This is a genomic window from Enterobacter sp. T1-1, from assembly GCF_000710795.1.
In the GTDB taxonomy this organism is placed as follows: Bacteria; Pseudomonadota; Gammaproteobacteria; order Enterobacterales; family Enterobacteriaceae; genus Enterobacter; species Enterobacter cloacae.
Window position 1 is genome coordinate 1 of sequence record NZ_JALW01000008.1, and the last position, 57,671, is coordinate 57,671.

56 protein-coding genes (1 of these 56 running past the window's edge) are annotated in these 57,671 nt (G+C 55.2%); 19 read left to right on the forward strand and 37 right to left on the reverse strand.

All coding sequences use genetic code 11. The features are described 5' to 3' along the window. Positions 1-93 precede the first annotated feature (93 nt). Positions 94-1,206, reverse strand: a complete 1,113-nt coding sequence (locus AK59_RS0104070) for a M20 family metallopeptidase (protein ID WP_029882112.1) — start codon at positions 1,204-1,206, stop codon at positions 94-96. Positions 1,207-1,498: 292 nt separating this feature from the next. Between AK59_RS0104070 and cstA the strand changes: the two genes are divergently transcribed. Continuing rightward, the gene (gene cstA, locus AK59_RS0104075; protein WP_029882113.1) at positions 1,499-3,604 is read left to right on the forward strand and encodes a pyruvate/proton symporter CstA; all 2,106 of its coding nucleotides are present in this window, start codon (positions 1,499-1,501) and stop codon (positions 3,602-3,604) included. A 103-nt stretch (positions 3,605-3,707) separates the two neighbouring features. Then, positions 3,708-3,905 carry a YbdD/YjiX family protein gene (locus AK59_RS0104080; RefSeq protein ID WP_013097627.1) on the forward strand — a complete coding sequence of 66 codons (198 nt, stop codon included), beginning with the start codon at positions 3,708-3,710 and terminating at the stop codon, positions 3,903-3,905. On the opposite strand, the gene AK59_RS0104085 is transcribed toward AK59_RS0104080, so the two are convergent. The 4 genes from AK59_RS0104085 to AK59_RS0104100 all read right to left on the reverse strand — a co-directional run bounded on the left by AK59_RS0104085 (position 3,902) and on the right by AK59_RS0104100 (position 6,656). Beyond that, positions 3,902-4,306, reverse strand: a complete 405-nt coding sequence (locus AK59_RS0104085; protein ID WP_023621328.1) for a helix-turn-helix domain-containing protein — start codon at positions 4,304-4,306, stop codon at positions 3,902-3,904. The genes AK59_RS0104080 and AK59_RS0104085 overlap by 4 nt on opposite strands. Beyond that, positions 4,287-4,583, reverse strand: coding sequence for a type II toxin-antitoxin system RelE family toxin (locus tag AK59_RS0104090; protein ID WP_029882114.1), 297 nt, complete (start codon positions 4,581-4,583; stop codon positions 4,287-4,289). The genes AK59_RS0104085 and AK59_RS0104090 overlap by 20 nt, the downstream gene beginning before the upstream one ends. A gap of 183 nt (positions 4,584-4,766) precedes the next feature. Beyond that, positions 4,767-5,510 (reverse strand): SDR family NAD(P)-dependent oxidoreductase, encoded by a 744-nt coding sequence (locus AK59_RS0104095; RefSeq protein ID WP_029882115.1) that lies wholly within the window; start codon positions 5,508-5,510, stop codon positions 4,767-4,769. 57 nt (positions 5,511-5,567) lie between these two features. Then, entirely contained in the window at positions 5,568-6,656 is a 1,089-nt protein-coding gene (locus AK59_RS0104100) for an oxidoreductase (RefSeq protein ID WP_029882116.1), read from the reverse strand. A 159-nt stretch (positions 6,657-6,815) separates the two neighbouring features. Between AK59_RS0104100 and AK59_RS0104105 the strand changes: the two genes are divergently transcribed. From AK59_RS0104105 to AK59_RS0104125, 5 genes are all read left to right on the forward strand, one after another. Beyond that, the gene (locus AK59_RS0104105; protein WP_029882117.1) at positions 6,816-8,318 is read left to right on the forward strand and encodes a sugar ABC transporter ATP-binding protein; all 1,503 of its coding nucleotides are present in this window, start codon (positions 6,816-6,818) and stop codon (positions 8,316-8,318) included. Continuing rightward, complete coding sequence (locus AK59_RS0104110; RefSeq protein ID WP_029882118.1) at positions 8,315-9,310, forward strand: ABC transporter permease; 996 nt, start codon at positions 8,315-8,317, stop codon at positions 9,308-9,310. Before AK59_RS0104105 ends, AK59_RS0104110 begins: the two co-directional genes overlap by 4 nt. Positions 9,311-9,329: 19 nt before the next feature. Beyond that, positions 9,330-10,394: a sugar ABC transporter substrate-binding protein gene (locus tag AK59_RS0104115; protein ID WP_029882119.1), complete on the forward strand. Its 1,065-nt coding sequence runs from the start codon at positions 9,330-9,332 to the stop codon at positions 10,392-10,394. A gap of 43 nt (positions 10,395-10,437) precedes the next feature. Further along, positions 10,438-11,679, forward strand: a complete 1,242-nt coding sequence (locus AK59_RS0104120; protein WP_029882120.1) for an LVIVD repeat-containing protein — start codon at positions 10,438-10,440, stop codon at positions 11,677-11,679. Positions 11,680-11,811: 132 nt separating this feature from the next. Further along, positions 11,812-15,969 (forward strand): inverse autotransporter beta-barrel domain-containing protein, encoded by a 4,158-nt coding sequence (locus AK59_RS0104125; protein ID WP_029882121.1) that lies wholly within the window; start codon positions 11,812-11,814, stop codon positions 15,967-15,969. A gap of 31 nt (positions 15,970-16,000) precedes the next feature. Here the strand turns inward: AK59_RS0104125 and mtnK are convergent, their stop codons facing one another. Next, entirely contained in the window at positions 16,001-17,200 is a 1,200-nt protein-coding gene (gene mtnK, locus AK59_RS0104130; RefSeq protein WP_029882122.1) for an S-methyl-5-thioribose kinase, read from the reverse strand. A 104-nt stretch (positions 17,201-17,304) separates the two neighbouring features. On the opposite strand from mtnK, the gene mtnA reads away from it, so the two are divergent. Both mtnA and AK59_RS0104140 read left to right on the forward strand, forming a co-directional pair. Next, positions 17,305-18,321, forward strand: a complete 1,017-nt coding sequence (gene mtnA, locus AK59_RS0104135) for an S-methyl-5-thioribose-1-phosphate isomerase (protein ID WP_029882123.1) — start codon at positions 17,305-17,307, stop codon at positions 18,319-18,321. Between the two features lie 43 nt (positions 18,322-18,364). Next, positions 18,365-18,835, forward strand: a complete 471-nt coding sequence (locus AK59_RS0104140) for an SRPBCC family protein (RefSeq protein ID WP_020685647.1) — start codon at positions 18,365-18,367, stop codon at positions 18,833-18,835. Positions 18,836-18,898: 63 nt separating this feature from the next. Here AK59_RS0104140 and AK59_RS0104145 read toward each other — a convergent pair whose 3' ends face one another. The 3 genes from AK59_RS0104145 to AK59_RS0104155 are packed head-to-tail and all read right to left on the reverse strand — an operon-like array spanning position 18,899 to position 20,738. Further along, positions 18,899-19,441, reverse strand: coding sequence for a 1,2-dihydroxy-3-keto-5-methylthiopentene dioxygenase (locus AK59_RS0104145; RefSeq protein WP_029882124.1), 543 nt, complete (start codon positions 19,439-19,441; stop codon positions 18,899-18,901). Then, positions 19,438-20,127, reverse strand: a complete 690-nt coding sequence (mtnC, locus tag AK59_RS0104150) for an acireductone synthase (protein WP_029882125.1) — start codon at positions 20,125-20,127, stop codon at positions 19,438-19,440. The genes AK59_RS0104145 and mtnC overlap by 4 nt, the downstream gene beginning before the upstream one ends. Beyond that, a complete protein-coding gene (locus tag AK59_RS0104155; RefSeq protein ID WP_013097612.1) occupies positions 20,124-20,738 on the reverse strand; it encodes a methylthioribulose 1-phosphate dehydratase in 615 nt (204 codons plus the stop codon). Before AK59_RS0104155 ends, mtnC begins: the two co-directional genes overlap by 4 nt. 122 nt (positions 20,739-20,860) lie before the next feature. Here AK59_RS0104155 and AK59_RS0104160 point away from each other — a divergent pair, with 122 nt between their 5' ends. Then, positions 20,861-22,021 (forward strand): pyridoxal phosphate-dependent aminotransferase, encoded by a 1,161-nt coding sequence (locus AK59_RS0104160; RefSeq protein WP_029882126.1) that lies wholly within the window; start codon positions 20,861-20,863, stop codon positions 22,019-22,021. Here the strand turns inward: AK59_RS0104160 and AK59_RS0104165 are convergent, their stop codons facing one another. The 3 genes from AK59_RS0104165 to citR form a co-directional block, all read right to left on the reverse strand. Further along, on the reverse strand, positions 22,022-22,648 hold the full coding sequence (locus AK59_RS0104165; protein ID WP_013097610.1) for an IbrB-like domain-containing protein: 627 nt from the start codon (positions 22,646-22,648) through the stop codon (positions 22,022-22,024). Beyond that, the gene (locus AK59_RS0104170) at positions 22,633-23,856 is read right to left on the reverse strand and encodes a phosphoadenosine phosphosulfate reductase (protein WP_029882127.1); all 1,224 of its coding nucleotides are present in this window, start codon (positions 23,854-23,856) and stop codon (positions 22,633-22,635) included. The genes AK59_RS0104165 and AK59_RS0104170 overlap by 16 nt, the downstream gene beginning before the upstream one ends. Positions 23,857-24,027: 171 nt before the next feature. Further along, positions 24,028-24,927 (reverse strand): DNA-binding transcriptional repressor CitR, encoded by a 900-nt coding sequence (gene citR / locus AK59_RS0104175; protein ID WP_029882128.1) that lies wholly within the window; start codon positions 24,925-24,927, stop codon positions 24,028-24,030. 638 nt (positions 24,928-25,565) lie between these two features. On the opposite strand from citR, the gene ahpC reads away from it, so the two are divergent. After that, on the forward strand, positions 25,566-26,129 hold the full coding sequence (ahpC, locus tag AK59_RS0104180) for an alkyl hydroperoxide reductase subunit C (RefSeq protein WP_008501015.1): 564 nt from the start codon (positions 25,566-25,568) through the stop codon (positions 26,127-26,129). A 188-nt stretch (positions 26,130-26,317) separates the two neighbouring features. Then, the gene (gene ahpF, locus AK59_RS0104185) at positions 26,318-27,883 is read left to right on the forward strand and encodes an alkyl hydroperoxide reductase subunit F (RefSeq protein WP_029882129.1); all 1,566 of its coding nucleotides are present in this window, start codon (positions 26,318-26,320) and stop codon (positions 27,881-27,883) included. 60 nt (positions 27,884-27,943) lie between these two features. Here the strand turns inward: ahpF and uspG are convergent, their stop codons facing one another. Next, positions 27,944-28,372: a universal stress protein UspG gene (gene uspG / locus AK59_RS0104190; protein WP_013097606.1), complete on the reverse strand. Its 429-nt coding sequence runs from the start codon at positions 28,370-28,372 to the stop codon at positions 27,944-27,946. A 180-nt stretch (positions 28,373-28,552) separates the two neighbouring features. Between uspG and AK59_RS0104195 the strand changes: the two genes are divergently transcribed. Next, positions 28,553-29,791, forward strand: coding sequence for a zinc-dependent alcohol dehydrogenase (locus tag AK59_RS0104195; RefSeq protein WP_013097605.1), 1,239 nt, complete (start codon positions 28,553-28,555; stop codon positions 29,789-29,791). Between the two features lie 107 nt (positions 29,792-29,898). Here the strand turns inward: AK59_RS0104195 and rnk are convergent, their stop codons facing one another. Beyond that, a complete protein-coding gene (gene rnk, locus AK59_RS0104200) occupies positions 29,899-30,309 on the reverse strand; it encodes a nucleoside diphosphate kinase regulator (protein WP_013097604.1) in 411 nt (136 codons plus the stop codon). Between the two features lie 267 nt (positions 30,310-30,576). Between rnk and AK59_RS0104205 the strand changes: the two genes are divergently transcribed. Beyond that, a complete protein-coding gene (locus AK59_RS0104205) occupies positions 30,577-31,194 on the forward strand; it encodes a flavin reductase family protein (protein ID WP_013097603.1) in 618 nt (205 codons plus the stop codon). Here AK59_RS0104205 and rna read toward each other — a convergent pair. Then, a complete protein-coding gene (rna, locus tag AK59_RS0104210; protein ID WP_029882130.1) occupies positions 31,188-31,997 on the reverse strand; it encodes a ribonuclease I in 810 nt (269 codons plus the stop codon). The two genes, AK59_RS0104205 and rna, sit on opposite strands and share 7 nt — an antisense overlap. A 93-nt stretch (positions 31,998-32,090) precedes the next feature. Then, the gene (gene dcuC / locus AK59_RS0104215; protein WP_020685657.1) at positions 32,091-33,458 is read right to left on the reverse strand and encodes an anaerobic C4-dicarboxylate transporter DcuC; all 1,368 of its coding nucleotides are present in this window, start codon (positions 33,456-33,458) and stop codon (positions 32,091-32,093) included. Between the two features lie 581 nt (positions 33,459-34,039). Between dcuC and pagP the strand changes: the two genes are divergently transcribed. Next, complete coding sequence (gene pagP / locus AK59_RS0104225) at positions 34,040-34,657, forward strand: lipid IV(A) palmitoyltransferase PagP (RefSeq protein WP_249430231.1); 618 nt, start codon at positions 34,040-34,042, stop codon at positions 34,655-34,657. 190 nt (positions 34,658-34,847) lie between these two features. Beyond that, positions 34,848-35,057 carry a transcription antiterminator/RNA stability regulator CspE gene (gene cspE, locus AK59_RS0104230; protein ID WP_002439184.1) on the forward strand — a complete coding sequence of 70 codons (210 nt, stop codon included), beginning with the start codon at positions 34,848-34,850 and terminating at the stop codon, positions 35,055-35,057. Between the two features lie 219 nt (positions 35,058-35,276). Here cspE and crcB read toward each other — a convergent pair whose 3' ends face one another. Next, positions 35,277-35,660 (reverse strand): fluoride efflux transporter CrcB, encoded by a 384-nt coding sequence (crcB, locus tag AK59_RS0104240; RefSeq protein WP_029882131.1) that lies wholly within the window; start codon positions 35,658-35,660, stop codon positions 35,277-35,279. Between the two features lie 67 nt (positions 35,661-35,727). Between crcB and AK59_RS0104245 the strand changes: the two genes are divergently transcribed. Then, on the forward strand, positions 35,728-36,516 hold the full coding sequence (locus tag AK59_RS0104245) for a deaminated glutathione amidase (protein WP_029882132.1): 789 nt from the start codon (positions 35,728-35,730) through the stop codon (positions 36,514-36,516). Positions 36,517-36,641: 125 nt separating this feature from the next. Further along, entirely contained in the window at positions 36,642-36,845 is a 204-nt protein-coding gene (gene tatE / locus AK59_RS0104250) for a twin-arginine translocase subunit TatE (protein ID WP_013097596.1), read from the forward strand. Between the two features lie 81 nt (positions 36,846-36,926). Here the strand turns inward: tatE and lipA are convergent, their stop codons facing one another. The 14 genes from lipA to leuS all read right to left on the reverse strand — a co-directional run bounded on the left by lipA (position 36,927) and on the right by leuS (position 51,887). Continuing rightward, a complete protein-coding gene (gene lipA, locus AK59_RS0104255) occupies positions 36,927-37,892 on the reverse strand; it encodes a lipoyl synthase (RefSeq protein WP_013097595.1) in 966 nt (321 codons plus the stop codon). Positions 37,893-38,099: 207 nt separating this feature from the next. Next, positions 38,100-39,053 (reverse strand): YbeF family transcriptional regulator, encoded by a 954-nt coding sequence (locus tag AK59_RS0104260; protein WP_013097594.1) that lies wholly within the window; start codon positions 39,051-39,053, stop codon positions 38,100-38,102. Positions 39,054-39,344: 291 nt separating this feature from the next. Then, the gene (gene lipB / locus AK59_RS0104265; protein ID WP_013097593.1) at positions 39,345-39,986 is read right to left on the reverse strand and encodes a lipoyl(octanoyl) transferase LipB; all 642 of its coding nucleotides are present in this window, start codon (positions 39,984-39,986) and stop codon (positions 39,345-39,347) included. A gap of 94 nt (positions 39,987-40,080) precedes the next feature. Then, a complete protein-coding gene (gene ybeD / locus AK59_RS0104270) occupies positions 40,081-40,344 on the reverse strand; it encodes a DUF493 family protein YbeD (RefSeq protein WP_003858718.1) in 264 nt (87 codons plus the stop codon). Positions 40,345-40,449: 105 nt separating this feature from the next. Beyond that, positions 40,450-41,661, reverse strand: coding sequence for a D-alanyl-D-alanine carboxypeptidase DacA (gene dacA, locus AK59_RS0104275; protein ID WP_013097592.1), 1,212 nt, complete (start codon positions 41,659-41,661; stop codon positions 40,450-40,452). Positions 41,662-41,800: 139 nt separating this feature from the next. Further along, a complete protein-coding gene (gene rlpA, locus AK59_RS0104280) occupies positions 41,801-42,913 on the reverse strand; it encodes an endolytic peptidoglycan transglycosylase RlpA (protein ID WP_029882134.1) in 1,113 nt (370 codons plus the stop codon). 16 nt (positions 42,914-42,929) lie between these two features. Further along, positions 42,930-44,042, reverse strand: coding sequence for a peptidoglycan glycosyltransferase MrdB (gene mrdB, locus AK59_RS0104285; protein ID WP_013097590.1), 1,113 nt, complete (start codon positions 44,040-44,042; stop codon positions 42,930-42,932). Positions 44,043-44,044: 2 nt separating this feature from the next. After that, positions 44,045-45,946 carry a peptidoglycan DD-transpeptidase MrdA gene (gene mrdA / locus AK59_RS0104290; protein ID WP_013097589.1) on the reverse strand — a complete coding sequence of 634 codons (1,902 nt, stop codon included), beginning with the start codon at positions 45,944-45,946 and terminating at the stop codon, positions 44,045-44,047. A 28-nt stretch (positions 45,947-45,974) separates the two neighbouring features. Further along, a complete protein-coding gene (gene rlmH, locus AK59_RS0104295) occupies positions 45,975-46,442 on the reverse strand; it encodes a 23S rRNA (pseudouridine(1915)-N(3))-methyltransferase RlmH (protein ID WP_003858701.1) in 468 nt (155 codons plus the stop codon). 3 nt (positions 46,443-46,445) lie between these two features. Beyond that, entirely contained in the window at positions 46,446-46,763 is a 318-nt protein-coding gene (gene rsfS, locus AK59_RS0104300; RefSeq protein WP_003858696.1) for a ribosome silencing factor, read from the reverse strand. A gap of 268 nt (positions 46,764-47,031) precedes the next feature. Continuing rightward, complete coding sequence (nadD, locus tag AK59_RS0104305) at positions 47,032-47,697, reverse strand: nicotinate-nucleotide adenylyltransferase (RefSeq protein WP_020685664.1); 666 nt, start codon at positions 47,695-47,697, stop codon at positions 47,032-47,034. Beyond that, a complete protein-coding gene (gene holA / locus AK59_RS0104310; protein WP_029882135.1) occupies positions 47,690-48,721 on the reverse strand; it encodes a DNA polymerase III subunit delta in 1,032 nt (343 codons plus the stop codon). The genes nadD and holA overlap by 8 nt, the downstream gene beginning before the upstream one ends. Continuing rightward, complete coding sequence (gene lptE / locus AK59_RS0104315; RefSeq protein WP_028028133.1) at positions 48,721-49,290, reverse strand: LPS assembly lipoprotein LptE; 570 nt, start codon at positions 49,288-49,290, stop codon at positions 48,721-48,723. The genes holA and lptE overlap by 1 nt, the downstream gene beginning before the upstream one ends. Positions 49,291-49,304: 14 nt before the next feature. Continuing rightward, entirely contained in the window at positions 49,305-51,887 is a 2,583-nt protein-coding gene (leuS, locus tag AK59_RS0104320; RefSeq protein ID WP_032618399.1) for a leucine--tRNA ligase, read from the reverse strand. Positions 51,888-52,101: 214 nt separating this feature from the next. Here leuS and AK59_RS0104325 point away from each other — a divergent pair, with 214 nt between their 5' ends. Beyond that, positions 52,102-52,584 carry a zinc ribbon-containing protein gene (locus AK59_RS0104325; protein ID WP_029882137.1) on the forward strand — a complete coding sequence of 161 codons (483 nt, stop codon included), beginning with the start codon at positions 52,102-52,104 and terminating at the stop codon, positions 52,582-52,584. A gap of 56 nt (positions 52,585-52,640) precedes the next feature. Here AK59_RS0104325 and rihA read toward each other — a convergent pair whose 3' ends face one another. From rihA to lnt, 6 genes are all read right to left on the reverse strand, one after another. After that, positions 52,641-53,582 carry a pyrimidine-specific ribonucleoside hydrolase RihA gene (gene rihA, locus AK59_RS0104330; RefSeq protein WP_029882138.1) on the reverse strand — a complete coding sequence of 314 codons (942 nt, stop codon included), beginning with the start codon at positions 53,580-53,582 and terminating at the stop codon, positions 52,641-52,643. A 120-nt stretch (positions 53,583-53,702) separates the two neighbouring features. Continuing rightward, positions 53,703-54,428, reverse strand: coding sequence for an amino acid ABC transporter ATP-binding protein (locus AK59_RS0104335; protein WP_014831084.1), 726 nt, complete (start codon positions 54,426-54,428; stop codon positions 53,703-53,705). Further along, a complete protein-coding gene (gene gltK / locus AK59_RS0104340) occupies positions 54,428-55,102 on the reverse strand; it encodes a glutamate/aspartate ABC transporter permease GltK (protein ID WP_013097580.1) in 675 nt (224 codons plus the stop codon). Before gltK ends, AK59_RS0104335 begins: the two co-directional genes overlap by 1 nt. After that, positions 55,102-55,842 carry an amino acid ABC transporter permease gene (locus AK59_RS0104345; protein WP_013097579.1) on the reverse strand — a complete coding sequence of 247 codons (741 nt, stop codon included), beginning with the start codon at positions 55,840-55,842 and terminating at the stop codon, positions 55,102-55,104. Before AK59_RS0104345 ends, gltK begins: the two co-directional genes overlap by 1 nt. Positions 55,843-55,997: 155 nt before the next feature. Continuing rightward, a complete protein-coding gene (locus tag AK59_RS0104350; RefSeq protein WP_014883004.1) occupies positions 55,998-56,903 on the reverse strand; it encodes an amino acid ABC transporter substrate-binding protein in 906 nt (301 codons plus the stop codon). 400 nt (positions 56,904-57,303) lie between these two features. After that, positions 57,304-57,671, reverse strand: partial view of an apolipoprotein N-acyltransferase gene (gene lnt, locus AK59_RS0104355; RefSeq protein WP_029882139.1) — the 3' portion only. It continues 1,171 nt past the right edge of the window; the window shows 368 of its 1,539 coding nt (coding positions 1,172-1,539); its start codon lies off the right edge, out of view; its stop codon occupies positions 57,304-57,306.

Below are 57,671 nucleotides of genomic sequence, written 5' to 3' on the forward strand. Positions count from 1 at the left end.
TGGGAAAAGAGTACAGTAATATGGTCATGGTGGCATGACCATATTACTGGGGATCCCTCAGCCCAAAGGGAGAGGGGACGGTGTAGTACAAAATTAGAGCATTGAGACGACGCGTTTAAGTAACCGAATTCGCGGCGCAATGGACGCTTTGTCCAGCCACTCCGCCGGGCTGTGGAAGCCCGCGCCAATCGGCCCTAAGCCGTCAAGCGTGGGGATACCCAGCGCAGCGGTGTGGTTGGCATCGCTGCCGCCGCCGACCGCCTGCCAGGTAATGGCGATGCCTTCCGCTTTACCTGCCGCTTCAACCTGCTGCATCAGTGCCTGAGTCGCAACGCTTGCTGCCATCGCCGGTTTGTGATTGACCCGCGTCAGCGTCGTCGTCACGCCGTCTAAAAAGCCTTTTTCACATAAGGCTTCCAGCGCCTGATTCACCCGGTCATACTCGTCGTTTTCCCAGAAGCGAACGTCGAGCTCGGCCACGGCGTGGTCCGCCACCACGTTTGCCGCGCTGCCGCCGCGAATCACCCCTACGTTGAGTGTGGTGCCGCGCGACCCGTCGCTCAGCGCATTCAGGGCAACGATGCTGTTTGCCAGCGCTGTGATTGCCGAACGGCCTTTTTCCGGGTCGTTACCCGCATGTGCCGCCACGCCCTTGAAGGTGAGGTGATAGCCCGCCATACCTTTCCGGGCTTTCACCAGAGAGCCATCAGCACGGGCAGCTTCGCACACCAGCACGCAGCGGGAGCGTTGTGCCAGCACACCGATCCATTCGTGGGAGTATACCGAGCCCGTTTCTTCGTCCGGGTTCATCGCGACCGCGATTGCCAGGCGATCTTTATCCGCAGGATCTAGCTCGCGCATTGCCCACAGAATATTGAGCAGTCCGCTTTTCATATCAGACACGCCGGCGCCGTAGAGACGCGTATCGTCCTCGCTCAATGGGCGTTCGGCCACGGTGCCGGGGGCAAAAACGGTATCAAGATGGCCGACCAGCAGCACGTCGAACTGCTCTGCCTGCGGCTTGTTGCTGACGAAGAGGCCCGGGCCAACTTTCTCGCCCAGGTTTACCTGCCCGGTATGCCAGCCTTCGCGTTGCCAGAGAGATTCTAAAATGCCAGCCACGGCGGCAACGCCCGCGATGGTCTGGGTGCCGCAGTCCACGTTCACCAGGCTTTTCAGCTCTTCAATGTAGCGATCCAGATTCATTTCCTTTTCCTTGTAAGCGGTAAGCGCGCGATCGCGCAGGGTCATTCTGGCGAGGTTGAGCGTAAAAAAAATGATACAAATCATCCCGTAAGGTTGAGCCAGGACGAAAAACGCAGAAGTGTGACCGATGACAGCGACGGGGTTGTTTCAGCCTGAAAGTGATCGACTTAACACTGTGGTGTAAATCTCTGGTTTGACCACGCATTATTGCGTTTCAAAGTTGTTAAATTTTACGCGTTGTTCTAGAAACAAAATGTAACATCTCACTGTTCCACAACAACGGACAACAACTATGAACAACTCAGGGAAATACCTTACATGGGCACTGCTTTCCGTTGTGGGAGCTTTTGCCCTGGGCTATATCGCCCTCAACCGGGGGGAACAGATCAATGCGCTCTGGATTGTCGTTGCCTCCGTCTGCATTTATCTGATCGCATATCGTTTTTATGGTCGCTATATCGCCAAAACGGTGCTGGCGGTTGACGGCACGCGCATGACGCCCGCCGTTCGTCATAACGACGGGCTGGACTACGTTCCGACCGATAAGAAAGTGCTGTTCGGTCACCACTTTGCGGCGATTGCCGGGGCAGGCCCGCTGGTGGGGCCGGTGCTGGCGGCGCAGATGGGCTATCTGCCGGGGATGATCTGGATCCTTGCCGGCGTGGTGCTGGCGGGGGCCGTACAGGACTTTATGGTGCTGTTCGTCTCCACCCGTCGCGACGGCCGTTCGCTTGGCGAGCTGGTGAAAGAGGAGATGGGCGCGACGGCCGGGGTGATTGCGCTGGTGGCGACCTTTATGATCATGGTGATCATCCTTGCGGTGCTGGCGATGATTGTGGTGAAAGCGCTGACCCACAGTCCGTGGGGGACTTACACCGTCGCGTTCACCATTCCGCTGGCCATTTTTATGGGGATCTACATTCGCTACCTGCGTCCGGGACGCATTGGTGAGGTGTCGGTGATTGGTCTGGTGCTGCTGGTGTTCGCCATTATCTCCGGCGGCTGGGTGGCAGAGAGCCCAACCTGGGCACCGTTCTTCGACTTTACCGGCGTACAGCTAACCTGGATGCTGGTGGGGTACGGGTTTGTGGCCGCGGTGCTGCCGGTGTGGCTGCTGCTGGCCCCGCGTGATTACCTTTCCACGTTCCTGAAAATTGGCACCATCGTCGGGCTGGCTATCGGTATTTTGATCATGCGCCCGACGCTGACCATGCCAGCGTTAACCAAATTCGTTGACGGTACGGGCCCGGTCTGGACCGGTAACCTGTTCCCGTTCCTGTTTATCACCATCGCCTGTGGTGCGGTGTCTGGCTTCCACGCGCTGATTGCCTCCGGGACCACGCCGAAGATGCTGGCGAATGAAAATCAGGCCTGCCTGATTGGCTACGGCGGCATGCTGATGGAGTCCTTCGTGGCGATCATGGCGCTGGTCTCTGCCTGCATTATCGACCCGGGCGTCTACTTCGCGATGAACAGCCCGATGGCGGTTCTGGCTCCGGCGGGCACCGCCGACGTGGTGGCATCCGCAGCACAGGTGGTAAGCGGCTGGGGCTTTGCCATTACCCCGGATACGTTGACGAGTATCGCCAGTGAAGTGGGCGAGCAGTCGATTATCTCCCGCGCGGGTGGCGCACCTACGCTGGCGGTGGGCATGGCCTACATACTTCACGGTGCGCTGGGCGGGCTGATGGATGTCTCGTTCTGGTATCACTTCGCCATTCTCTTTGAAGCGCTGTTTATTCTGACGGCGGTGGATGCGGGGACGCGTGCGGCGCGCTTTATGCTGCAGGATCTGCTGGGTGTGATCTCCCCGAATCTGAAGCGTACCGATTCGCTCCCGGCGAACCTGCTGGCAACGGCCTTGTGCGTGCTGGCGTGGGGGTACTTCCTGCATCAGGGCGTGGTGGATCCGCTTGGCGGTATTAACACGCTGTGGCCGCTGTTCGGTATCGCTAACCAGATGCTGGCAGGGATGGCGCTGATGCTGTGTGCGGTGGTGCTGTTCAAGATGAAGCGCCAGCGTTATGCCTGGGTGGCGCTGCTGCCTACCGCCTGGCTGCTGATTTGTACCCTGACGGCGGGCTGGCAGAAAGCCTTCAGCCCGGACAATAAAGTGGGCTTCCTGGCGATTGCCAATAAGTTCCAGGCGATGATCGACAGCGGTAAAATCCCGGCGCAGTATACGGAATCACAGCTGTCGCAGCTGGTGTTTAACAACCGTCTGGATGCCGGGCTGACCATCTTCTTTATGGTGGTGGTCGTGGTACTGGCGTTGTATTCTCTGAAGACCGCGCTGGCGGCGCTGAAAGAAGACAAGCCGACAGCGAAAGAGACACCGTATGAACCGATGCCTGAGAACCTGGACGAGATTGTGACCCAGGCGAAAGGGGCGCATTAACCTGTGTGCCGGGTGGCGCTAGCGCTTACCCGGCCTACATTTCTTATCCTCCCTCTCCCTTTGGGAGAGGGCCGGGGTGAGGGAAACAAACGAGAAATGACTTATGTTCGACACCCTTTCCAAAGCAGGTAAATACCTGGGCCAGGCCGCCAAAATGATGATTGGCGTGCCGGACTACGACAACTACGTCGAGCATATGCGCGTCAACCATCCGGACCAGACGCCAATGACCTACGACGAATTTTTCCGCGATCGCCAGGACGCCCGTTACGGCGGCAAGGGCGGGGCGAAGTGCTGTTAACCCTCTTTCGGTAAATAGAGGCTGATCTGTTCCTGTTTACAGCCGTAGATCGCCGCCAGCTTTTCACGGGTGCGCTTTTGCGGACGGGAGTCCAGCGCTTCCAGCTGTGATACGGCAGACTGGCTGATGCCGAGTTTCTCTGCCACCTCCTGCTGGGACATGCCGCGCAGGATGCGCCAGGCGGCCTGCAGGCTGACGTTCTGCCAGGTCATGATGCTGCAAACCTCACCTGGAAGTTCAACGTCATCCAGCTCATCGTGTTCGACTTCAATATCCTCCAGATCGTCGTCGGTTTCGTCGTCGATTTCCGCCATCTGCAGGCACATACGAAAATATTCATCATAGGGAATAACCACGTACTGCGTTTTTCCGTTATCGTCCTTAATTAGCTGAACAGCCATAGGTGGCTTTCTCCTCGTGCAGGTAAGTTGTTGATGTTCTGCGCTTAACGGCCAAAACATAACAATGGTTATCGGGTTCGTCCCGAAGCGTATAGACGATGCGGTAATCGCCAACGCGTAGCCGGTAGTGATCTTCTGTCGCCGATATTTTTTTGATATCGGGCCGGGGAGCCGAGCGGTCATCCAGCTCAACAAGCTTCAACTCAATGCGACGCTGATATCGCTCGTCAATCTTTAAAAATGCCTTCTTTGCCCCATTGGACCAGACAATCTTCATCCGTACCTCCACTGTACGCCCACACAAAGTATAAGGAAATAATAAGACTATTAGATAAATTCCGAATTTCTTATGGGCTACTGTAGAGCGGAGAACAAATGCAGGTAAGCGGCAAAACGCAAACCGTCGAGGCGGTGCGAAAACGCCTCTGCCGGGCGACAGAGGCTTGCAGAAAATGTGCGATCAGGCGTTCAAACCGCCGTCCACATCCAGCCCCGTACCGGAGATCTGTCCGGCGGCCGGGCTGGCGAGGAAGGTGACCGCCGCCGCGATATCTTCCGGTTGCCCGTAATGACCGACGGCAATCATCCGACGCTGGGCTTCTGCCTGTTCGCCGTCCTCCGGATTCATATCGCTGTTGGTTGGGCCGGGATGCACCAGGTTCACGGTAATACCGCGGGGCCCCAGATCCCGCGCCAGACCGCGCGTGAAGGAGTTAAGCGCGGATTTGGTCATGGAGTAGACGGAGATACCCGGCATCGCCACGCGGTTTGCCAGACAGCTACCGATATTGATAATGCGTCCGCCGTCAGACATGTGTACCAGCGCTTCCTGAGTGGCGATCACCACGCCGCGAATGTTGACGTTAATCAGGGCATCGATATCCGCCAGCGTCATGGACTCCAGCGGGCCGCCGCGGGCGATACCGGCGTTATTGACCAGAATGTCCAGCCCGCCGAGGGTGCGCGCCGCATGGGTGACCGCGTCCTGAATAGCCTCTGCACTGGCGCTGTCGGCCTGAACCGCCTCACTGTGCCGCCCCAGCGCGCTTATCTCATCGACCACGGCCTGGGCTTTATCGACGGACTTTTCATACGTGATAACCACATCGGCACCGGCGCGTGCCAGCGACAGCGCGATAGCACGGCCCAATCCCCGGCTGGCACCGGTAACCAGCGCTTTCTTACCTGTTAAATCGATCTGCATGATGACCTCGTTGCGAGAGTGGTGAGAATCATCATTAGGTATAGTCGCTCGGCGCGTTTAACGGCTGAAGGATTCCACTTTCTCGAATGCCGCGCGCAGAACGTCAGGCGTGAGCGCCACGGGCAAATAGTGAATCGACTCCACCGGGCGCAGGGTGTGATTGATGACCTTGTCCAGTTCGTCACGGTTGTTGATATCCACCTCCAGCTCGCGAAGCCGGGTCGGCAGGTTAAAGCGCTGATACGCGGTGATAAGCTGCGCCAGCACGTCGTCCTGACCGAGCAGGGCGCTTTGCACCAGAATGCCGTAGGCCACTTTGGTGCCGTGCAGGTATTTTTCCGTCTGCGGCAGGATGGTTAAGCCGTTATGCACCGCATGTGCCGCCGCCACGCGTGTATAACGTTCGCCGAGCCCACCGACCATGCCGCCACCGGCAATAATGGCATCCACCACATCCCTGAATGCCTGCGTTGCTTCGCCGCGCTGCTGGTCAGCCAGCGCGTCCTCGCTGCGTTCCAGCAGCACGTCGCGGATAGCCAGCGCGCCGTTAATCCCCAGACGTACGGTCAGCGGCAGGTGTTCAGGCTGCGGTGCGAGTACAACCGCTTCATACCACTTCGCCAGGGTATCGCCGATACCAGCCAGCAGGTATTCCGCCGGGGCGTTAAGGATGATTTGCGGCTCCACCAGCACCAGGAAATTGGCATCGTCGAAAATTTCAAACTGCAGCGCCTGCCCGGCATCGTTGTACCAGACGGAGAGCGGCGTCCATGCCGCACAGGTAGCGGCGATAGTCGGGATACCCACGAACGGAACGCCCAAACGACGCGCCACGGCTTTAACCGTATCCATCACCGCTCCGCCGCCAACGCCAATCACCACGACCGCCTCGCTGCCGGATTCATTCACCAGATGGGTGACGTCACGCTCGCTGCAGTGGCCTTTGAACAACAGGTGTTTTGCGCCGGGGGCCGCAAAGCTCTCCGGCAGGTAGGGACGTGCGCCTTCAAGCGCGCGTTCGCCGTAGATCCACACCGCGCGGGAAAGCTGCTCCGGGGTGAAGAAGTCATGCAGATGCGCAAGGCTTCCGGGATGAGAAAAGTAGTTCGCCGGGCCGGGAACGACGCGGATATCGGTGTTGCTCATGGTGTTGTCCTTTTTTAGCAAGCGCTAACCCGATGTTATGTCTGGACATCCGGATGGCTAATAATATTTGGCTTTATCTTATGCCTTTTCTGTCGTTGTCAGTCAACCGGAGCTGTGAAAAATTCAATAAATCAAACTATTAATGAGGATCCTACGCGGATGGTTTCCAGTCGCCTTGAGATGCGCGGTATCAGCCTGGCCTTTTCCGGCTTTCAGGCGCTGTCGCGCGTGGACTTTACCCTGAACGGCGGATCGGTGCATGCATTGACCGGGGCTAACGGCGCAGGGAAATCGACGCTGATGGCGGTGCTGTGCGGAACGCACGATCGCTATGAGGGGGAGATCTGCATTAATAACCAGCCGGTGACGATCCGCGAACCGCTCGATGCCAAACGGCTGGGGATCCACCTTGTGCAGCAGGAAGTGGACGTGGCGCTGGTTCCGGGGCTGAGCATCGCTGAAAACATCATGCTCGACCAGCTGGCGCAGCCGGGACATCGCTACCGCTGGCGTGCTATTCGTCAACAGGCGAAGCAGGCGCTGGCGCAGCTCGACGTTGCGCTGGACGTTCGCCGTTCCATCGACAGCTGTTCGTTGGCTGAAAAACAGCAGATCCTGCTGGCGCGGGCGCTGTCGCATCACTGCCGTTTTTTGATCCTCGATGAACCTACCGCACCGCTGGATGCCCACGACAGTGAACGCCTGTTCGCGGTGGTGCGACTTTTAAAGCAGCAGGGCATTGGCGTGGTGTTTATCTCGCACCGCATTCATGAGCTGAAAGCCATCTGTGACACCTTAACGGTGCTGCGTGATGGCAAGCTGATTGAGACCGGCCCGATGGCGGATCTCAGCGGCGAAGCGATCGTCGAGAAGATGCTCGGCCACGAACTGAGCGATATCTACCCGCCAGCACGTCCTGTGCATAGCGACGAGACGCTGCTGCGGGTGGAGGGGCTGCACGACGACGCGTTGCTGAAAGATATCTCCCTGCATCTGCGTAAAGGCGAAATCCTCGGCATTGCCGGGCTGGCGGGCGCAGGCAAAACCGAACTCTGCAAGGCGCTGTTTGGTGCCAGCAAAAGCCGGGTGGAGCGTGGCGAGCTCAATCATCAGCCCTGGAAACCGCGCGATCCGGCCGATTCTGTGCTGCGGGGGCTGGCGCTGGTACCGGAGGAGCGGCGCAAGGAGGGGATTTTCATCGACGAGCCGGTGAGCATGAACCTGGCCGTGACGGCAGATAACAGCTTTTCGCGCTGGAGTCTCTTTGGTCATCGTCAGGCGTGGCGCTGGGCGGAAGAGGTGATTGCCCGCGTCGGCGTGCGAACACGCGGGCCGGGGCAGGTTTTACATCGGCTTTCTGGCGGTAACCAGCAGAAGGTTGCTATTGGCAAATGGCTGCGCAATGACGCCAGCGTGCTGATATTTGACGAGCCGACCAAGGGCGTTGACGTCAAAGCGAAGACCGATCTGTTTCAACTGATCGACGGCCTGGCCCGCGAGGGCAAAGGGGTGATTTACGCTTCGGGCGAGTTTGCCGAACTGGTAGGGCTATGCGACCGCATCTGCGTGCTCTGGGACGGACGCATCGTGGCGGAAATCCCCGGGGCCGAGGCGCGGGAAGAGACACTACTTTATTATTCAACCGGAGGAACGGCGTCGTGAGCAAGGCCCTTTCAGTAACGGCGACGGTATCTGGCCGTCAGCAACTTTTCGATTTTCTCTACCGGTGGGGCATGTTGCTCACCGTGGTGGCGCTGGTGGTGGTTTTTGGCCTGGCGTCGGACAGCTTCCTCGACCCGAACAACATCATCAACATTCTGCGCTCGATTGCCATCGTCACGGTGATTGCCATTGGCGTATCGATTTCACTGACCGTGGGCGGGTTCGATCTCTCCGTTGGCTCAACGGCGTCGCTGGCGAATGCGCTGGTGATCTCGCTCTTCGTCTGGCACGGCTTCGGCGCCACCGAGTCGATCCTGATCACCCTCGCGCTCTGTACCCTGGTCGGGCTGTTTAACGCCTTTCTGATCGTCATTCTGCGTATTCCGGACATGCTCGCCACGCTTGCCAGCCTGTTCGTCATTCAGGGCGTGGCGATGACCTACAGCTACGGCGGGTCGATTACCGAGAACATGGTGCTGCCGAGCGGTGATATGGCGGAAGGAACTATTCCGGCGGCGTTCAGCCTGCTGGGGCAGGTGCCGACCATCGTCATCATCATGCTGGCGGTGACCCTGCTGGCACAGCTGGGATTGTCACTGACCACCCACGGCCGACGCATGTATGCCATCGGCGGCAACCCGGAGGCGGCGCGCCTTTCGGGTATCCGCACCACGCGCTACAAGGTCGCGGCCTACGTGCTTGCCTCGCTGCTGGCCGGACTGGGCGGGATTTTGCTGGCCTCGCGCATTGGGTCGTCGCAGGTGAATGCGGGCGGCGGGTATCTGATGGACGCGGTGGCGGCAGCGTGGATCGGCTTTTCGCTGGCTGGGTCCGGCAAGCCGAACGCGCTGGGAACGCTGGTGGGGGCGGTCATTCTGGGCGTGCTATCGAACGGGCTGGTGATGCTCTCCGTACCGTATTACGCCATGGACATTATAAAAGGGCTGGTGCTTGCCGTGGCGCTGGCGATTACTTACATACAAAAACGCTGACAACACAACGGGATAAAAAATGAAAAAGATTGCACTCTCTTTGGTGGCTCTTGGGTTACTCACCTCTCTGCCGGGCTTTGCGGCCACGCCCGCACCGGTTCCGGCGGCCATTGCCAACCACGACGGCCCCATTCGCATTGCGGTGATCCGCAACCTTGGCTCGGATGACAACACCACGCAGTTTGTCGCCGGGGCGATTCAGGAAGGGAAAAAACTTGGCTTTAAGGTCAGCACCTTTTTAAGCAACGGTGACGACGCAAAATTCCAGGACTTTGTGAATCAGGCGATCAGCCAGAAATATGACGGGATTATTCTCTCTCAGGGGCGTGATCCGTATGCGACCGCGCTGGTGAAGAAGGCGGTGGATGCCGGGATTAAGGTTTCGGTGTTTGATACCGCCGTCAACGGCGAGATCCCAGGCGTGACGGTCACCCAGCAGGACGATGCCTCCCTGACGAATCTCTCCTTCGGCCAGCTGGCGAAAGATTTCAACGGCAAGGCCAATATCGTCAAGCTGTGGGTCGCCGGTTTCCCGCCGATGGAGCGTCGTCAGGCGGCGTATAAGGAACTGCAGAAACAGTACCCGAATATCAAAGAGCTGGAGTCTATTGGCGCGGTGTCGTCGGACGTGCAGGGCGATACCGCCAACAAGGTTGGGGCAATTCTGGCGAAATACCCGAAAGGTAAAATCGACGCTATCTGGGGCACCTGGGACGCCTTCAGCCAGGGGGCGTATAAAGCCCTGAAGGAGAATGGCCGCACTGAAATCAAGCTCTACAGCATCGACATCTCCAACCAGGATTTACAGCTGATGCGCGAGCCGGGAAGCCCGTGGGCAGTGAGCGTGGCGGTGGATCCAAAGCTGATTGGGGCAACTAACGTGCGTCTGATCGCTAACAAGATTGCCGGAGAGCCGACGCCTGCGACCTATGATTTTAAAGCAGCGGCGATCCCGCAGGCGCTGCTGACCGCCCAGCCGGGTGCGGTGAACGTGGCGTCGCTGGGGAAAATCATTCCGGGCTGGGGACAGACCGAAGACTTTATTGCGCCGTGGTTTGCGACGCTGGAAGCTAAGTCAAAATAGTGCCCGATAAGGCGCTGCCGCCACCCGGCGAAAGGAGCTAAAGGTGACAACATTACCCACCCCTGAATACAGCCGCAATATGCGGCTGATTGGCCATAGCGACCAGGGCGGTCGCCCGGACGGCGTGCAACTGATGGTGCACCGCGGTTATGCGTATATTGGCCATATGGTGTCGCAGGGCTTTTCGATTGTTGACGTGCGCGACCCGAAAAACCCGAAAGCGGCGGGTTATATACCTGCGCCGCCCGGCACCTGGAATGTGCATTTGCAGGCACACGACGATTTGCTACTGGTGATTAACGCCCGGGATCTGTTTGCCGATGCCCGCTTCGCCGATGAAAAGGTCTACTACACCCGTCAGGTGGGGGAGACCGTCAGCGACGTGCAGGACAAAGGCTGGAGCGCCGGGCTGCGCGTATTTGATATCTCCACGCCGGACAGGCCGCGTGAAATCGGCTTTCTGTCGTTAAATGGCATTGGTATCCACCGCATCTGGTACGTCGGCGGTCGCTGGGCCTATGTGTCGGCGCTGATCGACGGCTTTACCGACTATATCTTCCTGACCATCGACCTGGCCGATCCGCGTAAGCCCGAAGTGGCAGGGCGCTGGTGGTTGCCGGGCATGAATCAGGCCGCAGGTGAACGGCCAGAGTGGCCGGAAGGCAAACGCTACGCGCTGCATCATGCCATTATCGCCGGGGATACGGCATACGGCAGCTGGCGCGACGGCGGTTTAACGCTGCTGGATGTGAAAGATCGCACTCAGCCGAAGCTGATTAGCCACCGCAACTGGAGCCCGCCGTTTGGTGGCGGGACGCATACCGCGCTGCCGCTGCCGGACCGCGATCTGCTGGTGGTGCTCGACGAAGCGGTGCTCGACAACCAGGAGGACGGCGAGAAGTTCATCTGGCTGTTTGATATCCGCGAGCCGTCGAACCCGGTAAGTATCTCCACCTTCCCGCAGCCGGATGAAAGAGACTACGTGGCGAAAGGCGCGCATTTCGGCCCGCATAATCTGCACGAGAACCGGCCGGGAAGCTTTGTCAGCTCCACGCTGATCTTCGCCACCTTTCAGAATGCAGGGGTGCGTGCGTATGACATTTCGAATCCCTACCGCCCGGTGGAAACGGGGGCGCTGGTACCTGCTGCACCTGAAAGGATGATGGATACACGCCCGAATCGCCCGCAGGTGATCCAGTCGTGTGATGTTTTTGTGGATGCGCAGGGAATTATTTACAGCACGGATTATAACGGCGGGTTGTCGGTGATTGAATATTGGGGCTGAAAGGGAATGGGGAACTGAAATATATTTATTAGGTGAATGCTTATATTTATAGATTCTTAAAATAAACGCGCCGACTTTATCTTTAAGTCCTGATACGTACTATGGCTCTTTTTTTATTCAAGGATGAATTTAATGAGCCTGAAAAAATGTGCAGCCTGGTTGCAAATAGCACTGCAACTCCTTCCGCCGTCATTATTTTCGCTGGGCGCGACGCCCGTCGCCGCGCAGGATAAGGTAGCCGAGCCGCAAACCACCGAGCGGGTAGTGGCACAAACCGCCGTGCAGGCGGGGTCACTGCTGGAGAGCGGCAGTGGCCGTTCTGTCGCCAGCGCAATTACGTACCAGGCAACAAATACCGCCACGCAGGAAATTGAGTCCTGGTTAAATAAATTTGGTACCACGCGTCTGAATATCGGTACTGATGAGCATTTTTCCATTCAGGACGCGGAGTTAGATCTGCTTATCCCTTTATACGAGCAAAAATCGTCGCTGGTGTTCACCCAATTGGGGGGACGTCGTCACGACGACAGAAATATCGTTAATGTCGGGTTTGGCTACCGTGAATTTAATACCGCATGGATGTGGGGCGTGAATACCTTTTACGATCGCCAGGTTTCGGCGAATCAGCATCAGCGCCTTGGTGTTGGAGCCGAACTAGGCTGGGACTATCTGCGTCTTTCAGCCAACGGCTACTACCGTTTAAGCGACTGGATGTCTTCGTCCCGCTATCGCGATTATGACGAGCGTGTGGCGAACGGCTTTGACCTGCGTGCAACCGGGTATCTCCCCGCGTATCCGCAGCTTGGGGCGAACCTCGTCTACGAACAATACTATGGTCAGCACGTCGGGCTTTTCGGTGACGATGAGGACGATCGTCAGAAAGATCCCTACGCCGTAACCGTTGGACTGAGCTACACGCCCGTTCCGCTGGTTACCCTGGGTGTAAACCAAAAAATGGGTAAAGGCGAGGCATCGGATACGCAGTTTAACCTTGCGGTCAACTGGGCGCCGGGCGTGCCGCTGCGCACGCAGCTTGATGCGGACCAGGTGGGGGCACGCCGTACGCTGCTGGGGTCACGTCAGGAGCTGGTCGATCGTAATAACAATATTGTCCTGGATTACCGTAAGCAGGAGCTGATTTCGCTCGCACTGCCAGAAAACATTGCCGGGAATGAAAATGCCCGCCAGACCGTAACCGCGAAGGTTAAAACGAAATACGGGCTCGAACGCATCGACTGGCAGGGTGACAATTTGATACGTAACGGCGGCAAAATCACACCGGGTGCCGATCCGGCCCAGGTGGTGATTACGCTTCCAGCCTGGAAAAATGGCGGTTCCAACGCGTATACGTTAACCGCAACGGCCTGGGATAAGCACGGTAACGCTTCTGATACCGCGCGGATGACGGTGAACGTAAACGGCATGGACGTGACCACGCTGCAGCCCAGCCTGACGGCGTCTCCGTCCCGCTTACCGGCGGATGGCACCAGTCAGTCGGTATTAGCATTGGCGCTAAAAACCGCATCCGGCGAGGCTGCAACCGGGCTATCGGAGCGTCTTGGCGCATCGATCACCCTGAAAAATGCCGTTACAGGCACCGCGGCGCCTGTCGCACCGCAAATAAGCGCGTTTCGCGAAACGAGCAGCGGCGTATACAGCGCAACGCTTATCAGCGGAACCGCGCCTGCCACCCTTACCATTCAGACGTTCATCGACGGCAATATTAAGCTTGCTACCGCCTCTGTGACTGAAGAGGCGGTGTCCGAGGTTGTGGAACTTGCATCACTCAGTCCGTCGACCGTAAGCGCACCGGCAGACGGCGTAACGCCAATTGTCGTAGTAGCAAGCGTTGTCGATCGGTCCGGCAATCCCGTTTCGGGGCAAGAGGTGAAATGGACAGCGGATAACGCTGCGGTTCAGCTGTCTGCTGAACGCACCCTCACCAATGAGCAAGGGCAGGCCAGCATTCAACTCATTAGCCGTGACGTGGTTGCGACGACAGTGAGTGCGCAACTGGCGGACGGTAACCCGCTCTCTACCCCGACGCTAAAATTCGTTGCGGACAGCGCCAGCGCACAGGTGAGATCGGTCAATGTCGATAAAACCCGCATTGTTGCCAATAACAGCGACAGCGTAACGTATACCGCGCAGGTCGCAGATAACAGCAATCATCCGCTTGAAGGCGTGACGGTTAACTGGACGGTGAAGCGGGAAGATGGCACGACCGCAGGAAGCAAAACCTCGGTTACCGACGCCGCCGGAAACGCCACGTTGTCGCTGTCGTCAGCAAAAACGGGCGTTGCCTGGGTTTATGCTGATGTAAATCAGCAGAATGCGGTGAAAGCGGAAGCCGTAACGTTTGTCGCTGACACCAGCACGCAGCGTATCGCCGCCGTGGTGGTCGATAAGCAACAGGCCGTGGCCAACGGCAGCGACAGTATTACCTGGACGGCGCAGGTGCGCGATCTGCAGGGTAACGCCATTTCGGACGTAGAGGTTAACTGGTCGGCAGATAACCCAGACGTTAAGCTCGCCGCCAGCAGTACGCGGACGGATGCGCAGGGCAATGCCTCGCTGGTGGTTACCTCGCTGAAATCAGGCAGCGTTGTCATCACGGCTCAGACCGCTGAAAGCGCACCCGTTCGTGCTGACAGTGCAACCTTCACGGCCGATCCCACGACCGCGAAAATGTCGGAGATGGCCGCCGACAGCGTGACGGCGGTAGCCAATGGCACCGACGGTATCACCGTGCGCACTACCGTTGTGGATGCCAATGACAACCCGGTTGACGGAGCGAAGGTTGGCTGGGCGGTGAGCCCTTCCGGCGCGACGTTGTCCGATACGAGCAGCGTGACGAATGCATCGGGTGAGGCGAGCGTGACCTTACGTTCTGAAACCGCGGGGGAATATTCTCTTCAGGCCACGTTCGGCAGTAACACGTTACGCGTGACAAAACTGACCTTCACCGGTGACACCACCACGGCAAAGTTGGCTACCCTCACGGCGGATAAAACGACCGGCATTGTGGCTGACAGCGATACCGTACTGTTAACCGCAACCGTGGTGGATAGCCATCAGAACCCTGTACCAGGCGTTGCCGTTAACTGGAGCAGCAGTAATGCGGCTGATGTGACCCTGACGCCCGTTTCAGCAATGACCAATGCGCAAGGGCAGGCTGAAACGCGCTTCTCATCGCGCAAAGCGGGCAACATGACGGTTACCGCGACGGTGAATGGTAGCGGTCAGACGCTTACTCTCTCCGTGACAGGTAATCCGGCGACAGCGCAATTTACGAGCCTGAGTGCGGATAAAAAAGAGGCGGTGGCTGACGGGAACGCGACCATACGCTGGACCGCCACCGTCGAAGACGCCAACCATAACCCGCTTAGCGGTGTGGATGTGGCGTGGCGTGTAGATAACAGCAGCGTGAAGCTTGCCAGCGCCAGCACAAAAACCAACGAAGCGGGTCAGGCGTTTGTAACGGCGTCAACGACAACGGCCGGAACGGCAACGGTTAGCGCAACAGTTGTCGGTTCAACGGCGGCGATAAACGCGGAGCCGGTAACATTTATTGGCGATGCGACCACCGCCAGGGTTGAGAGCCTCAAGGCCAGTTCTGACCACGCGGTAGTCAACACCGACCGCATTACTTACACCGCAGTGGTGAAAGACGTAAACGGTAATGCCGTCAAAAATGCGACGGTCAACTGGAACACCACGCTTAATACCCTTTCAGCGCAAACCAGTGTGACCAATGGCAGCGGCGTGGCGACCGTGAAGCTGAGTGGCCCGGATACCGGTACGGCAAAGGTGAGTGCAGAGAGTAATAACACCACTAAAACCGATCAAACGGTTGTGTTTATTGCCAGCTATTCAGCCATGTGGAGCGTCACCGGTTCGACAAGCGCATTCAGTACGGGCGCAATATTTGGCTTCCCTTCGCTTGGGTTTGTGGCAACGGGAAGTACGCAGGGGCCGACGTCCCTGGTATGGACCGCAGAAGGTTACAGTACGCTTGTCGTGCCGATGAAGGACGAACAAGGCAATACCCGGGACGTGAAGATTCGCGCGCAGCGCAGATCGGATTGCTCCACCCGTCCGTTCAATGTGGCGGTTCTGTGTAGCAGTTGGGAAACCACAGGCTATAGCGCCAGCCTTAAGTATGTTGAGGCCGATAACCCGGATCTCCCGAGCGGGGTTTACCGTGGGGATATCAAGTTTGCCGGTAAAGACTGGCATTCATCGTGGTCTCTCGATTACACCGTGACCACCACGCTCACCAAAAACTGATGCAAAAACCTCCCGAAAGGGAGGTTTTTTTTTAACTGTACTGGCGCACTCTTGCCACCAGCTCTTCCACGCTGTCGATGCGATCGGCAATCACAATCAGCGCTTTACCCAGCGTGATGGCGTGGCGCAGACATTCGTGGCGCATCGCGTCGTCCTGAATGGTATCGATGTCCGCGACGTGTGACAGCCCCACACTGCGGCGGATCAGCTCCGTTCCGCAGAAACCAATGGTATCTCGCCAGACCTTTTTCAAAAATTCAGAGGCATAGCCCGGCGCACTTAGCGCGGCATCCCGGGTTTTCTCGTGCGCCAGCGCCTGGAAGCGCTCCGCAAAGGTATTCCATAACGCCTGAATGTCGATCAGACGCTGTTCCCGGGCGGCAGCGGCATCGCGGATGCCTAAATGCCCCGGCAGGCCACAGAAGTTCAGCAGCAGGTTGCCGATGGCGGTGCCCACGTCAAACCCAATCGGGCCAAAGTAACCGAATTCGGCGTCGATCGCTTTCAGGCTACCCTCGGCCACGAAAATCGATCCGCTGTGGATATCCCCGTGCAATAGCGCTTCGGCGTGGGAGAAGAAGCGATGCTTCAGGGAGGCCACGGCAATTTTCAACTGGGCGTCGTCGCGCAGGGCGGCGACATCGTTTTCCAGCTCTGCCGGATAGTTGTTGCGCTCGTGGATCTGGTACGGATCGTTAAAGAACAGATCTTCAGTGATCTCGCACATCTCCGGGTTAATGAACTGGGCAACCTGCGCTTTTTTATCGTGCGGGTGCAGGTAAAAATCGCTGGTGTGGAACAGCGTGTGCGCCAGGTACTCCCCCAGTTGACGCGCAGCCTGCGGGTAGGCGTTATTCTTAATCAGCTCCCCGCGCCAGATGCGATGGTCGGAGAGATCTTCCATCACCATGACCGCCAGTTCCGGGTCAAAATGATGAATTTTCACGGTATGCTGCGGGCTGTGCTTGTAATGCTCCACCAGCGTTTGCGCCTCAAGACGGGCGCGGTCCAGCGTCAGCGGCCAGGACTCACCGACGCAGCGAACGTATGGCAGCGCCTGTTTTACGATGATGCGGCTCACGCCCTGAGCATCGAAAATTTTGAAGACCAGATTGAGGTTGCCGTCGCCCACTTCCTGCGCCTCTACCAGTGATGATGGATTATCAAGGCCGCCAAACTGCCTGGCATACTCCACGGCGTCCTGGGCGGTAAAGGTACGGTATTGCGACATTGCCTGCTCCTCACTGATTTGCGAATAAAGACATTTAGACGTCTATACATCTGGATTTCATCCTGACACAATGTGCTACAACAACGCAACAGGGAATTAACGACATGCAGACATTACAGACGACCAGCCTGCGGGTGGCGGATAATCAGCTCTTTATTCTCGACCAACAGGCCCTTCCGCAGGAGAAACGCTGGCTTGACGCCTCAACGGTCGAGGCGCTGGTGGGGCATATTCACGCCCTTAGGGTGCGCGGTGCGCCGCTGATTGGTCTCTCTGCAAGTCTGCTGCTGGCGCTGCTGGCGGAAAAGGGGAAAAGCCGCGACGAGCTGGCGCTGGCGCTGGAAACGCTGCGCGCTGCCCGCCCGACGGCGGTCAACCTGATGAACAATCTCGACCGCATGAAGCAGGCGCTTTGGCAGGAAGATTTCGTTCCAGCGCTGGTGAAGGAAGCTCTGCGACTGATTGACGAAGACAGGCAGCTTTGTGACGCCATTGCGACAGCGGGCAGCGCGCTGGTGAAGCCCGGTAGCCGCCTGCTGACCCACTGTAACACTGGCGGTCTGGCGACTGCAGGCGTCGGCACTGCGCTGGGTGTTATTGCTCGCGCACATCAGGAGGGCAACGTCAGCAACGTCTGGGTGGATGAAACCCGTCCGCTGCTGCAGGGCGGCAGGCTGACCGCGTGGGAGCTCGGCGAGCTGGGCGTGCCGTATCAGCTGATTACCGACTCCATGGCCGCCAGCCTGATGGCAAAAGGGGAGGTGGATGCCGTGTGGGTGGGGGCAGATCGTATTGCCGCCAACGGCGATGTGGCGAACAAAATCGGTACCTATTCCCTGGCGGTGCTGGCGAAATTTCACGGCATTCCGTTCTATGTCGCCGCCCCGCAAACCACCCTCGACCCGGCGTGCCCGAACGGTGAGGCGATCCCGATTGAGCAGCGCGCGACCAGTGAAGTAACGGGCGTGGCGGGAAGCTTCGGCGCGGTACAGTGGGCACCGGAAAATGCGCAGGTTTACAACCCGGCGTTTGACGTCACCCCAGCCTCGCTGATTAGCGGCTGGGTACTGGATACGGGCGTGGTCACGCCGGAAGCGGTAGCAAAGGGGAAATTCGCCTGAGTCCGGCTATCCTTGTAAGGGGTTCCCCTGAGAGGACAACATCGTGACGCTCGATCCCGAAACAGACTTAAAACTGGAACGCGTGGTGGATGCACCGCGCGACCTGCTGTGGCTTTGCTGGACGACGCCAGAGCACATCAAAAACTTCTTTATTCCTGCCCCCCATAAAGTGACCGAATGCGACCTCGACCTGCGCGTGGGTGGACGGTTCAATACCGTTTTCGACGTGGACGGGCAAAAAATGGACAATAAAGGTGTTTTCCTGGAAATCGATCCCGGCAAAAAGCTGGTCTTTACCGACGGCTATACCGAAGGGTGGAAACCGGCCGAAAAGCCGTTTATGACGGCGATTTTGTTGCTGGAAGATCTCGGGGAGGGCAAAACCCGCTATACGGCGATTGCGCGCCATCCCACGAAAGAAATCCGTGAGCAGCATGAACAGATGGGCTTCCATGAAGGCTGGGGGATCGTGCTGGATCAGCTGGTGGGGTATGTGAAGGGATTGAAGCATTGAAGATAAAGCGGCCTGATGCCCTCACCCCAGCCCTCTCCCAAAGGGAGAGGGAGCAATTTTCACCTATGCCAGACGCGGATACGCATCCGCAATCGCATCACCGGTAAACTGCGCCACCCAGCCCTCCGGATTATCGAATATACGGATGGCCGTAAAGTTTGGCTCTGAGCCCATATCAAACCAGTGCGGTGTGCCTGCTGGCACCGAAATCAGGTCGTTTTTCTCGCACAGCACCTGATACACCTCATCGTCAATGTGCAGGCAGAACAATCCCGCGCCTTCCACGAAAAAGCGCACTTCATCTTCGCCGTGGGTGTGCTCGTTGAGGAATTTGGCGCGCAGCGCTTCTTTTTGCGGGTTGTCGGCGCGCAGGCTGATCACATCCCAGCTCTGATAGCCTTTCTCCGCGACCAGCTTGTCGATGGCATGCTGGTAAGCGTCAATGACCACTTCTGGGGCAGGGTCGCGACCTAAATCACGGTCAGCCGCCCAGCGTTCAAAACGCACGCCTTTGGCGTTGAGCTGTTGGGCGATCTCGGCGGCGTCGGTGCTGTGCCACAGGTGCTTACTGGCGTCTTTATCGGAATAAATGGTTAATGCGCTCATGAAGGGATCTGCTCCGGGTTAATCTCGTCGAACTGGTGAACCTGATGATGGTGGCTTGCACCGTCATCATCACCGCGAATCAGCTGCAGGGTGCGAAAACCGGCCTGCTCAGCGGCGTCCAGCTCCTGATGGATATCCGACAGGAACAGGATCTGCGACGGGGCAATGCCCGTCTGCGCCGCAATATTCTGATAAGACTGCACCTCACGCTTGGCACCAATATGGGTATCAAAGTAGCCGCTGAACAGATGAGTAATATCACCTTCATCGCTGTAGCCAAATAACAGTTTCTGCGCAGCGACGGAGCCAGAGGAATAAACATAGAGATCAAGACCTTGCGCTTTCCACTTTTCCAGCGCGGGCAGCACGTCCGGGTAGAGATGGCCGGTAAAGTCGCCGTTGACGTAACCGTCGTGCCAGATAATTCCCTGCAGGGCCTTCAGCGCCGTCGATTTACGGTCTTCATCCATAAAGGTGAAGAGGGTCTCGATAAGATCGCTGACGCTGGCGTGCGGAGCGTCGATTTCATCGCGCAGGTTGTCCAGAATCGATTTGACCGGCTCGGCGTACTGCTGGGCGGTGACGAAGGCCGCCAGACGCTCACGCGCATAAGGGAACAAAACATCATGGACAAAACGGATATCGCTGGTGGTTCCCTCAATATCCGTCACAATCGCGCGAATCATATCTTCTCCAGTTGTCGTAAACGCATTTCGCATTCAAATAAGAATTCTAATCCTTCCAGATGACGGCGGGCTTCGGCCACATCACGTCCCCAGCAGGTTAAGCCATGGCCGCGCAGAAGAAAACCATAATTAAGCGGGCGCTCCTGGGCGTAATGGGCGATTCGCGAAGCGAGGGCGTCTATATCCTGGTCGTTATCGAATACCGGAATGGCAACCGTAGCCAGATGCGTGGTCTGCCCGGTGAGGGATTTTTGCATCTCAAAGCCGCTGATGTGCAGCTCCGCCTCTTTCACCAGCCGCGAGAGCACCGTGGCGTTCACCGTGTGGACGTGCAGTACGGCGTTGGCCTCCGGGAACAGGCGATAGATGAGCGTGTGTAACCCGGTTTCGGCCGAAGGTTTACGTCCAGAGGGGGCGCGATTGGTGGCGATCTCTACCTGCAGAAAATCATCCGGCGTGAGGCTGCCTTTGTCTTTGCCGGATTCACTGAGCCAGCACAGGTTTTCATCCTGACGTACCGACATGTTGCCGCCGGTGGCGGGGGCCCAGCCTTTGGCACCAATCCAGCGGCAGGCTTCGACCAGTTGCGTGAGTTGCAGGTTGTCTGTCATTTCCTTTTACCCTCTCGGTCAGGAATATTCATATTGTTTAGACGTCTAAGCGTCTTGATTGCCAAAGACTAACATCGTGTTATAGTGGCAGCAACATAAGTATTACAAGCAGGCACCCCACAATGAGCAATAACGCATTGATTCCGCAAAGCAAACTTCCCAACCTGGGCACCACTATCTTTACGCAGATGAGCGCTCTGGCCCAGAAGCACAACGCCATTAACCTCTCGCAGGGGTTCCCGGATTTTGATGGTCCAGGCTATTTGCAGGAGCGTCTGGCCTGGCACGTTGCCCAGGGGGCGAATCAGTATGCGCCGATGACCGGTGTGCAGGCATTGCGTGACGCCATTGCGGATAAAACGGCGGAGTGCTATGGCTATCAACCGGATGCCAACAGCGACATTACGGTGACGGCAGGTGCGACCGAAGCTCTGTATGCGGCCATCACCGCGCTGGTTCGCGCGGGCGATGAGGTTATCTGCTTTGACCCAAGCTACGACAGCTATGCGCCTGCCATCGAACTGTCCGGCGGCGTGGTGAAGCGCGTGGCATTACAGCCGCCGCATTTTCGCCCCGACTGGCAGGCGTTTGCTGCGCTGCTGAGCGACAACACCCGGCTGGTCATTCTGAATACACCACACAACCCGTCGGCGACGGTGTGGCAGAAGAGCGATTTCGCCGCGCTGTGGCAGGCCATTGCGGAACATGAAATTTATGTCCTGAGCGACGAAGTGTATGAGCACATCTGCTTTGCCGGGGAAGGGCACGTCAGCGTGCTGGCCCATCCGCAGCTTCGCGAGCGCGCTGTGGCGGTGTCGTCATTTGGTAAAACCTATCATATGACCGGCTGGAAGGTGGGGTACTGCGTGGCACCGGCGGCCATCAGCGCGGAGTTGCGTAAAGTGCACCAGTACCTGACGTTTGCGGTGAACACGCCTGCCCAGCTGGCGCTGGCCGATATGCTGCGCGCTGAGCCTGAGCATTACCGTGAGCTGCCCGAATTTTACCGCGCACGCCGGGATCGGTTTGTGAGTGCCCTGAGTCAGAGCCGTCTGGAGATCCTGCCGTGTGAAGGCACCTATTTCCTGCTGGCCGATTACAGCGCCATCTCCGATCTGGACGACGTCAGTTTTTGCCAGTGGCTGACCAAAGAGGTGGGCGTGGCGGCGATCCCGTTATCCGTCTTTTGCGCCGATCCCTTCCCGCATAAGCTGATTCGTCTCTGCTTTGCGAAACAGGAATCGACGCTGCTGGCGGCGGCAGAGCGTCTTAACGCGCTCTGATTATTTGACCGTCCAGGCTTCTGAATAACGGCGGTCTGCAAAGAGTTCCAGCAGACCGTTGATTTGCTTGAGGCGCAATACCTCGTCGCTATCCATTCCCAGTTCCTGACTGATTCTCTCGTCGTCCCAGCCAAGCTGCACCAGCTCGCGGACGATATCGGACATCGCATTAATTTGATGGCGGCCGCGCGCCCGATTGTGGCGAATGGTGGCCGCTATCCGGTCGAACTTTTTCTGCCGCTCTTTACGCAGACAGGTGACAGGAAGATAGCCTTTAAGCTGGCGTTTCAATACTGCCCGGTTGGACCCAATTTCATGCCGATGGAAGCCATCGACAATTTCATAATGCCGGGCCTCACTTTCCGTCACTACAATGGGTTGGGTAAAACCGTCCATCTCCAGGGATTTACAGAGCAGCCGTTTTTCCGGCGGGGCAACGTTGTTGGGGTTGTAATCGTTCGCGGTAATCTCGTCCTGTTTGATCCACAGCACGCAGTCGACAGGCTGTTCGCGAAAAGGGCTATTTTCATGGATGGCCTGGCGAAAGGCGTTAATGGCTTCAATGCGTTTATCTTCGGGCAGAGACTGAAGATAATTTTTCATCTCGTTAATTAATTGCTGCTGCATAAGATCCCCCACTCCTTGCGTTTTGATTTCATCCGTTCGCTGTAACGCTGGTAATGCCTGGGTTTGTTCGGACTGAATGACAGCGCCCGGCACCAGTAGTCATTGTTGAGTAATACCTTGCACACGCGTCGCCAGGACGGGATATCTTTGGCGCCGATATCGCCCTCCTGGGTGTCGGGAATATCGGCCATGCCTCTCTTCTGATACCAGTGCAAATAGATCGCGATTTTATTGCGGTAATGTTCCGCAGTGGTGTGCGGCATGCTGTCGAGAAGCAGCATGGCGTATTCCCGCCAGCTGAGCGCGTCGGGTTTCAGAATTTTGCGGTGGCCATAGAAATGATTGTCCTGCCCCGCGTAGACCCCGCCACTGTGCACGCCGTTTACCCGCTCACACATCGCCGCCCAGCGTTCGGGCTCCACAACATGATAGAGCCACAACCCCTGACGCTGCTCCGGGCCAAAGGGTTCACAGATGCGCATATAGCGCGGCGGCACGCCAGCCTGAAACATCAGGTCGTAAAGCGGGTTATAGCACCCGCCCGTTTTCGCAAACCAGGTCCAGATATCGGCGGTTTTCCAGTCATAAAGCGGATAGACATACCAGGCGTGCCCGCCAGGGGCGACGGTGGTCCAGGGTTTGTCATCGGCAAAGCGCTGCTTTCGTGCGTTAGCGATCGTCAAAAAGCGATTGTAGGATTCATCGGCACGAATACCGATCATCATTGCTGCCGGGCGCCTTTTGGCAAACCAGTCGGAAAATTCACGAACAAAGGCCTCGAAGGTCATGCCCGGCTGGTAGAACGAGAAGTAATCGGGATCGGTTACCGCCTCTTCCGGGGGCGTGCGTACCCAGTTTTTACCCGGCTCCCAGCATTGCCATTCGGGCTGGAATTGTGAGAGCGAATTTTGCGTGGTCAACGGGAGCGCTACCCACCAGCATTTTTCAATCACATCGGCGTATTGTGCGATCATGTTATTCACATGCTGAATGGTACAGGTGAACTGTGCTTCCCAGTCGATAAATAACAGACAGATTTTCTTTCCCATTTTTCGGGCTTGTCGGGCCGTTAAATGGAACATAATGGTGGAATCTTTTCCGCCAGAAAATGAAACACAGACCCTTGGCAGATTCTCAAGCGTCCATGTTATGCGCTCTGTGGCAGCGTCAAGGACATTTTGATTAAGTGGATGCTTATAAATTGACAAAGGCAACTCCTCCTGGAAATAAATACCGGACGTTCATGTCAATGCAGGAGAGAGAATAATAGTAGTGAAAATAAAGGCAGGTAAATCAAAAAAGGCAGATTTTTTATTATCTATAAATGAGGATTATATTTTGATGAGAGAAATGGCTGTAAATATCACAGCCATTTGGATTTATTTTTGCGCGATCTGCTCAACAAACTTCGAGAAAACCGAGCTGTTAAGCGCTGAGCGGTTATAAACCATGAAGACTTCCATTTGTGGCAGCATGAAGGGGGCGTCCACTTTTTTCAGTCGCAATACGTCACGGTATTTTTCATACAGGACTTCCGGAATATATCCCACTAAATGCGATGCGCTGATCATGTTTATGATTGAAAAGAGAGAGTCGCAGCGAAAACCGATTGTCCTGTCGGCATGCACTTCCTCAGTCTTTGACTGATAGTGTTTCACACCCGCTTCATCGCTCAGGAAGATCGTAAACTTCTCTTTCTGCAGCTCTTCCAGGGTAGCGGTCTCCTGCAGGCGGGGGTGATCCTGGCTGCACACCAGAATCATTCGGTAATTAACATAGGGAACGCACACCATTGAGCGATTGTTGATAGGCGCAATGGAGAAAATTAAGTCTGCTTTGCGGTAGGCAAGCAGGTCTTCTGCGGAATCCGCGGACAGCAGCATGTCATGAAGCTCTATTTCATAATTGTGCTCTCGCATCAATAGCTTCATAGGGCTGAGCAGATTGTCAGTTGTCAGAACCTGCGGGCAGTAGATGACAAAATTCTTTTTGAGCGATGAGCCATGCATGATGTTGATGGTCTGCTCAAGCTGATTGAGGTTTTGCTCAAGATGATGATGCAAATTTGCCCCAACGGTGGTGGGAGTGATCCCTTTTCCCGAACGGATAAACAGCGGATCGTTCAGCTGGTTACGCAGCCGCTGCAGGGATTGACTGACCGCGGAAGGCGTTATGTAGAGCGTTTCTGCTGCCTTGCTGATGCTCAGGTGTTGGTAGATGCATTCGAAAATGACCAGCAGATTGAGATCGAATTTTTTTAAGTCGTAAAGATTTGCCATGTTTCATCCTGAGTGTGCTGCGTTGCGTTATCACATCACTGATAACTATAGAAGGAACGTAACCATTTACCATCCTTGATGGTTAGTTCGCTTAATTATGATTGAAAACCAACTTAATATATCACGAACGTAGATTAATGAAATAGAACTTCAATAATGGTTAAGATATTTTTACCTTTAAAATAGAAAACAGAACTGAATAAAAATAGTCAGATCTATATATGGACAAGTAATTATCACTCATTTTTATTTTTACTGGCGTGAGCATTAGCGGCGATGGGGAATGCTTAGTTTGGTAAAACCTATCACAGCCATAGATATGATTATCCCTTCAATCCATTGCCCTGTCCCGACACGAGTGCTGTAATCGAGGGGCTGTAACGACCTTGATATAAAGGTATGTAGAGCGCAACGCAACGCCAGTCTCACTGGCACTGAAAGTTCCTGTGGAAAGTTCAGGTATCAGGGCCGCCCACCAGGGCGGCCTTTTTACTTTCGGGCTTTTATTCATTGGGTTCACAACGTTGTCTTGTTCGGGTTGTTAGGTATGGCTGATTGATTTGATAAAGCAAACGCATTAGCCCATGTAGCGAAAGTTCGTTACCTTACATCTCAACGAAAACACGGAGGAAGTACAGATGTCTTTGATTAACACCAAAATTAAACCTTTCAAAAACCAGGCGTTCAAAAACGGCGAATTCATTGAAGTCACTGAGAAAGATACCGAAGGCCGCTGGAGCGTGTTCTTCTTCTATCCGGCTGACTTCACTTTCGTTTGCCCGACCGAACTGGGTGACGTGGCCGATCACTACGATGAACTGCAGAAGCTGGGCGTAGACGTGTACTCTGTCTCTACCGACACCCACTTCACCCACAAAGCGTGGCACAGCAGCTCTGAAACCATCGCGAAAATCAAATACGCGATGATCGGTGACCCGACTGGCGCCCTGACCCGTAACTTCGACAACATGCGTGAAGATGAAGGCCTGGCAGACCGTGCGACCTTCGTTGTTGACCCGCAGGGCATTATCCAGGCTATCGAAGTTACCGCTGAAGGTATCGGCCGTGATGCATCTGACCTGCTGCGTAAAGTGAAAGCCGCTCAGTACGTGGCGTCTCACCCAGGCGAAGTGTGCCCGGCGAAATGGAAAGAAGGCGAAGCGACGCTGGCTCCATCTCTGGACCTGGTCGGCAAGATCTAAGTCTGTAAAGCCTGGCGGCGCTGCGCTTGCACAGGCCTACAGTATCGTAGGCCGGGTAAACGACGTGCCACCCGGCAACCCATGGGCGCCCCCCGCGCCCATTTCATTCCAGCACCATGATGCAAGTTGCATTCAGGCCGCCCGTATAAGGCAGCTTGCATGATGACGTTTTTAGAGAGGGAAGAACAATGCTCGACACTACAATGAAAACCCAGCTCAAGGCATACCTTGAGAAACTGACCAAACCTGTTGAGCTGATTGCCACGCTGGACGACAGCGCTAAATCGGCAGAAATCAAGGAACTGCTGGCGGAGATCGCCGAACTGTCACCGAAAGTGACCTTCAAAGAAGCGAACGATCTGGCGGTGCGTAAGCCATCTTTCCTGATCACCAACCCGGGCTCTGATCAGGGGCCGCGTTTTGCCGGCTCACCGCTGGGCCACGAATTTACCTCACTGGTGCTGGCTCTGCTGTGGACCGGTGGGCATCCGTCGAAAGAGGCGCAGGCGCTGCTGGAGCAGATCCGCGATATCGACGGGGATTTCACCTTTGAAACTTACTATTCGCTCTCCTGCCACAACTGCCCGGACGTGGTGCAGGCGCTGAACCTGATGTCAGTCCTGAACCCGCGTATTAAACACACCGCAATTGATGGCGGCACTTTCCAGAACGAAATCACCGATCGCAACGTGATGGGGGTTCCGGCAGTGTTCCTGAATGGTCAGGAGTTTGGCCAGGGCCGTATGACCTTGTCCGAAATTGTGGCCAAAGTGGATACCGGCGCCGAAAAACGTGCCGCAGAAGAGCTGAACAAGCGCGATGCGTATGATGTACTGATTGTCGGCTCTGGCCCGGCGGGCGCCGCGGCAGCGGTCTATTCCGCACGTAAAGGTATTCGTACCGGTCTGATGGGCGAACGCTTTGGCGGCCAGGTGCTGGATACCGTGGATATCGAAAACTACATCTCTGTGCCGAAGACCGAAGGCCAGAAACTGGCTGGCGCACTTAAAGCGCACGTCAATGATTACGCAGTGGATGTAATCGACAGCCAGAGCGCCAGCAAGCTGGTTCCTGCCGCAGTCGAAGGTGGCTTACACCAGATTGAAACTGCTTCCGGCGCGGTGCTGAAAGCCCGCAGTATTATCATTGCCACCGGTGCCAAATGGCGCAACATGAACGTGCCAGGTGAAGATCAGTATCGCACCAAAGGCGTGACCTACTGCCCGCACTGCGATGGTCCGCTGTTTAAAGGCAAACGCGTGGCGGTGATTGGCGGCGGTAACTCCGGTGTTGAAGCGGCTATCGACCTGGCGGGCATTGTTGAACACGTTACCCTGCTGGAATTTGCACCAGAGATGAAGGCAGACCAGGTTCTGCAGGATAAAGTACGCAGCCTGAAAAACGTCGACATCGTGCTGAATGCGCAGACCACGGAAGTGAAGGGCGACGGCAGTAAAGTCACCGGTCTGGAGTACCGCGACCGCGTCAGTGGCGATGTGCACAGCGTTCCGCTTTCGGGGATCTTCGTGCAGATTGGTCTGCTGCCAAACACCACCTGGCTGGAAGGCGCCATTGAGCGTAACCGCATGGGCGAGATTATCATCGATGCCAAATGTGAAACCAGCGTGAAGGGCGTATTTGCAGCGGGCGACTGTACTACCGTGCCGTACAAGCAGATCATCATCGCGACCGGTGAAGGGGCGAAAGCGTCTCTGAGCGCGTTCGACTACCTGATTCGCACCAAAACAGCATAATAAAAGTCAGTAAGACTGCACCTGCACCAGGAGAGGCCACCAGAAGGTGGCCTCTTTTTTTTATCTCACGACCATCACCGGAATGTGGGTGTGACGGATAACGCTGGAGGCGTTTGAACCCAGCAGATGCGTGGTAATGGACGGATTGCGTGAACCGATAACCACCACGTCGGCGTTCAGCTCGCTCGCCAGCTCGTTAACGGCATCGCGCACGCTGCCAAACCGGACATGCGTTTTAATGCGGGAAGGATCGATGGTGAAGTGCCCGACCATCGTTTGCAGGCGATTTTCCGCCTCGTGCTGCAGATGCTCTTCAAAGCGGCGTACATCGGCGGCAAAGCGATGCAGACTCAGGCTGGCAGAACCCGGCAGCACGTGTAGAAGATGAATAATCCCGTCCTGCTGCGCCAGAAATTCCGCATGGCGTACGGCCTTGTCGCTCAGCTCCATCTCAAAAACATCAACCGGCATAATAATTCTTTGATACATACCCGTTTCTCCTTGTTTATAAACGCTGGAATCATTCAACCATAAAATGAATATGGTTTTTGTAAGCGCTGCGGCACTTTTCTGTTTTTCCCAGGATAAATCTCAAAAGCCCGCTAATCCCGGGCAGTTCGTCAGGGAACGCTACCCTTAAATACTTACCCGGATCCTTTCGGAGGTCGCATGAAAGCACTCACGTACCACGGTCCACATCATGTTCGTGTCGAGAATGTCCCCGATCCTGTTATTGAACAACCTGACGATATTATCCTGCGCGTAACGGCCACGGCGATCTGCGGATCGGATCTGCATCTCTACCGCGGGAAGATCCCCAAAGTTGAACACGGCGATATTTTTGGCCACGAGTTCATGGGCGAAGTGGTGGAGACGGGCAGGGAAGTGAAGACGCTGCAAAAAGGCGACCGGGTGGTGATCCCGTTTGTCATCGCCTGTGGTGACTGCTTCTTTTGCCGCCTGCAGCAGTACGCGGCCTGCGAGAGCACCAACGCCGGGCAGGGCGCCGCGCTGAATAAAAAGCAAATTCCCGCGCCCGCAGCGCTGTTTGGCTACAGCCATCTTTATGGCGGCGTGCCCGGTGGACAAGCGGAATACGTTCGGGTGCCCAAAGGTAACGTTGGGCCGTTCAAAGTGCCTCAGCTGCTCTCCGATGATAAAGCGCTGTTCCTCTCCGATATCTTGCCTACCGCCTGGCAGGCGGCGAAAAATGCCCAGATTGAAAAAGGCTCCAGCGTCGCCGTTTTTGGTGCAGGACCGGTGGGGTTACTGACCATCGCCTGCGCGCGGCTGTTAGGTGCCGAACAGATCTTTGTGGTTGACCATCACCCGTATCGTCTGCGTTTTGCCGCAGAGCGCTACGGCGCTATCCCCATCAACTTTGATGAAGACAACGACGCAGCGGAAAAAATCATTGAGCAAACCGCAGGCCAGCGCGGCGTGGATGCCGTCATTGATGCCGTGGGGTTTGAAGCCAAAGGCAGCACCACGGAAACCATCCTCAGCAACCTTAAAATTGAGGGCAGCAGCGGTAAAGCGCTGCGTCAGTGTATTGCTGCTGTTCGACGGGGTGGGGTGGTGAGCGTGCCCGGCGTGTATGCGGGCTTTATCCATGGCTTCCTGTTTGGTGATGCCTTCGATAAGGGGCTCAGTTTTAAGATGGGCCAGACCCACGTCCACGCCTGGCTTGGCGAGTTGTTACCGCTGATCGAAAAAGGGCTGCTGACGCCGGAGGAGATTGTCACCCACTATCTGCCGCTGGACGATGCCGAACGCGCCTACCGGATCTTTGAAAAACGGGAGGAGGCGTGCCGGAAGGTGATTCTGGTGCCCGGTGCAGAAACGCCGGAAGCGGCGGAACAGCAGGTTAAAGGGCTGGTGAATGCGTTTCCGGGTGGGGTGGTTTAAGACGGTTCCCTTACCTGCGGCACGATATAGGACGTCCAGGTGAATCTGCGGAAAGAGGATGCGCAGGCATCCTCTGTGCAACGCGGGTCGCGCTTGTTCAGATGGGATTAACGCAGGTAATCGCCTGCCGCTTCTGGCTGGTAGAGCAACGCCAGCACTTCCAGATGGGTCGAGGCACCGCCCGGCAATTCCCAGTGAATGGTATCCCCCGTACGCAGGCCCAGCAGGGCCGCGCCGACCGGTGCCAGCACGGAAAGCTGAGCGCTGCTGTCGGTCATTTGCGCCGGGTAGACCAGCGTGCGGGTTAACTCTTCGCCCGTTGTCAGGTTGCGGAATTTGACCTGGCTGTTCATGGTGACCACGTCATGCGGCATGGACTCCGGGGTACACATCTGCGCCCGGTCGAGCTCTTCATTCAGGGCATCGGCTACCGGGAGCGAGGCGAATTCTGGTTTCTCCAGAAGTCGGTCAATACGTTCTGCGTCAAGTTCATTGATAATGATGGTGGGTCTGGACATTTTTTACTCCATGTCGTTAATGCTGCGTGTAACGCAGAAACCAATCCAAAAGAAAACCCTCGCCGTCTGGCAGCGAGGGTTTAACTCTCCCGATGATACTGTCTGCGCACGCAACTTTGAAGTGATAGAGGTCACATTCATGGGCCATATGAATTTTCGCTGAAATTTATTCAGTCTGCATTTCTGGCGGATTGCGTTACGCTGAACGTTCTGAATCAGGATAGTGGGTAAACGCAGTTCGCGTCTGACCTTTATTAAGAGAGCGCTATGTACTTTTATCAACCGTCACAGGGGCATGGCCTGCCGCATGACCCGCTGAATGCCATTATTGGTCCGCGTCCGATTGGCTGGATCTCCTCCTGCGACCAGGCAGGACAGATCAACCTGGCACCGTATAGCTTCTTTAACTGCTTTAACTACCGCCCGCCGATTATTGGCTTTTCCAGCAACGGCTGGAAAGACAGCGTGCGTAATATTAACGAAACGGGTGAGTTTGTCTGGAACCTTGCCACGCGCGATCTGGCTGAGGCGATGAATCTCACCTCCGCTACGCTGCCTCACGATCAAGACGAGTTCTCTTTTTCCGGATTGACGCCAGCGGCAAGCCAGCTTGTAAAGGCGCCACGCGTGGCCGAGAGTCCGGTGAACTTTGAGTGCCGCCTGTCGCAGTGTATTCAGCTGACCGGCGCCGACGGCACACCGGTTGACACCTGGCTGGTGCTGGGCGAAGTGGTGGGGATTCATATTGCCGAATCGCTGCTGGAAGAGGGGATCTACCAGACGGCGAAAGCGCAGCCCATCCTGCGTGCGGGTGGGCCGACGGCCTATTATGGCATCAGTGATGAACACCGCTTCGATATGGTGCGCCCGATTGTGGATCAGTAACCCACTTTATCGATAACAAACTGTTTGCCACAGTTACCCGGATGTGGCTGTGGCGCAAAAGAGCCGGCAGACAGCGGGTTATTAATGGTGCTGGCCTTAAGCGAGATCTGCATTTCGGTCAGATAGGCCGGATTACCATTGCAGGTCAGTTTGAACGCTTTGATGTTGTCTTTGCTCCAGCTTTTCGCCACGGCATTATCAAAATCTTTACGGCTTACCGATTTACCGTAGTTATCCGCCAGGAATTTACCCACCGCGCTGTTTTTTATCTCCTGATTCATCCGTACCATGGTGCCGAAATAGGCGTCAGGATCAAAGCCGAAGCAGACGCCGTGTTTGGCGTACTCATAGCGTTCCAGGCAGGAGTTACCGCCAGCACCGGGCATGACGCTGTTCAGCTTTGCGGCACCCGACAGTGATAGCCCGGTTTCGGCGGCTGAGCATTTGCGGCTGGCTTTGGCTTCCGGCATGTTCGGGATTGGGCGGGTCGCGCAGCCAAAACGCATCCAGCGGCGTTCATCCACGCCGCGTGCGGCGATGGATTTTGGCAGGCCAGGCCATAATCCGTGTACGGTTAGATAATCGGTCTTGTTATTGCTCTCTTTTTGCAGACGGCACTCTTCGGGTTCGTTACGGTTACGTTCAGCCATGCTCTGGCAGAACCCGGTTTGCCAGGAAAGCGCCAGAACGTAGCGATCGAAATCGCCATACTGCGTGGCTTTGAGCGGATCCGCCTGCGCGGAGAAGACACAGAGTGCAAGCGCCATGGCGCCAGACGGGATAACGATATCCTTCCTGAACATGTGATTTCCTGATGGGTTAACGCGATAGATTTCTGGAAGTTATTAAAGCACAAAAAGCGCCCGCAGGCGCTTTTTGGATATCGGTCATTTTACTCAGGCTGCGCCAGGAACCAGCACTTCGGTTGCGATAATCACGATGATCAGGCCCACAAGCACCGGGACCGACGTGCGTTTTACCACTTCGAACGGCGAGATTTTTGCCATCCCGGCGACCGCGACTACGACACCTGATACCGGCGAAATGGTACGACCGAGGTTAGACGCCTGAAGCATGGGAATGGAGAGGTAAGCCGGGTTAATACCGGAAGAATGTGCCAGTTTTGGGATCATCTCAACGAAGGCGTAGAACGGCGCGTTGCCTGAACCGGTGGTCATAGCTGCCAGCATGGTCAGCACCACCAGTACCAGCATCAGGATAATGCTGGCAGAGCCGAACGACGTGGCGATGGAGATGAGGCTCTGAATAAAGCCGATAGTGCTCAGACCCTGCGCGAAGACGCCTGCCGCCACCAACAGCATCACGACGCCTGCAAACGCATCGGCCATACCGCGATACGCCACTTCCAGGCCAGAAAATACCTTCTGAGTGTTGAAACCGCGAATAAATTCCAGCATGGCGGCCAGCAGCATACAGATAACCAGAATGGTAATGATGTGCAGCTGTGGTCCCCATTTGCCGTCAAAAATCAGCACGCCGATGATAGGCGTGAACGGCAGAATGGAATAGAACGCCGGGGCGGTGGTGGTGATTTCATTCACGTCCATCATTTCGTGGCTGATGTGCTCTTTTTTATCGAGATAACGCTGCCAGAAGAAATGCGCGATCCCCATGCCCACGATAGCCACAATGGAAATCGGCAGCGTGGTTTTAAAGGCGAAATCGATGAGTGACATTTCCGCGGCTTTCGCCGCCAGTACGACGTCGCCAGAGGTAGGGGAGAGAATAATGGCCGCTGGAGAGGCGCAGATAGCCGCCGCTGCACCACGGCTAATGCCGACGTTAACCATCACCGGGAACAGGGTAGCCATTAACAACACCCCCAGGCCAGTGGCTGACGACACGGCCAGCGACATCAGACAGGCGAGGAAGTAGGCTGCCACCATCAGCAGATACGGGGAGTTGATGTACTGCAGCGGTCTGGAGGCCAGCTTCACGACCATATCGTTGGCACCAATATGGGTCATGTAGGCGGCAAAACCGCACAGCATCATGATCATCATGCCCAGATCGCCACCACGGCTCATGAGCAGAATTTTAATGTATTCAACAATGTCTGTGGCGGTATACCCGGTGCTGGCTGCGCTGGCGGGTAAGACCTGGTGACCCATCAGGGCGCTAACGATCAGCAAGGCCAGGCCGCCGACAAATAACACGCCCGTGGCGGAATACCCCTTAATGATGTAGCGTGCTACACCGACAATGACGACGACTCCGATAAGGAGCTCGAAAAACGTAAGCATGATTTCCCCTGTATCCTTGCTGCCCGAGAGCACAAATAATCAATAAAAAAGAAGGATGAGAATGTGCCGAATTAATGGCCAGTCCTTGCTGATTAAAATCAATAAATATACTACTAAAGCAGATGTTAGCGATATTTTTGCCATGGTGATGGCAATAATGACATATGGGTATTGACCGATGACAACAGTGGAGTATGTCATTTAAATGCTAATGAGTTGTTAATTTATTGATTCTATATTAACACGTTCCTGAATAAGAGGGGAAAAGACTTTTCCTGCCGGTGCGCGTTGGTGAGTGGGGCCGTACAGCGTTTCGTGAGAAAGGGGCTGAGCAGCACGAAAACACTGGCTGTAGAGGCTAATGATAATCTTTATACCTTGCAGACAGGGCGTTATGTTTGCTCTGAAAGCCATATTAAATGCAGGGTTATTTTTGCCGGTGGGCATTATTAAAAAAGGTTTAAACGCGCCTGGGAGATGAATATTCAACAGGCCGCCGTGCCGCTCTCAGAATATTCTCGCAAAGTGGCTGATTAATTAGGAGTAATGCCGATGCCGTTAAGGCTCCATTCAACTATTGTATGGTAAACTTTGCCTCGAATACTAAGAATGGTAATTGCATTGTGATCTTACGTAATAAATTTTTCTTCATTTTTCTGTTTATTTTTGCACAGTTAACGCTCTCTTCTGTGGCACAGGCTGAAGAGAACGCGACGGATAAAGGCTGGTTCTCCACCTTTACAGATAATGTTTCGCAGACCTGGAATGCGCCAGAGCACTATGATCTCTACGTGCCGGCCATCACCTGGCATGCACGCTTTGCCTACGACAAAGAAAAGACCGATAAATATAACGAGCGCCCGTGGGGGGCAGGTTTTGGTCAGTCGCGCTGGGACGAAAAGGGCAACTGGCACGGTATTTATCTGATGGCCTTTAAAGACTCCTTTAACAAATGGGAACCGATCGGTGGCTATGGCTGGGAGAAAACCTGGCGTCCGTTAGCTGACGACAACTTCCACGTTGGCCTGGGCTATACCGCCGGGGTGACTGCACGCGACAACTGGAACTATATCCCCATTCCGGTTCTGCTGCCGCTGGCCTCAATTGGTTATGGCCCTGCAACGTTCCAGATGACCTACATTCCCGGTACGTACAACAACGGTAACGTTTACTTCGCCTGGATGCGTTTTCAGTTTTAACTGAAAAAAGCTGACAAAGCGGTGAAAAAATGTGCAGTCGTTGATTCATATGGGATAAAAATCCGCCAGCGAAAATTAACGCGACTTTAGTCACTTTTTATCAAAGATCCGCTGGACAAAAGGTCCCACAATTGTTGTACTGGTAACCGACACAGCATTTGTGTCGTTTTTTAATGTAAAGGTAATTTTGATGTCTAAGATTAAAGGTAACGTTAAGTGGTTTAATGAGTCCAAAGGATTCGGTTTCATTACTCCTGAAGATGGCAGCAAAGACGTGTTCGTACACTTCTCTGCAATCCAGTCTAATGGTTTCAAAACTCTGGCTGAAGGTCAGCGTGTAGAGTTCGAAATCACTAACGGTGCCAAAGGCCCTTCTGCTGCTAACGTAATCGCTCTGTAATTCAGACGCGTCAGCAAGAATTTCAAAACCCGCTCACTGAGCGGGTTTTTTTCGTTTTGCATCAGCCAAGCAGATACATCTTCAGGAAGCTGGCAACGATCAGTACGCTCAACAACACCACGCCTGCGCTCATCAAACTCTCTTTCATTCTGTCACCCTCGTTCTGTATTGGCACCAGAGTGACAGAGAAAAATTAAGCCAACATTAACGCTTCGGCAGTTAGTGGGGGCTGGCGGAAGAAAATAGCCAGAATGCGATCCCGGTCATCGCAAAAGAGCCGAGCATATTTATCGCAACGTTCAGCAATGCCCAGCCGATACGGCCTTCCTGAAACAAAAACACCGTTTCCGCAGAAAAGGTGGAGAAGGTGGTTAAACCGCCGCAGAACCCGGTGGTAATCAATACTTTCCACATGGGATCGATGTGCGTCATACGGTTAAACCAGGCCAGACCCATGCCAATGATAAACGCACCAATCAGGTTTGCGGCCAGTGTTCCCATTGGAATCGCCTGATGCAGTGGATTAAACCGCATACTCAGGAACCACCGCGCAACGCTCCCCGTCCCCCCACCAATAAAAACAGCTAAAAGGAGTTGTAACACTGTAAATACCTGCTATTTGATGTGTAAGAGTGGCGAGTTTAACGCTGTTTATGATTAGGGGACAAATATGTATGTTGCGGTAGGGCAGTTTGCGGTCACGCCTCGCTGGCATGAGAACGCGGCGCAGTGTGTCTCGCTGATGAAACAGGCACAACAGAAGGGAGCGTCATTGCTGGTGCTGCCAGAGGCCTTGCTGGCACGTGATGATAACGACCCGGATTTGTCGGTGAAATCCGCGCAGCCGCTGGATGGCGCGTTTTTACAGCAATTACTGGCCGAGAGCGCGGGTAATGACATGACCACAATTTTGACGGTCCATGTGCCGTCAACGCCTGGCCGGGCAGTTAACACACTGGTAGCCATCCGTGGCGGCGTCATCATCGCCAGCTATGCCAAGCTTCATCTCTATGATGCGTTCAGTATCCAGGAGTCGCGCCTGGTTGACCCGGGGGAGTGCGTTCCACCCCTGATCGCAGTTGATGGTCTAAACATTGGGCTGATGACCTGCTACGATTTGCGTTTTCCTGAGCTGGCGTTGAGCCTGGCATTACAGGGAGCGGATGTGCTTGTTCTGCCTGCCGCGTGGGTTAAAGGGCCGCTGAAAGAGCATCACTGGGCCACGTTGCTTACGGCGCGCGCGCTGGATACCACCTGTTATGTGGTCGCGGCAGGGGAGTGCGGCAATAAAAATATCGGGCAGAGCAGAGTGATTGACCCGCTGGGCGTCACGATTGCCGCCGCAGCGGAAGGTCCGGTTTTACTGATGGCGGAGATAATTTCAGAAAGGATAGCGCTTGCACGGCAGCAATTACCTGTTCTTCGCAACCGGCGTTTTGCGCCACCGCAATTATTGTGATGTTTTTTTCAACAATGCTTGATTCACCTTGTTACAGGTTGCTATTGTGTGCACGCGCCAAATGACCGTTAATATGATCCGGTTTTGACGCTGAATGAAGCCTGTTTTAAGTAAAGAAGGTATCTATGGGTGAGATTAGTATTACCAAACTGCTGGTGGTTGCCGCACTGGTCGTCCTGCTGTTTGGTACCAAGAAGTTACGCACGCTGGGTGGTGACCTGGGTGCCGCCATCAAAGGCTTTAAGAAAGCGATGAACGACGATGACGCGGCAGCGAAGAAAAGCGCCGAGGATACCGTTCCGGCTGAAAAGCTCTCTCACAAAGAGTAACGGCAATGCCTTAAGGCTTGCGAAAAAAAACCGGCTCAACAGGCCGGTTTTTTTGTATTCCTGTAAGTGAATATTACAGGGTTATTTAACTTCTTCGCCTTTTGCCTGCATATCGGCATGGTAAGAGGAGCGCACAAACGGACCGCAGGCAGCATGGGTGAAGCCCATCGCCATCGCTTCCGCTTTCATCTCATCAAATTCATCCGGGCTAACGTAGCGCTGCACCGGCAGGTGATGACGGCTTGGCTGCAGATACTGGCCCAGCGTCAGCATGGTCACGCCGTGGCGACGCAGATCGCGCATCACTTCGATGATTTCGTCATTGGTCTCACCAAGACCAACCATCAGACCTGACTTGGTAGGAATATGTGGATGCGCTTCTTTAAAACGCTCCAGCAGCTTCAGGGACCAGTTGTAGTCAGCACCCGGACGCACCTGACGGTAGAGACGCGGTACGTTCTCCAGGTTGTGGTTAAAGACGTCTGGTGGCGTTGCGGTCAGGATATCCAGCGCGCGGTCCATACGACCACGGAAATCCGGCACCAGCGTCTCAATCTTAATGTTCGGGCTTTTCTCGCGAATGGCAGTAATGCAGTCAGCAAAGTGCTGAGCACCCCCATCACGCAGGTCATCACGGTCAACGGAGGTAATGACCACATAACGCAGCGCCATATCAGCAATGGTCTGCGCCAGTTTTTGAGGTTCGTTTGCATCTGGTGCCACCGGGCGGCCATGAGCAACATCGCAGAACGGGCAACGACGGGTACAGATAGCACCCAGAATCATAAACGTCGCGGTGCCGTGGTTGAAACACTCAGCAAGGTTCGGGCAAGAGGCTTCTTCACATACAGAGTGAAGGCCATTCTTACGCATCGCCGCTTTAATCCCCTGGATACGCGAAGAGTCGGCCGGAAGTTTGATTTTCATCCATTCCGGTTTTCTTAACAGCGCCTCGCGCTCTGTAGCCACGTTTTTAACCGGGATAAGGGCCATTTTATCGGCATCGCGGTATTTAACACCGCGTTCCATCACAATGGGTTTACTCATAGCGTGCGTGTTCCAGTTGCGAATATCGAAGGAAAGCGTTTCAATTCAAGGGAATGTTGTATTTATCAACTATTTTTGAACGAACGACAGGCAGTATATCATTGAAACGGTCGTTAAAGCAGCCTGCCAGGTCGCCAATTTGTAAAATAGTTGTTGTTTTGTGCCTTTTGCCCTGCGTGCGGCAGGGGCTTGTGCTGTGTCAACCTTTCAGAAGGCCTGGCGGATGATGCGGATCACATTTTCAAGTACCGGATCGCGCAGACTGAGCTTATTGTAATGCAGTGAAATCTCAATAGATTCTGCATTCAACTGGCTGAGCGGAATACTCTCCAGCGGCCAGCATTTCCGCAGCAGATGATACAGGCGCGAAGGCATGATGCAGAGCATGTCACTGCTGCCAATCAGGGATGCAGTAGTGAACATATTGTAACTGCTGAAGCTTATCTGGCGCTCCGGGAAAATGTCATCGATACGCTGGCGCAGCGCATGATGAGACTGTCCTTCCGTCATAAATGACGAGTGATCGTAGTTACGCAGATTTTCTATGGTGAGCGGCTCGCTGAGCACCGGATGCTGCTGGCGACAGACCAGCACCAGGTTGTCGGCATAGAGGACATTTTGCCCCAACGCGCGGGCGCTGAAGCTGCCGCTGTCGATAATTAAATCGGTCTGGAACTGGGCAAGCTGCACGTCAGGTTCGCTGATCGGTACATTACGCAGCAGCAACTGCGGCGCATGCTCTTTTACGGCCTGGTAAATGGCAGGCATAACCAACACCCCCACAGAGGGAGAGCAGCCGATGGTGATGGTTCGTTGTTTGTCGTAGCTTCCGGTTAAATCCAGCGCGCCCAGAATCGACTCCAGCCCCTGGCTGATGTACTCATGCAGATGCGTGGCGTAAGCCGTGGGGGTGACCCCCTGTCCCTTACGAATAAATAACGGGTCCGGAAATATAGCGCGCAGCTTTTGAATTGACTGGCTTATTGCAGAGGGCGTGAGATTAAGAATTTTCGCAGCGTTAACGATACCCTTATGGACATATACCGCCTCAAAAATAGTCAATAAATTGAGATCAATATTACGTAAAGTCCGAAAAATTTGCGGCTTGTCTTCGCCACCGGGTTCATTCAGGCGTTTGGCTGGTAAATTATTATACTCCACGCTTTTACTCCGTACACATTCACAACATGAATGATAGTTGAATTTATTTATTATGCTTGTAGAGATTCGTAAAGTGTTGGTTTTGTTTCACTTGTTTATCAAAAACAACCAGTTGAGTGATTATCACGCAAGTTACTTAGGTCCTGCACGCAGCGCTGACGGGAGGCTAAATAATATGGATCGGTAATATTCGAGCGCTTCGAAAATATAGAATCTGCGGATTATTGTAAAGTGTAAAAGCGGCAATTAAATCGTGGCCCGTCAAATTATCGAGCCACGATGTATAATATATTAAGCAGTGATATATTCGTGCGGGGGATTGTTAAGTAGTGCTAACATATTAGCTAAAAGCACAGGACGGATATTTTCTGTTGTTGCCGTATCAACCCACTGGCACATTTGCGTCATTTCCATCCCGGCATAGCCGCAGGGATTGATGCGCTGGAAGGGCTTCAAGTCCATATTAATGTTCAAAGCCAGCCCGTGAAACGAGCAGCCTTTACGGATACGCAGCCCCAGCGAGCAGATCTTCATCTCGCCCACGTAGACTCCCGGTGCGTCGGCCCGCGGATGTGCATCAATACCGTATTCCGCCAGCGTGTTGACGACCGTTTGCTCAAGCAGAGTGACCAGTTCACGTACGCCCAGCTTTCTGCGTTTGAGGTTCAGGAGAACGTACATCACCTGTTGCCCTGGGCCATGGTACGTAACCTGCCCGCCGCGGTCGCTCTGAATAACCGGGATATCGCCCGTCATCAATAAATGTTCCGCTTTTCCCGCTTGCCCCTGCGTAAACACTGGCAGGTGTTCTACCAGCCAGATTTCATCAGGGGTGGTGTCATCACGTGAGTCGGTGAAGTCATGCATAGCCTGGGAGACAGGCTCATAAGGTTGCAGCCCGAGATGACGGACAAGAATTTTATCCTGATACAAAACGACGTCTCCGAAGACGAGGGACAAAAGATGAGGGGGAGTATATCACAGCGGGGAGAGGGGTTACCCGGCAAACCGGGTAACCGCAGAGGGACTACAGCACCATACGAACAATTTCGATATTGCCGAGCTCTTCGTACAGCGTCTCAACCTGCTCAATGTGTGTTGCGGTAATGGTAATCGATACCGAGTGGTAGTTGCCCTTGCTGCTTGGTTTTACTGACGGAGAGTAGTCACCCGGCGCATGGCGCTGTACCACTTCAACCACCTGATCAACCAGCTCAGGTTTCGCCAGACCCATTACTTTGTAAGTAAATGGGGTAGGGAATTCAAGCAGTTCGTTAAGTTTGGTTTTCATGTCAGCTCCGGCGTAACGTCAAAAAGAATAACTCCCACGTCAGGTGGGAGTTATCAGGATACTTAGTATATGGGGATCAAAATCACACTTTCAAGTGTTCGATTTTTAGCCAAACCAGTGATGGAACATCAATTTAATGTAATCAATGATTTTGCCGAAGAAATTGCCTTCAGGAATTTCCTGCAGGACAACCAGCGGGCGCTGATCGATAGTTTTGCCATCCAGCTGGAAGTTGATGGTGCCTACAACCTGGTTTTTCTGCAGCGGTGCATGCAGCTCGGTGGTGTTCAGCACGTAGCTGGCTTTCAGGTCTTTCATGCGTCCGCGTGGAATGGTCAGGTACAGATCTTTGTCCACGCCCAGGGAGGCGCGATCGTTATCACCGAACCAGACCGGCTCAGAGGCAAACTCTTTGCCTGCTTTCAGTGGGTTCACGGTTTCGAAGAAACGGAAGCCCCAGGTCAGCAGTTTTTTGCTTTCTGTCTCACGGCCTTTAAAGGTACGACCGCCCATCACGGCAGAGATCAGGCGCATCTGACCTTCGGTAGCAGAGGCGACCAGGTTGTAACCCGCTTTGTCGGTATGACCGGTTTTGATACCGTCAACGTTCAGGCTGTTGTCCCACAGCAGGCCGTTACGGTTGGTCTGGCGAATACCGTTGAAGGTAAACTCTTTCTCTTTATAGATGGCGTATTCGTTCGGTACATCGCGGATCAGCGCCTGGCCAATCAGCGCCATATCGCGCGCAGAGCTGTACTGACCCTCCGCATCCAGGCCGTGAACGGTCTGGAAGTGGCTGTTTTTCAGGCCCAGCGCAGAAACGTAGCTGTTCATCAGGCCCACAAACGCATCCTGGCTGCCCGCAGCGAAATCGGCCATGGCGACACAGGCGTCGTTACCGGACTGCAGGTTGATACCACGAATCAGCTGAGAGACAGGAACCTGCATACCCGGTTTCAGGAACATTAAAGAAGAGCCTTTAAAGACCGGGTTGCCGGTTGCCCACGCATCGTTACCGATGGTGACCAGGTCTGTTTCTTTAAATTTACCTGCCTTCATCGCCTGGCCGATAACGTAGCTGGTCATCATTTTCGTCAGGCTGGCCGGATCGCGGCGGGCATCGGCATTCTGTTCTGCCAGAACTTTGCCAGAGTTGTAATCGATCAGGATGTAGGATTCCGCATCGATTTGCGGAACGCCAGGGATCATGGTCTTGATGTTCAGGTCATCGGCGTGAGCTGCGGAGAGCGCAGCAGCGCAAAGGGCCGTGGTCAGCGCCATGCGCTGCACAAAACGAGCAGAAAAAGTGGTCTTCATGGTCAGAACTACGACATCCGTGATGGAATTAAAAAAAGTGCCTTACTATAGCAAATGCTATTCAGGCAGGCATCCGACTTTAAGCATGAGTTTGTGAATGACTTTTACACAAACTGACAATTCGGATGCCGCCGATAAATTACTTCGCTACAGCGATAAATGACTGGAGTTGCGCTTCATTTTGCAGACGCTGCTGCAGGGTCGCTGCCTGCGATTTGCTGGCAAACGGTCCCATCTGAATACGCCACACCGCCCCGTTTTGCTCAACGCGACCTGGAACGCCAAACTGCTGGCTCAGGCGCTGTTGATATTGCTGCGCGCGGGCCTGATCGCTGACGGCGCCCACCTGAACGACAAAGCCGCCGCTGGAAGCGGCAGCAGGCGCTGCTACCGCCGCGCTCTGGGTCGTTGCCGGAGCGGTGACGGGGGCAGGCTGCTGCGCGACGGGGGCGGCAACAGGCGCCGGGGCAGGTTCACTGCCTTCCAGCACGCCGGAGGCTAAGGTCGTTGGAGCCCCCAGGAAACCGCTACTCTTTACCGGTGCGCCAGTGCTGTCATCACTCTGCAACGTGTCGTTGCTGATAGGACGCACTTCGCCTGCTGGCTGAGAAGGCTCGGCCGGCGATGAGACGCTCCCCATGCCACCGTCAAGATTCGGACGGTCGGGAAGGGCGTAGGTCTGTTTCGCCACTGTCGTACACGCGGTACCCGGACCGGAGAGCGAGCCATCCGGTGCCACGATAATGGGGTCGATACGAACCTTGGTATTGTTCGAGGTGTTCAGGCGGTCGGCGGAGGCGCGCGACAGCGAAATCACACGGTCGTTACCGTACGGACCGCGATCGTTAATGCGGACCACGATCATACGGCCATTCGCCAGGTTGGTGATACGCGCGTAGCTTGGGATAGGCAGCGTCGGGTGTGCCGCAGTGAGTTGCGTCGGGTCGAACGCTTCTCCTGATGCCGTCAGGTTGCTCCCGGGTTCCGCATCATAAATGGCGGCGAAACCCGCCTGGCTGAAACGGGAAGGGTCCTGAACGATTTTGTAGCTTTTGCCGTCGCGCTCATAATCCTGATTCGCGCTGGCGTTGAGCGGTTCATAAACGGGATCGGCGCCGCTGATTTCAACGATTGGGCCATTACACACCGCAGGCTGCGGCGGCGCGACGGTTGCCTGTTGCTGACCATCATCACTTGTGCACGCCGCAAGTAAACTTGCCGCAATGCAGATCCCCAGCCACTGCTTACGCATTCCGATCCCCTTATTTTTATACGCTTTTTGACAACATTTTTCTGTGGGTATGGATCGACATCACGATACCAAACCCGGCCATCAACACGATCAGTGCCGAGCCTCCGTAACTCACCAGCGGAAGCGGAACGCCTACAACCGGCAGAATACCACTCACCATACCAATATTTACGAAGACATAAACGAATAAAATCAACATTAACCCGCCCGCCATGACGCGGCCAAAGGTGGTTTGCGCGCGCGCGGCAATCCACAACCCGCGCATGATTAACAGTACATACAGCGCGAGTAAGATCAAGATGCCGACCAGCCCAAGCTCTTCCGCCAGGACCGCAAAGATAAAGTCGGTATGGCGCTCTGGTAAGAACTCCAGCTGCGACTGGGTGCCGTGCAGCCATCCTTTACCGCGCAGGCCACCGGAGCCAATCGCGATCTTGGACTGAATAATATGATAGCCCGCACCCAGCGGATCGGTTTCCGGATCGAGCAGCATCATCACGCGCTGGCGCTGATAATCATGCATCAGGAAGAACCAGAGAATAGGGATGAACGCGGCAACCAGCACCACCGCAATACCAATCAGACGCCAGCTCAGGCCCGACAAGAAGAGAACAAACAGGCCGGAGAGGGCGATAAGGATCGAGGTACCAAGGTCAGGCTGCGCCGCCACCAGCAACGTTGGCAGGAAAATCAATACCAGCGCGATGGCCGTGTTTTTCAGTGATGGAGGACAGACGTCGCGGTTGATAAAGCGTGCCACCATCAGTGGAACGGCGATTTTAGCAATTTCCGAGGGCTGGAAGCGAACTACGCCCAGATCCAGCCAGCGCTGTGCGCCTTTAGAGATGGCCCCAAAGGCATCTACCGCAACCAGCAAAATAATACAGAAGATGTAGAGATAGGGGGCCCAGCCTTCGTAGACGCGTGGCGGGATCTGCGCCATGACGACCATAATGACCAGCCCCATCGCGATCTGGCCAATCTTGCGCTCCATCATGCCGATGTCCTGGCCGCTGGCGCTCCAGATAACCAGAGCGCTGTAGACCAGCAGAGCCAGCAGGATCAGCAGCATGGCTGGGTCGATGTGGATTTTATCCCACAGCGATTTTTTATTTGGATTATCCGTCATGATTATTGGTCCTCCGCCGCAGCGGCCGCCGGGTTTTCAGCCGGCAGTTCGGTGTTGTTATCACCCAGCATGATGTGGTCGAGGATTTGGCGCATGATGGTGCCCACGGCTGGCCCTGCGCCACCGTTTTCCAGAATCATTGCCACCGCCACCTGCGGGTTATCATAAGGTGCAAATGCCGTCATGAGCTTATGGTCACGCAGTCGTTCGGCAATGCGGTGCGCGTTATAGGTTTCGTTGGCCTTCAGGCCGAAGACCTGCGCCGTACCGGATTTGGCGGCCACTTTATACGGCGCTCCGGCGAAATACTTATGCGCGGTACCGTTCGGGCGGTTTGCCACCCCGTACATCCCGTCTTTGGCAATCTCCCAGAAGCCGGAGTGAATATCCCCCACTGGCGGTTCATGCGGCTGGATCCACGGCACTTTTTTGCCCTCTTCAACGGTACTTTGCAGCAGGTGCGGGACTTTCACCACGCCGTCGTTGATGAGGATCATCATCGCTTTGTTCATCTGCAGCGGGGTTGCGGTCCAGTAACCCTGGCCGATACCCACCGGAATGGTATCACCCTGATACCACGGCTTCTTAAAGCGCTTTAGCTTCCACTCGCGGGTTGGCATGTTGCCGGAGCGTTCTTCGGCGAGATCGACCCCGGTGTAATGGCCGTAGCCAAATTTGCTCATCCACTCTGACAGGCGGTCAATACCCATGTCGTAGGCCACCTGATAGAAGAAGGTATCCGCAGACTCTTCCAGCGATTTCGTCACGTTCAGATGACCGTGGCCCCATTTTTTCCAGTCGCGATAGCGTTTCTCTGAACCCGGTAACTGCCACCAGCCCGGGTCAAACAGGCTGGTGTTGCGGTTGATGACACCCGCGCTCAGCGCCGAGACGGCGACGTAAGGTTTCACCGTGGACGCCGGCGGATAGACCCCCTGCGTGGCGCGGTTGACCAGCGGCGTGTTCGGGTCATTAAGCAGGCCGGAGTAGTCCTTACTGGAAATCCCATCGACAAAGAGGTTAGGGTCGTAGCTTGGCATGGAGACCATCGCCAGAATGCCGCCGGTACGCGGATCGGTCACGACAACTGCCGCACGGCTGCCCGCCAGTAAGGTTTCAATATACTGCTGGAGTTTCAGGTCGAGCGTCAGGTAGACGTCATGTCCTGCCTGCGGCGGCACCTCTTTCAGCTGACGAATAACGCGGCCACGGTTGTTAACTTCCACCTCTTCATAGCCGGTCTGCCCGTGCAGGACATCTTCGTAATAGCGTTCAATTCCCAGCTTACCGATATCGTGCGTCGCGGCGTAGTTTGCCAGCTTGCCGTCTTTATCGAGACGCTCGACGTCTTTGTCGTTGATCTTGGAGACGTAGCCGATTACGTGCGTCAGTGCGGAACCGTAAGGGTAATAGCGACGCTTGTAGCCTTTCACTTCCACACCGGGGAAACGGTACTGGTTGACGGCAAAGCGGGCGACCTGGACTTCCGTCAGGTTGGTTTTAACCGGAATGGAGGTAAAACGGTGAGAACGGGCACGCTCTTTCTTGAACGCAGCGATATCGTCATCGTTAAGATCGACAACGCTTCGCAATGCTTCCAGCGTATCCTGCACGTTGTCGACTTTTTCCGGCATCATCTCAATCTGGTAGATGGTGCGGTTTAAGGCCAGCGGGGTGCCGTTTCGGTCGTAAATAATGCCGCGGCTGGGGGCGATAGGCACCAGCTTGATGCGGTTTTCGTTTGAGCGCGTCTGGTAATCGGTATAGCGGACAATTTGCAGATTATAAAGGTTGGCGATCAGCACGCCGGTAAGCAGCAAAATCCCCGTAAAGGCGACCAGCGCCCGGCGCACAAACAGCGCGGACTCAGCCGTATAGTCGCGAAAAGAATTCTGTAGTTTCATCCGCTGCTTAATCTACCCTGGTCAGTCATTACTCGCGGTGATAGGGGTGGTTGGTAGTAATGCTCCACGCGCGGTACAGGCTTTCTGCCACCAGTACCCGAACGAGCGGGTGGGGAAGCGTCAGCGCGGAGAGAGACCAACTTTGTTCTGCCGCCGCTTTACAGGCAGGGGACAACCCTTCAGGCCCGCCAATCAACAGACTGACGTCACGACCATCCTGCTTCCAGCGCTCCAGTTCGTGCGCCAGCTGCGGCGTATCCCAGGGCTTGCCTGGAATATCGAGGGTCACGATGCGGTTTTTGCCTGCGGCAGCCAGCATCAGTTCTCCCTCTTTATCAAGAATGCGTTTGATATCCGCGTTCTTGCCGCGCTTTCCGGCGGGGATCTCCACCAGCTCGAACGGCATATCTTTAGGGAAACGACGCAGATATTCAGTAAAACCGGTTTGTACCCAGTCCGGCATTTTGGTGCCGACGGCGACCAGCTGCAACTTCACGCATTAACCCCAGAGTTTTTCCAGCTCATACAGGCGACGGCTCTCTTCCTGCATGACGTGGACAATCACATCGCCAAGATCGACAACCACCCAGTCAGCGGTCGCTTCACCTTCAACACCGAGCGGTAACAGCCCTGCTGCACGTGATTCCTGCACAACATGATCGGCAATTGAAACCACATGGCGAGTAGACGTACCGGTGCAGATGATCATGCAGTCGGTGATGCTGGATTTACCCTTAACGTCGATAGCGATGATGTCCTGACCTTTCAGGTCATCAATTTTGTCGATAACAAAATCCTGGAGTGCTTTACCCTGCAAGTTTTCCCCCTGGGTGAATGAGATTGTGCAACTATGAATTCGTAGCCAGACAGTATACCTGAACTGACGCCCCTGTCGGGACAAATGTCACCGGCCGGGCTTTTGAAGGCGGGTATCATCCCACCCTCCGCCGGAGATTGCATCGCCATTTTTGTAAAACAATTTCTGTAAAGCAATGAGCGGCGGGAAAGTCTGGCAGCGGAGGATAACAGTATGGCTTACTCTGTCAAGGCAGGATAATCAATAAGGCGCTTTTTGTGCGCCCGGATTATGCGTCTGCGCTTTTCTGATACAACCCGTGCGCGTGGATATAGTCCAGCACTGACGATGGCAGGAGATCGTCACAGGCTAAACCGTGCTGAAGCCGGTCGCGAATGATTGTCGCAGAAATATCAAACCACGGCGTCTCCGCCAGATAGATCTTCCCGGCAGGTTGATTATGCAGATCTTCCACATTGTCGGTCAGATGAGCTTCCAGCCACTGCTGATACTGTTCTTCACGCATGGTCAGCGGATAGCCCGGACGGCGGCAGACGAGGAGATGGCTGTTCTCCAGAATGGTTTCATACTGGTGCCAGGTGGGGAAGTTGAGCAGAGAATCCTGGCCGATGATAAAGGCCAGCGGTTTGTCCGGCCCCTGTTCGGCCCGCCACTCCTGTAGCGTTTGCGAGGTCCAGGACGGGGTGTCGCGACGGAGTTCACGCTCGTCCAGGCTGAAGAGCGGTTTATCCGCAATGGCCAGGGCGAGCATCTCTTTTCGCTGCTCGCTGGTGGCCTCAGGCTGAGGCCGATGTGGCGGAACGTTATTGGGCATGATAATCACGCGCTGAAGACCAATCAGATTCGCCAGAATTTCAACCGGTTTCAGATGACCGTAATGGACCGGGTCAAAGGTGCCACCGTACAGGGCCTGTAGAGAGTGCATGCTATCCATCGATAAATACATCTGCCAGCGCCTTGTGGCAGAGCAGCAGAGAAAGGCTTTCCAGTTCCGCCCAGACGGACTGGCCGTAATCTTGTTTTAACGTGAGCTCTGCGCGCATCAAAAGCTGTACCGCCTGGCGCAGCTGTTCATGGCTCAGACGATTAATGGCCTCGGTGGTCATCGCCCGACGGTTTTGCCAGACACGGTGTTTGTCGAACAACGAACGCAATGGCGTATGAGCAGACTGGCGCTTGAGCGTGATGAGCATCAGCAGTTCACGCTGCAACGTACGCAGCAATATAACCGGTTCGCTACCCTCAAGGCGTAGCTGCTGCAAAATATGCAGGGCACGCTTGCTCTTTGCCATCAGCAGCGCATCAACCCAGTGGAACGGCGTGAAGTGTGCGGCGTCGTTAACCGCCTGCTCCACGCGCGGCAGAGTCAGCTTGCCATCGGGCCAGAGGAGGGCGAGTCGGTCCAGCGCCTGGGCCAACGCCAGCAGGTTGCCTTCATAGCAGTAGCACAGCAGCTGATTCGCTGCGTCGTCCAGTTGCAGGTTATTCTGCTTCGCTCTTGCCGCCACCCATTTCGGCAGATGGGCCTGCTCAGGCGTCTGGCAGGTGACCAGCACGGCATGAGTGGCGAGTTGGGTAAACCACGCGGCGTTTTCCTGCGCTTTGGTGAGCTTGTTGCCACGCACGATTAACAGCAGATCGCTGTGCAACAGGCTGACCAGCGTCGCCAGCTGTTCATTGATGGCCGCGTTCGGACCATTCTCTGGCAGCAGGATCTGGATGGTCTGGCGTGATGCAAAGAGACTCATCGCCTGGCAAAGGGAGAAGAGGGCATTCCAGTCGGTATTGTTATCCAACTGGACGGTGTGGTGTTCATCAAAGCCCTGAGCGGCGGCGGCATGTCGCACGGCATCCAGGCTTTCCTGAAGCAAGAGCGGGTCGTTACCCAGTAGCAGATACGCCGCGCGCAGCCCTTCATTGAGCTGCGCGCGGAGTTGTTCAGGATACAGCCTGATCATCAGTTACCCATGGAGGTAGAAACAGGAGGCGTGTTGGCATCCGGTTTGTCGATGATGTCAGAACCCTGTCTTGTCGTTGCGGCAATGCCTGGCAGCTTACGGATCAGCTGTTCTGCGGCCTTGTCGTACATCTCGTTAATGATAATCTGCTGCTCAGCATCTTTTGCCAGCGCCGTTTGCGGGTTATCAAAGAACGAGCGGTACACTTTGGTATTGATAGGGAAAATGTCTTTACCCGGGATCAATACTGCCGCGTTCACCGTTAGCACCATCTGATATTCCGCAGTACGTCCATCCTGGAAGATCGACGCGGTATCTTTAGCCAGCGATGAGCTTAAGATACGTAATGACGGTACATCCTGGCGCAGGGTGCCTTTTTCGATCAGTTGAACATCGTTCAAACGCAGCTGGTTACGCACTGCCCGGCTGAGTGGACCATTCGGATCCCCTGAGTCGAAAATCATCGTTTTCATCTCAGCGGGCACCGCCGTGGTATTGCGCAGGTGCCAGCCACACCCCGCGGTGACCAGCACCGCCAGAGATAAGAGTATTGTTGCCAGTTGTCGCACGTTTCCTCCCGCGCTTAGCCAACGACCAGATTCAGCAGTTTACCCGGTACGTAGATCACTTTACGTACGGTAACGCCCTCAAGATATTTCGCCACCAGATGTTCCTGGCCAGCACGCTCACGAACCTGTTCTTCGGTTGCATCAACGGCGACGGTAATTTTACCGCGTACTTTACCGTTGACCTGTACCACCACCAGCGTGGTGTTTTCCACCATGGCGGATTCATCAGCAACCGGCCACGGCGCGTTGTCGATATCGCCTTCGCCTTTCAGCTCCTGCCACAGGGTGAAGCTGACATGCGGGGTGAACGGGTTCAACATGCGCACGACGGCCAACAGTGCTTCACGCATTAAGGCACGATCCTGCTCGCCTTCCTGCGGTGCTTTCGCCAGCTTGTTCATCAGTTCCATAATAGCCGCAATTGCGGTATTGAAGGTCTGACGACGACCAATATCATCGGTCACTTTTGCAATCGTTTTATGAACATCACGACGCAGCGCCTGCTGGTCTTCAGTCAGGGCAGCAACGTTCAGTGCCGGTGCGTCGCCCTGAGCGGTGTGTTCGTAAACCAGTTTCCAGACGCGCTTCAGGAAGCGGTTCGCCCCTTCAACGCCGGACTCCTGCCACTCCAGGGTCATGTCTGCCGGAGAGGCAAACATCATGAACAGACGCACGGTATCCGCGCCGTAGCGCTCAACCATCACCTGCGGGTCGATGCCGTTGTTTTTGGACTTGGACATCTTGCTCATGCCGGTATACACCAGTTCATGACCTTCGGCGTCTTTCGCCTTCACGATACGGCCTTTCTCGTCGCGCTCAACAATCGCATCAACCGGAGAGACCCAGTTACGTTCGCCGTTCGCACCCACATAGTAGAACGCATCTGCCAGTACCATGCCCTGACACAGCAGCTGTTTCGCTGGCTCGTCAGAGTTCACCATGCCTGCGTCACGCATCAGCTTGTGGAAGAAGCGGAAGTAGAGCAGGTGCATGATGGCATGTTCAATACCACCGATGTAGATGTCTACCGGCAGCCAGTAGTTTGCCGCGTCGGAATCCAGCATCCCTTCCTGATACTGCGGGCAGGTGTAGCGGGCGTAGTACCAGGAAGACTCCATAAAGGTGTCAAAGGTGTCGGTTTCACGCAGCGCAGGCTGACCGTTAACGGTGGTTTTTGCCCACTCAGGATCGGCTTTGATCGGGCTGGTGATGCCATCCATGACCACATCTTCCGGCAGGATCACCGGGAGTTGATCTTCCGGGGTTGGCATTACGGTGCCGTCTTCCAGTGTGACCATCGGGATTGGCGCACCCCAGTAACGCTGACGGGAAACGCCCCAGTCGCGCAGGCGGTAGTTCACTTTACGCTCGCCCACGCCCAGCGATGCCAGTTTGTCGGCGATGGCGTTGAAACCCTCTTCGAAGCTCAGGCCGCTGAACTCACCAGAGTTAAACAGCGTGCCTTTTTCCGTCAGTGCTTGCTCAGACAGATCAGGTTCAGAGCCGTCAGCCGCCAGAATAACGGCTTTGATCGGCAGGTTGTATTTGGTGGCAAATTCATAGTCGCGCTGGTCGTGACCCGGAACAGCCATCACGGCACCGGTACCGTATTCCATCAGCACGAAGTTTGCTGCCCAGACCGGAATCGCTTCGCCAGTCAGTGGGTGCTTCGCATAGAAGCCCGTGGCAACGCCTTTCTTCTCCATGGTCGCCATGTCGGCTTCTGCCACTTTCGTGTTGCGGCATTCGTCGATAAAGATAGCCAGCTCCGGGTTATTTTCGGCAGCTTTCTGCGCCAGCGGGTGACCTGCGGCCACGGCCAGATAGGTCGCGCCCATGAAGGTATCCGGACGGGTAGTGTAGACGGTCAGAGTCTGATCGTAGTTCTCAACGTTGAAGGTGATCTCCACGCCTTCAGAACGGCCGATCCAGTTGCGCTGCATGGTCTTAACGGTATCCGGCCAGTGGTCCAGCGTGTCCAGATCGTTCAGCAGTTCGTCAGCGTAAGCGGTGATTTTGATAAACCACTGTGGGATCTCTTTACGCTCAACTTTGGTGTCGCAGCGCCAGCAGCAGCCGTCGATAACCTGTTCGTTCGCGAGAACGGTCTGGTCGTTCGGGCACCAGTTAACGGCAGACGTCTTCTTATAGACCAGGCCTTTTTTGTACAGCTCGGTGAAGAACTTCTGTTCCCAGCGGTAGTATTCCGGGGTACAGGTCGCCAGTTCGCGGCTCCAGTCATAGCCAAAGCCCAGCATTTTGAGCTGGTTTTTCATGTACGCGATGTTGTCGTACGTCCACGGCGCTGGCGCCGTATTGTTTTTGACCGCCGCGCCTTCAGCAGGCAGACCGAATGCATCCCAGCCGATTGGCTGCAGCACGTTTTTGCCCAGCATACGCTGGTAGCGTGCAATCACATCCCCGATGGTGTAGTTACGCACGTGGCCCATGTGTAGTCGACCAGAAGGATAGGGAAGCATCGACAGGCAGTAATACTTCTCTTTGCTCTCGTCTTCGGTTACTTCAAAGGTACGCTTCTCGTCCCAGTGTTGCTGGACTTTTGATTCTATCTCTTCCGGGCGGTATTGCTCTTGCATGGCAGCCAGTGGTCCTGTTTTCAATACAGCTACAAATGTAGCCAATGGATGTGGTATTTCAGATCCGCATAGCATAGCCCAAACGCCCGCGTCAAAACAGCCTTTCGCACAAATGCGCTTTGCAGGAATTTACCGGGTCTGTGGTTCACCTGACAAAGCGGCGATGAAATAAGGTCTATTATTAGAAATAGTTACTTACCCGGGAGGCAAAATGATGAACAAGGTTGCTCAATTTTACCGCGAACTGGTGGCAACACTGACGGAACGGCTGCGTAACGGCGAGCGAGATATCGACGCGCTGGTGGAACAGGCGCGTGCGCGCGTGACGCAAACGGGTGAGTTAACGCGAACCGAAGTGGAAGAGGTGACGCGCGCCGTGCGTCGTGACCTCGAAGAGTTCGCGCGCAGTTACCAGGAGAGCCAGAACGAGGTGACCGACAGCGTATTTATGCGGGTGATCAAGGAGAGCCTCTGGCAGGAGCTGGCGGATATTACCGATAAAACACAGCTGGAGTGGCGTGAAGTCTTTCAGGATCTGAATCATCACGGCGTGTACCACAGCGGTGAAGTGGTGGGGCTGGGAAATCTGGTCTGTGAGAAATGCCATCACCATATTGCCGTTTATACGCCGGAGGTGCTGTCACTCTGTCCGAAGTGCGGGCACGATCAGTTCCAGCGTCGGCCGTTTGAGCCCTAAGTAAAAGCAAAACTGTTTGCTCCCTCTCCCCGTGGGAGAGGGTTGGGGTGAGGGCATCAGGCCGCACTATAGTATGCGAGCCTCTCCGCCAGCAAATCCACAAACGCCTGCCGATCGATATCCACCATTAGCGTGGTATTCGGTTTATTGCCCGTCAGCGAATAGTAATCCACTACCGTCATCCCCTGGGTGTATTTCCCCTGGGTCTCCACACCAACCCAGCGCTCTACCGTGGTAAACATCTCAGGCTTCAGCAGCCAGGCAATGGTGCACGGGTCATGCAGCGGCGCGCCGTGGAAGCCCCATTTCTCAGCTTTGTGATATTCCATAAAGAAGTCGAGCAGCTCGGCCACGGTCGTGGCAACCGGGTTGCCAATCGCACGAAAACGCTCGATGTCATTCGCCATAATCTGCGCCCGGTGGGTAACATCCAGCCCGGCCATCACAATCGGCAAACCCGACTGGAAGACGATCTCCGCCGCTTCCGGGTCGACAAAGATGTTGAACTCCGCCGCAGGCGTCCAGTTACCCAGCCCCATGGCTCCGCCCATAATCACGATACGGGCAATTTTGCTGTGCAGTTCAGGATGGCTGTTCAGCAGCAGCGCAACGTTGGTTTGCGGGCCCGTTGCTACCAGCGTGACGGGTTCAGCACTCTCGCGTAGTACCTTTGCCATCAGCTCCACGGCGGTACAGGATTGCGGGGCGAAACCCGGTTCCGGCAGTGCCGGGCCGTCCAGGCCGCTTTCTCCGTGTACGTTGTCGGCAATGATCAGTTCACGCATCAGCGGTTTGACCGCGCCACCGGCCACGGGAATATCGGGGCGCTTTAGCAAGGTCAGCATACGCAGGACGTTGCGCAGGGTTTTATCCGGCGTCTGGTTGCCGGCAGATGAGGTAACAGCTTTGACTTCAAGTTCAGGGGAGGCAAGTGCAAGGACGAGGGCAATCGCGTCATCATGACCCGGATCGCAATCGAAAATAATAGGCTGTGCCATAGCGTTCTCCATACGTAGCGTTATTTTGTGACAAGGTTAACGCTGCAATGTGACGCCGACGAGAAGCAGAGCATGAAAGCGTGAGACAGTGCGCAATCCGCAGATTGCGCACTGAGAAGATTAATGCAGGATTTTAGCCAGGAAGTCTTTAGCGCGTTCGGATTTCGGGTTGGCGAAGAACTCTTCTTTCGGCGAGTCTTCAACGATCTTGCCTTCATCCATAAAGATCACGCGGTTTGCCACTTTGCGGGCGAAGCCCATTTCGTGGGTCACCACCATCATGGTCATCCCTTCGTGGGCCAGTTCAACCATGACGTCCAGCACTTCGTTGATCATTTCGGGATCGAGTGCGGAGGTCGGTTCGTCGAACAGCATTGCCACCGGATCCATACACAGTGCGCGAGCAATCGCCACACGCTGCTGTTGGCCGCCGGAAAGCTGTGCCGGGAACTTATCGGCATGCGCAGAAAGCCCCACGCGATCCAGAAGCTTCAGCCCTTTCTCACGCGCCGCTTTTTTGTCACGCTTAAGCACTTTCACCTGCGCCAGCGTCAGGTTCTCGATGATGGAGAGGTGAGGGAACAGTTCAAAATGCTGGAACACCATCCCCACGTGGGAGCGAAGCTGGGCAAGGTTGGTTTTCTTGTCGTTCACTTTGGTGCCGTTAACAACAATTTCACCCTGCTGCACAGGCTCCAGACCATTAACCGTTTTGATCAGCGTCGATTTACCGGAACCGGACGGCCCGCACACTACCACCACATCACCTTTTTTGACTTCGGTGGAGCAGTCGGTCAGCACCTGAAAGTGCCCATACCATTTAGAAACATTTTTCAGGGAAATCATTATACCGTCCTTTTCTTCAGCCAACTGACCAACAGCGACGCGCTTAAACTAATCACAAAATAGACCGCACCTGCGAAGAGCACCATCTCAACCTGCGTACCATCGCGCTCACCGATGGTGGACGCAGTACGGAAGAAGTCTGCCAGGCTCAGGACATATACCAGAGAGGTATCCTGGAATAGCACGATGCCCTGGGTCAGCAGGAGGGGAACCATGGCGCGAAACGCCTGCGGCAGAATAATGAGTTGCATGGACTGCCAGTGGGTCATCCCCAGCGCCAGCGCCGCGCTGGACTGCCCGCGTGAGATACTCTGTATGCCCGCACGGATGATCTCGGAATAGTAAGCGGCCTCAAACATGGAGAACGCAACCATCGCGGAAATCAGGCGGATATCGGTTTTCGGTGACAGTCCCAGAACGTTTTGCAGGAATCCGGGAACAATCAGGTAAAACCACAGCAGCACCATTACCAGCGGAATAGAACGGAAAACGTTAACGTAGGCAGTGGCAAACCAGGCGAGCGGTTTGAAGCTCGACAGGCGCATTACCGCCAGCAGGGTGCCCCAGACGATACCGACGATGATGGCGATCGCCGTGATTTTTAAGGTGATCACCAGGCCATCCAGCAGGTACGGCATGGAAGGAACAATGGAACTCCAGTCAAATTCGTACATTATTTGCCCCCCAGATTGCCCGGCAGGCGAATTTTGCGTTCAACCAGGTTCATCACCAGCATGATGAAAGCGTTAATCAGAACATACGCGAGCGTAATTGCCGTGAAGGATTCCCACGCGTGGGCGGAATAATCCAGCAGTTTACCCGCCTGCGCCGCCATATCGACCAGACCGATCGTGGAGGCGATGGCCGAGTTTTTGACCAGGTTCATCATCTCTGAGGTCATCGGTGGAACAATGACGCGGTAGGCGTTAGGCAGCAGGACGTAGCGGTAGGTTTGCGGCAGCGTTAACCCCATCGCCAGACCCGCGTTCTTTTGTCCACGCGGCAGCGACTGAATAGCGGCGCGTACCTGCTCGCACACGCGTGCGGCGGTAAACAGCCCCAGACACATCATCGAGGAGACAAAGAACTGTACGTTAGGATCCAGTTCCGACTTGAACCACATGCCAATATTTTCCGGCAGCAGTTCAGGAACGACCAGATACCAGGTAAAGAACTGCACGATCAGCGGAACGTTACGGAACAGTTCCACATACAGCGTGCCGATAGAAGAGAGAAAACGGTTAGGGACGGTGCGCAGAATACCGAACAGTGAACCGACAAGGAACGCAATAATCCACGCCGTTATCGATAACGCAACGGTAACCTGAAAGCCGCTCCACAGCCAGCCAAGATAGGTTGTGTTGCCGAACGGGGCTTGTTGCAGAAATATGCCCCAGTTCCAGTCTATTGACATAATAAACTCCAGAAAAAAAAGGGTAGCAGCGCTACCCTCGAAGATTGGTGAGAAGCTCATTTTTCGCGCTGAGTGGGGAACGACCACTCAACGTATAGTCTGTCCATGCTTCCCGACAATCGAGAGGGCAGGAGATCCCGCCCCTGTAGTTCTAATTAGTTAAGAGCCTTGTCATTTGGTGATTTGAACAGTGCTTTCATGTCGTCAGACAGTTCAAAGTTCATGTTGAGATTTTTGGGTGGAATTGGGTTCTTGAACCATTTGTCGAACCATTTTTCCGCTTCACCGGAGGTTTGCACCTGGGCGATGGTGTCATCGATCAGCTTCTTGAATTGCGGATCGTCTTTACGCAGCATACAGCCGTAGGCTTCTTTCGACTGGGCGGTACCAACGATATCCCAGTTGTCCGGTTTCTTCGCTTTTGCACGTTCGCCAGCCAGCAGAGCATCATCCATCATAAACGCGACGGCACGGCCACTTTCCAGCGTACGGAAGGAGTCACCATGGTCTTTCGCGCTGATGATGCGCATATCCATTTTCTTCTCGTCGTTCAGCTTGTGCAGCAACACTTCTGAGGTTGTCCCGGAGGTCACAACAACGGCTTTGCCTTTCAGGTCAGCAAAATCTTTGATGTCACCGCCTTTTTTGGTCAGCAGACGGGTCCCCACCACAAAGATGGTGTCGGAGAAGGCGGCCTGTTTCTGACGCTCCAGGTTGTTGGTGGTGGAGCCACACTCAAAATCGAAGGTGCCGTTTTGCAGCAGTGGGATACGGTTCTGCGAGGTGATTGGAATCAGTTTTACCTGCAGGTCGGGTTTGTTCAGCTTTTTCTTCACGGCCTCAACGATGGCGTTAGAGTAGTCCTGTGAATAGCCCACGACTTTTTGCGTGTTGTCGTAGTAAGAGAACGGGACAGAAGATTCACGGTGGCCGACCACGATCACGCCGTTTTTGGCAATCTTGTCGAGAGTGCTGCCGGCTGCCGGCGCGTCTTCAGCGTGTACGACGCCTGCGGACATCCCCATTACCAGCATTGCTGTGGCCAGTTTACGTAATTGCATACCCAACTCCTTTCTTATCAGCGTCAGTGACGCATTGATACCCATTGTGATGTTGTTATATCTCGCGCTATGCGAGTGCAGTGTTATGCAAGCTTGTTAACATTTAGTCTGGCTTAATGTAAAGATTTTGCTGCGTTATTGTTTATTTTTGCGAAGCGCGCCGCACCATTCCGAGGCAGAAATCTCTCGTTGCACCGTTTCGGTGCTACCGGCGATCTATGCTGGTGCGACAAGGTTGCACACGAAGCCAAACTGCGTTTACCTGAATAAACAAAGCAATAGGCGTGCCAGAATTGAAATTTGGGAGGGAACTGTCGAGTGGCGGCTACGCCTTACCCGACCGACGAAGCGAAATGTAGGCCGGGTAAGCGTCAGCGCCACCCGGCAACAGAAGGTAAGATTAGCGACGACGCTGACGAAGGCTCATCAGCACAGCCCCAAAGCCAAACAGGGCGGTCAGGATCCACAGCGGCCAGTTGCCGGTGCGGGCATATGGCGTCAGGCCGCTTGTCGGCGTGACTTTAGCCGTCAACACGTCGCGCGTAAACTGCGGGATCATGGCCTGAATTTCTCCTCGCGGTCCAATCACGGCGGTGATGCCATTGTTGGTGCTGCGCAACAGCGGACGCGCCAGCTCCAGTGAACGCATCCGCGCCATCTGGAAGTGCTGCCACGGACCAATCGACTTACCGAACCAGGCATCATTAGAGATAGTCAGCAGGAAGTCCGTATCCGGACGGAAGTTATCGCGCACCTGTTCACCGAGGA

Bases quoted from the DNA above. Each gene is read 5' to 3' on its own strand.
- AK59_RS0104070 (WP_029882112.1), bottom strand. From the start codon at position 1,206: ATGAATCTGGATCGCTACATTGAAGAGCTGAAAAGCCTGGTGAACGTG.
- cstA (WP_029882113.1), top strand. From the start codon at position 1,499: ATGAACAACTCAGGGAAATACCTTACATGGGCACTGCTTTCCGTTGTG.
- AK59_RS0104080 (WP_013097627.1), top strand. From the start codon at position 3,708: ATGTTCGACACCCTTTCCAAAGCAGGTAAATACCTGGGCCAGGCCGCC.
- AK59_RS0104085 (WP_023621328.1), bottom strand. From the start codon at position 4,306: ATGGCTGTTCAGCTAATTAAGGACGATAACGGAAAAACGCAGTACGTG.
- AK59_RS0104090 (WP_029882114.1), bottom strand. From the start codon at position 4,583: ATGAAGATTGTCTGGTCCAATGGGGCAAAGAAGGCATTTTTAAAGATT.
- AK59_RS0104095 (WP_029882115.1), bottom strand. From the start codon at position 5,510: ATGCAGATCGATTTAACAGGTAAGAAAGCGCTGGTTACCGGTGCCAGC.
- AK59_RS0104100 (WP_029882116.1), bottom strand. From the start codon at position 6,656: ATGAGCAACACCGATATCCGCGTCGTTCCCGGCCCGGCGAACTACTTT.
- AK59_RS0104105 (WP_029882117.1), top strand. From the start codon at position 6,816: ATGGTTTCCAGTCGCCTTGAGATGCGCGGTATCAGCCTGGCCTTTTCC.
- AK59_RS0104115 (WP_029882119.1), top strand. From the start codon at position 9,330: ATGAAAAAGATTGCACTCTCTTTGGTGGCTCTTGGGTTACTCACCTCT.
- AK59_RS0104125 (WP_029882121.1), top strand. From the start codon at position 11,812: ATGAGCCTGAAAAAATGTGCAGCCTGGTTGCAAATAGCACTGCAACTC.
- mtnK (WP_029882122.1), bottom strand. From the start codon at position 17,200: ATGTCGCAATACCGTACCTTTACCGCCCAGGACGCCGTGGAGTATGCC.
- mtnA (WP_029882123.1), top strand. From the start codon at position 17,305: ATGCAGACATTACAGACGACCAGCCTGCGGGTGGCGGATAATCAGCTC.
- AK59_RS0104145 (WP_029882124.1), bottom strand. From the start codon at position 19,441: ATGAGCGCATTAACCATTTATTCCGATAAAGACGCCAGTAAGCACCTG.
- mtnC (WP_029882125.1), bottom strand. From the start codon at position 20,127: ATGATTCGCGCGATTGTGACGGATATTGAGGGAACCACCAGCGATATC.
- AK59_RS0104155 (WP_013097612.1), bottom strand. From the start codon at position 20,738: ATGACAGACAACCTGCAACTCACGCAACTGGTCGAAGCCTGCCGCTGG.
- AK59_RS0104160 (WP_029882126.1), top strand. From the start codon at position 20,861: ATGAGCAATAACGCATTGATTCCGCAAAGCAAACTTCCCAACCTGGGC.
- AK59_RS0104165 (WP_013097610.1), bottom strand. From the start codon at position 22,648: ATGCAGCAGCAATTAATTAACGAGATGAAAAATTATCTTCAGTCTCTG.
- citR (WP_029882128.1), bottom strand. From the start codon at position 24,927: ATGGCAAATCTTTACGACTTAAAAAAATTCGATCTCAATCTGCTGGTC.
- ahpC (WP_008501015.1), top strand. From the start codon at position 25,566: ATGTCTTTGATTAACACCAAAATTAAACCTTTCAAAAACCAGGCGTTC.
- ahpF (WP_029882129.1), top strand. From the start codon at position 26,318: ATGCTCGACACTACAATGAAAACCCAGCTCAAGGCATACCTTGAGAAA.
- uspG (WP_013097606.1), bottom strand. From the start codon at position 28,372: ATGTATCAAAGAATTATTATGCCGGTTGATGTTTTTGAGATGGAGCTG.
- AK59_RS0104195 (WP_013097605.1), top strand. From the start codon at position 28,553: ATGAAAGCACTCACGTACCACGGTCCACATCATGTTCGTGTCGAGAAT.
- rnk (WP_013097604.1), bottom strand. From the start codon at position 30,309: ATGTCCAGACCCACCATCATTATCAATGAACTTGACGCAGAACGTATT.
- AK59_RS0104205 (WP_013097603.1), top strand. From the start codon at position 30,577: ATGTACTTTTATCAACCGTCACAGGGGCATGGCCTGCCGCATGACCCG.
- rna (WP_029882130.1), bottom strand. From the start codon at position 31,997: ATGTTCAGGAAGGATATCGTTATCCCGTCTGGCGCCATGGCGCTTGCA.
- dcuC (WP_020685657.1), bottom strand. From the start codon at position 33,458: ATGCTTACGTTTTTCGAGCTCCTTATCGGAGTCGTCGTCATTGTCGGT.
- pagP (WP_249430231.1), top strand. From the start codon at position 34,040: ATGGTAAACTTTGCCTCGAATACTAAGAATGGTAATTGCATTGTGATC.
- cspE (WP_002439184.1), top strand. From the start codon at position 34,848: ATGTCTAAGATTAAAGGTAACGTTAAGTGGTTTAATGAGTCCAAAGGA.
- AK59_RS0104245 (WP_029882132.1), top strand. From the start codon at position 35,728: ATGTATGTTGCGGTAGGGCAGTTTGCGGTCACGCCTCGCTGGCATGAG.
- tatE (WP_013097596.1), top strand. From the start codon at position 36,642: ATGGGTGAGATTAGTATTACCAAACTGCTGGTGGTTGCCGCACTGGTC.
- lipA (WP_013097595.1), bottom strand. From the start codon at position 37,892: ATGAGTAAACCCATTGTGATGGAACGCGGTGTTAAATACCGCGATGCC.
- ybeD (WP_003858718.1), bottom strand. From the start codon at position 40,344: ATGAAAACCAAACTTAACGAACTGCTTGAATTCCCTACCCCATTTACT.
- dacA (WP_013097592.1), bottom strand. From the start codon at position 41,661: ATGAAGACCACTTTTTCTGCTCGTTTTGTGCAGCGCATGGCGCTGACC.
- rlpA (WP_029882134.1), bottom strand. From the start codon at position 42,913: ATGCGTAAGCAGTGGCTGGGGATCTGCATTGCGGCAAGTTTACTTGCG.
- mrdB (WP_013097590.1), bottom strand. From the start codon at position 44,042: ATGACGGATAATCCAAATAAAAAATCGCTGTGGGATAAAATCCACATC.
- mrdA (WP_013097589.1), bottom strand. From the start codon at position 45,946: ATGAAACTACAGAATTCTTTTCGCGACTATACGGCTGAGTCCGCGCTG.
- nadD (WP_020685664.1), bottom strand. From the start codon at position 47,697: ATGGATAGCATGCACTCTCTACAGGCCCTGTACGGTGGCACCTTTGAC.
- holA (WP_029882135.1), bottom strand. From the start codon at position 48,721: ATGATCAGGCTGTATCCTGAACAACTCCGCGCGCAGCTCAATGAAGGG.
- leuS (WP_032618399.1), bottom strand. From the start codon at position 51,887: ATGCAAGAGCAATACCGCCCGGAAGAGATAGAATCAAAAGTCCAGCAA.
- AK59_RS0104325 (WP_029882137.1), top strand. From the start codon at position 52,102: ATGAACAAGGTTGCTCAATTTTACCGCGAACTGGTGGCAACACTGACG.
- rihA (WP_029882138.1), bottom strand. From the start codon at position 53,582: ATGGCACAGCCTATTATTTTCGATTGCGATCCGGGTCATGATGACGCG.
- AK59_RS0104335 (WP_014831084.1), bottom strand. From the start codon at position 54,428: ATGATTTCCCTGAAAAATGTTTCTAAATGGTATGGGCACTTTCAGGTG.
- gltK (WP_013097580.1), bottom strand. From the start codon at position 55,102: ATGTACGAATTTGACTGGAGTTCCATTGTTCCTTCCATGCCGTACCTG.
- AK59_RS0104345 (WP_013097579.1), bottom strand. From the start codon at position 55,842: ATGTCAATAGACTGGAACTGGGGCATATTTCTGCAACAAGCCCCGTTC.
- AK59_RS0104350 (WP_014883004.1), bottom strand. From the start codon at position 56,903: ATGCAATTACGTAAACTGGCCACAGCAATGCTGGTAATGGGGATGTCC.